The sequence below is a fragment of the Flavobacterium celericrescens genome, assembly GCF_011392075.1.
GTDB lineage: Bacteria > Bacteroidota > Bacteroidia > Flavobacteriales > Flavobacteriaceae > Flavobacterium > Flavobacterium celericrescens.
Genome location: NZ_JAAJBV010000003.1, coordinates 57,672 through 115,342 on the forward strand (window position 1 = coordinate 57,672; position 57,671 = coordinate 115,342).

Consider the following 57,671-nt stretch of genomic DNA (forward strand, 5'->3'; position numbering starts at 1 on the left):
ACCTTTGCTAACATTGAACTTCCACTTAAAAATATCAAAGGGGCAATTAGCATTCCTTCAGAAGCTGTAGTTCCTGTACAAGACGGTAAAGTAGTATATATTGCGAATAACGGCAAAGCCAAAGAAATTAAGATTGAAACCATCGCTAGAACGGATAAAGATGTAATCGTTACACAAGGCATCAAATCAGGTGACACTTTATTGACTTCTGGAGTGATGTCGCTAAAAGACGAAGCTGATATCAAAGTAAAAGTAAAATAAGCTATTCTAAATTCTAATTTCAAACTTCTAAATTTAAAATGAGTTTATCCACTTTAAGCATAAAAAGACCCGTATTTACTATAGTAATCAACTTATTGATTATTCTCTTTGGTATTTTAGGCTACAGTTATTTGGGCGTTCGTGAATTTCCTTCAATCGATCCTGCTCAAATTAATGTAAGAACCAACTACACGGGTGCCAATGCTGAAATTATCGAATCACAAATCACTGAACCGCTTGAAAAAGCAATTAACTCTATCGATGGAATTCGAAATATTACTTCCTCTAGCAACCAAGGTTCGAGCAACATTACCATCGAATTTAAACTTGAAAAAAACTTAGAAGAAGCCGCTAATGATGTACGCGACAAAGTATCGCAAGCAGTAAGAAGTTTACCACAAGATATTGATGCGCCACCCGTAGTAGCCAAAGCCGATGCAGATTCAGATGCTATCATTTCGATGACTGTGCAAAGTAATTCTAAAAATGCACTAGAGCTAAGTGATTATGCTGAAAATGTTATTTCAGAAAGAATACAAACCATTCCTGGAGTTAGTAGTGTTCAAATATGGGGGCAAAAACGATATGCCATGCGTATTTGGATGGACCCTATCAAATTAAATGCCTACGGAATCACTGTGGCCGATGTTCGAAAAGCTTTAGACCAACAAAATGTTGAATTACCTTCTGGAAAACTAACCGGTTCAAATACCGAATTAATGGTGAAAACCTTAGGGAATTTGTCTACTGAAAAAGAATTCAACGACATCATCATTGTTGCTAATGCAGAAAAAACGGTACGATTGAGCGATATCGGTTATGCTGTATTGGCTGCAGAAAACTTAGAAACCAAATTCACTGAATCTGGAAATCCTATGGTTGCTGTAGCAGTAATACCACAACCAGGAACCAACTATTTAGAAATTGCCGACCAGTTTTATAAAGAAATTGATAAACTTAAAAAAGATTTGCCAAGCGACATCAAACTAGATATTGCTTTAGACAACACATTGTTCATCAAAAAATCAGTGGTTGAGGTAGCCGAAACATTAGTTATTTCCATAATTTTAGTAATACTCATTATTTTTTTATTTTTTAGAGATTGGTCTATTGCATTCCGACCTTTAATTGACATACCTGTTTCTTTGATTGCTACCTTTTTCATCATGTATTTATGTGGCTTTTCAATTAATGTGCTAACACTTTTGGCTATCGTTTTAGCTACTGGATTAGTAGTAGATGACGGAATTGTAGTCACCGAAAACATCTTCAAAAAAGTAGAAGAAGGCATGTCGCCAATTGAAGCAGCTATCAAAGGTTCAAATGAAATTTTCTTTGCCGTAATTTCGATATCTATTACACTGGCCGCAGTGTTCTTACCTATTATATTCTTGGAAGGGTTTGTAGGAAGGCTATTCCGAGAATTTGGAGTGGTGATAGGTGCAGCCGTTCTAATATCAGCTTTTGTGTCGTTAACCTTAACCCCTATGCTGAATGCTTACTTGATGAAAGGTGGCGAACAAAAGAAAACTAAATTCTATACGTTTACCGAACCTTTCTTTGTCAATTTAAATAAAGGTTATGCTAATGCATTGACCAGCTTTTTACAAAAAAAATGGTTGAGTTTTCCAATTATCGCCGTATGTATTGGATTGATTGTATTGTTCTTTGCTATTTTACCCAAAGAAACGGCTCCTTATGACGACCGTAGTTTAGGTATTGTTAGCGTTACTACTCCCGAAGGTGCTACTTATGAATATACCGACAAGTTCATGGATGATTTATCCAAACTCATCAACGATTCTATTCCAGAGAAAAAAGTAGCCTTAGTAATTACCTCGCCAGGGTTTTTATCTTCTTCAGTAAACTCAGGAAGGGTTCGTTTGGCTTTAGTTGACCCAAGTGAAAGAGAAAGATCGCAAAAAGAAATTGTAGACGACTTAACCAAATGGACGAAGAAATACCCACAAGCAAAAGTTAATGTCTCAGAACAACCTACTATTTCTGTAAACAGACGCGGTGGATTACCAATTCAGTACATCATTCAAGCACCCAACTTTGAAAAACTTAGAGAAAAGATTCCGCAATTCATGGAAGAAGCAAGCAAAAACGAAACCTTCTCAAATGTGGATGTGAATTTAAAATTCAACAAGCCTGAAATTAACGTAACCATTAATCGTGAAAAAGCTGAAAGTATCGGTGTTTCTGTCTTAGATGTGGCACAAACATTACAATTATCGTTAAGTGGACAACGCTTTGGCTATTTCATGCAAAACGGAAAGCAATACCAAGTCATAGGTCAGTTTGACGAAAAAGACCGTGATGCTCCTTTGGATTTAACGTCTATGTTTGTAAAAAACAAAGCAGGCGAACTCATTCAATTAGACAATGTCGTCGAAGTCGAAGAACAAAGCAACCCGCCGCAGTTATTCCACAACAATAGATATATGTCGGCAACCGTTTCTGCAGGTTTAGCACCCGGAAAAAGTATGATTGATGGTATCAATGCTATGGACGAAATCAAAGAAAAAGTATTAGACGATAGCTTTACAACCGATTTAGGTGGCGAATCTAGAGACTTTATGGAAAGTAGTTCCAATACTTCTTTCGCTTTCGGATTGGCATTATTGTTAATTTATTTGATTCTAGCGGCACAATTTGAAAGTTTCATCGACCCGTTCATCATCATCTTAACTGTGCCTATGGCAGTAGCTGGAGCTTTATTCTCTTTGTGGTTATTTGGGCAAACATGGAATATCTTTAGTCAGATTGGAACTGTGATGCTGATTGGATTGGTAACCAAAAATGGTATTCTTATTGTGGAATTTGCCAATCAACTCCGTGAACAAGGAAAATCAAAATACGATGCTATATTGGAAGCTTCAGAAGCACGTTTGCGTCCTATATTAATGACCAGTTTAGCCATAGCGTTAGGTGCTTTACCAATTGCATTATCCCTTGGAGCAGCATCTGCTAGTAGAATGGGAATGGGAGTTGTAATTGTGGGAGGAACGATGTTTTCCTTAATTTTAACTTTATTTGTCATCCCAGCCTTTTATTTGATGTGGTCAAAAGCTAAAAAACATAGACCAGAGTTTGATAATTTAGACGCTTTAGAGAAATAATATTATGCAACATTTATATAAAATAGTATTCCTTTTCATCATCGGATTTTCATCGCAAGCACAGGATTTGCTTACCCTTGAAAATGCTGTAAAAATAGCTTTAGAAAACAACTATGACATCAAAATTGCACAAAACAATGCTAAGATAGATGCCACAAACAATAGCCTTGCCAATGCGGGTATGTTGCCTATTTTAACTGCTAATTTAACCAACAATAACAGCCAATTAAACACCAAACAAACCCAAGGTGATGGCACAGTAAGAGAATTAGACGGTGCTAAAAATATGAGTTTAACATATGGCGTAGGATTAGACTGGACTATCTTTGATGGGATGCGCATGTTTGCCAAAAAAGAACAACTAGACCTATTAGAACAACAAGGGAAAGCCGAACTACAAGCCGCTATGCTGACCAAAATCAGCGATGTGTACCTAACGTATTTTGACCTAGTACAACAACAGCAAGTTATTGCTTCAATTGATACCGCTATCGTAATTTCTAACCAACGCTTAACTACGGCACAAAATCGTTTTACAATTGGTAAAGCATCCAAATTAGAAGTATTAAATGCACAAGTTGACTTGAATAGTGATAAAAGTTTGTTGTTAAAACAAAAAGAACTATTTCGTACTACAAAAATCAAATTAAATGCATTACTCATTCGTGATGTGTTGACTGATTTTAAGGTAGCCAAAGAAATTACTTTAGAACAAAATATAGTGTTTGAAGATATAAAAGCAACAGCCCAAAAGCAAAACCCACAATTACAAGCACAAATACTTTCCAAAAAAGTAGCTGATTTAAACCTCAAGCAAGTCAAAGGCAACCGCTACCCAACAGTGCGTTTAACCTCTGGCTATAATTTCACCCGTTCGGAAGCTTCTTTAGGTTTTATAACCCAATCGTCAGGGCAAGGTTTTGTATATGGTATTACCGCTTCTGTGCCCATTTTTAATGGCTTTTTACAACACAAAAACGAAAAAGCAGCCCAATACCAAGTGGAAAACGCTGGTTTCCTTTTAGAACAACAAAAACTCGATTTAGAAACCCAATTGGCCACACTATACGCCAGTTATCAAACCAATTTAGCGCTTGTACAAGTAGAAGAAAAAAACCTAGAAATTGCCAAGCAAAACCTAGACATTACCCTTGCTAAATTCAAAATTGGCACCATAACCACCATTGAATTCAGAACCGCACAACAAAATTTTGTAGAAGCCTCCGTGCGCTATTCCAATGCACAATATGTAACCAAACTATCCGAAATCAACCTAAAAGAATTAGCAGGCACTTTAAAATTAAATTAATATAATTAGCTTTGGTAAAATGTTTAGTTGTTGAATTGTAAAATTGAATAAACAAAATCAACAATTCAACAACTAAACAATTCAACAACTAAACAATTCAACATTTAAACAATTAACAATAAATGGTACAATACAACCCAAAAGACTGGATTACATTTATCTTTCGTTTTCACGAATCAGACACCTTTCGTCAGTTGATTCCGATGATGATTTTTATTGGTTTATATGCATTAGGCATTGCTTATTTGGAATTAGAATATTGGAACCTTTCCGAAAAAAGCCATGTAAAAAACCTACCCATGATGCACACCACTGTAGGGTTTGTGCTTTCGTTGTTATTGGCATACCGCACCAATACTGCCTATGACCGTTGGTGGGAAGGTAGAAAACAATGGGGTGCCTTAGTGAATAACAGCCGTAACTTAGCCATTAAATTAGCCGCTTATTTAAAAGACGAACACGACAGAACCTACTTTCGAAAAGTGATTCCTGCTTATGCTTCAGTACTTTCCAAACATTTATTAAACGAAGAAGTAAGCAAAATGCTATTTGAGGGACTTGATTTAGAAATCGATCAGCACAAACACCGCCCTAATCAAGTGGCTAAAATGCTTTTTCACAAAGCTAATGACTTGTACCAATCTGAAAAAATAACGGGTGAGCAATTCTACATCATCAATGCCGAATTGCAATCGTTTACCGATATTTGTGGTGCTTGCGAACGTATTAAAAACACGCCTATTCCCTACTCTTACAGTTCATTTATCAAGAAGTTCATCTTCTTTTTTGTCATGACACTTCCTTTCGGATTTGTATTCAATTTAGGCTATTATGTTATTCCTGTAGTTGTCTTTATTTTCTATGTCCTTGCCAGTTTAGAACTCATCGCAGAAGAAATCGAAGACCCATTCGGAAACGACGCCAACGACTTACCCATGACAAAAATTGCTACCAATATTAAAAAACACGTGGAGGAGATTTTGTAAGAAGTATTTAATCAGTTAGTGTTAACTCAACAGCTAAAATGCCATAATTATTTAAGTAAGGTACTGGAGTATTTCCGCCGAAGATTTTTTCTTTTTGCCATACTCCATTTTTATAAGTCCAACTATTCATATTATTTTTAGCCGGTAGAAGACCTACTTTAGGCTCGTATAAACTCATTTCTTTTCTTTCCGTTGAATTGGGTATTGGAAAAGAAATTTTGTATTCATTTTCATCAATAATCAACCATTCAAAGCTCACAAAAAGTCCCTCTTCAGGGAAAATTATATTTAAATTAGACAAATCTATTTCAATGTTATTCTCTCCTTTTTTTGCAATACCAATTATATTTTGTTCATTTAAATTATGACTGGGTTTACCTGCGGCATCAATCGAATATAAACGGATATTAAATTTTGCTTTTTTTATTTCGCTATAGATTCGTAATTTAATTTTATCTAAAAAAGGCGTTTTTAAAGCTAAAGAATCAAAAGGAAAAAATCGAGCTTTAATTTCAGGATTATTATTAGCTGCATAATAAAAACCTATTTCAGAATCCTTAAATTTTCCAATTGTATTTTTAGTTTTCCCTTTTTTTGAAGCAATAATTACTTCTTTAAGTTCAACGACTTCTGGAATTAGTTCAATTATTGTTTGAATATCAGACATCTGTATTTTTTTACTTTCATAACCAACCGAAGATATTATAATTGTTTGTCCAATTGAATTGTCTATTATAAACTCCCCATTTTCATTAGCAGTAGTTCCAGTTTGGGTGTTCTCTACCCATATATTTGCAAAAGGTATTCCGAGCATTGTATTTGAATCAACAACTTTTAATTTTATTTGTCCTAAACCAATACTCGCTTTCAGAAGTAGTATATAAAGTAGTAATTTTTTCATCATATCATGTACAAAGTTATGTCGTCTTTTTTAGCATAAAACCATTAAAAGAATGGGAAAGCATTGTGAATAGTGGTCAGAATGGTCTCAATTTTGTTGTTTTGCCCATTCTATAATCTGAGGATATAGTTCTGCTACAGTTCTTTCAGGGTTATCTTTTTTAAGTTTAATCATTTCATCATTGAATTCTTTAAATTTGATGAATCCTCTTTTTTCTACATTCATTTTTACTCTTTCTTTAATGACATATTCAGCTGTCTCCCTATCGTAATTTTCTATGATCCAAATGCAAAAAACGGAATGCGTCATATATTCATTAAAAATGGATTGTGGATTATTATAAAAGCCATTTTTTTCATCAGACCAAATATTTGATTTGAAAACATTAGCAATATCTTTTTTATATTTATCACTAATTGGATTAACATAATTATGATCTATTTCAGTAAATACAATTCCTGAATATAATCCTTCTTTTTGTGTTTCGGTTAGATTTTTATTTGAATCATAACGATTTGCATCACAAACAAACATTACACTCTCACTATACCATGAATTATTGTTATTATCTCTACCAAAATATTTTTGTGTACTATGTGAACCACCAATTAATGGTGAAAAAATAACTTTGTAGGCATTATGTTTAATTGGAAATTCCTTCTCAAGCCAATGCTGCATATTTTTTAAAGGCAATAATTCGGATACTCTTTTTAAATCATCTGCATAGTATTTTTTATGTTTTTTATAAAATGTTCTGAAATTAGATTTATCTGAAAAATCTTGAACTAAAGGCAATAATTCGGTAAATAGATTTGAAAACCCTTGCCAATCAGCTCCAAAAACATAATTATAATTTTCTCCTTTTACGATAGTATCACCACTAAATTCATACATAAAACTATTTTCTCTAAATTCAAAATACTTTTGGGTATAATCATTTTCAGATTCAAAAATTAGTTTTTTAAAAATAGGATGGTTTAAATAAGGCTCAAAAAAACGTTGAACTTCTTTGTAATATTTTGTGTCTTTTTGAAGATTAGTAGCATTTTTTCCACTTGGAGATAATACCCAAATTATATTAGCAAGTTCATAGACTTCTGGTAAATCAAAGAAAATCTTCCCATGGTTCTCATCTATATATTCTTGTGAAAAATTTGATGAAGAAGCATTAAACCTAAAAGCAACAACGGCTGTTCCGTCTGGGGTTTTAACTGTTACATAACTTTTTCGCGCAAAAGGATAATTATCTCCTTTTATTGAAAGAGTATCTTTTCCTATAAAGGCAGTCATTATAATTCCTTTAGAAGTATTAGTCCCTGGACTTATTGTGTCATTTTTACTTAAATGAAGTTCAAATAGGTCTGGATAATTGGAGTATTGGTATTTTATTGTTTCAGAATCGGAATAGTAAACTTTAGAAATATTTTCTTTAACGTACTGTCCCGAAGCAAAATTTACAGATATAAGTACTATTATTAACTTTATTATTTTCATTTCATTAGTTTATTCTTAAATTCTTCTTGCTTCTCTACTATACACAACTAGTATTTATACTGCTATTTTTATTACAAAACGTTTAGCTTATAGATTTATTGCTACTTACTCTCAATATGAATTGCACGGCAGTAGGCATTAAACAAAACTAAAACTATCATCTGAAATGGTCACATCCCCTAATTCCAAGTTACTGGATATTCCATGTAATCCAAGAAACCATTGGTTTCATAGAGTATCGAATAGCCTTGCTTGGTCAAAATATAATGGCACACTTTTATTTCATTATTTCTTTTGGGAAATGTTAATAGCGCTGGGCATAACTTTGCTTTAGGTACTTTTTGTACTACCAATTCATAGTCTTTATCAATTTTCTTTTTTGTAAAAAGACCTAGAGAAGCGTCATTCACAAATCGAGCAATTTTTATATCCTGTAAGGCATACGTATCTATTTTATAGGGAATACCCTCATACTCCGCACAATTTGCATTCATTGTCGTACTAATCGAAATACTATCGGTTGTAATGTTCTTAATTACACCACTGCGGTACCGTTTACCATTGGCAAACTCCAAATCATAAATAGCTTCCATACGAATCACAAAACCAGCGTTACCTACACCCCAACTTGTAGCATAGTCCAACGTTTTACCTTTCTTTTGCACTACCAAAATATTGCCCTCTTCATAACGGCAATCATAATGTTTTCGATATTCCGCTTCTCCTGGAATGGTATCATTTTGTGCATACATACCACAACTCCATAGTAACACAAAAATTAAAACTATTTTTTTCATAAATAATAAATTAAAATTATATTGATTTTGTCATTCCGCCGAATAGGAATCTCCTACAAGTAGGCATCCGCTTAACGCAGTAAAGCCATCCCCCTTATCCCTATTCCCTTATCCCTATTCCCTTTTCACTTTTCACTTCTCACTTCTCACTCTTCACTTTTTACTTGGCTCTTTTTACTTGGCTCTTTTTACTTAGCTCTTTTTACTTAGCTCTTTTTACTTAGCTCTTTTTACTTAGCTCTTTTTACTTAGCTCTTTTTACTTGGCTCTTTTTACTTGACTCTTTTTACTTGGCTCTCTTTACTTGGCTCTTCTCACTTCTCCCCCCTCACTTCTCCAAATAATACCAAGGAATCCCCAACAATCCCTCTTTATAATCCACAACAACCTGATCATGAATGTGATACAAGTCATACTCAGAAGAAGAAACACGAATATTCTCCGCATCATAATGATGTCCCCAAGGCTTTACTTTTACATAATAAGAGCGACCTCCTTTTCTACTTCTACTGATATGCTTGTCAATTACTTCCGTTTCATACACTTTAGGCTCCGAATTGTCAAAAGTGCAATTCACTGCAACCACTGCACTGTAACTGTACACAAAAAAACTAAAAACAATCGAACCATAAATCCAACTCTTATCTTTATTGGAATCAGAAATTTGCTGATGTGTCACTAACAAAAACAAACAAATGCCTACCAAAGCAACTGTGCCCGCTGTAAGAATAGCTATAAAAGAATCGGTTTCATAATCCATTAATACCCGCAATACAATAGCCCAAGCTGGAACATCTATAAAATCCGCCACATCATATTTCTCTTTTGCCGAATAATCTACTTCTACTAACGACGCTATACTAGGCTTGTGCAACCCATTTAAAAACATCCCCACAAAAGGAAGCAACAACAAGGCTACCAACAAAATTTCATAAGGCTTCGGATAAAACACAAACCACAAACTCAAGCCCAGTGCCACATACTCCAACCAATCGAGTTGATGGAGGGTGTAGACTTTTGAAGTGGTATTTTTTAGGGTTTTGTTGGTTTTGATGGTTCTCATTTTTTATTTTTTTTCATACTAAACTCATTTCAGCATCATTAAGCAAAATAATTGTTAGCGATAGTTTTTAATTAATTCACCATATTTTTCTATGTAAGTTCTAAACATTTCTGCCCTTGTTGACAGATGAAAAATTTCATTACCATTTTGAACTAACTTTTCAGGTGCTTTTCCATTACAAAAGTGACCAGCCGAGAATAATGCATTATAAATTATTTCAAAATTCTTATTAGCTATATTTTCATTTTCAAATTCGTAAACTGTAATCATAAAATCAGGATATACATTTTTCATGGGACTATTCTTTTCTGGAACTAAACTCTTAGCAAAATAGTTTCTAATTCCATCCCCTTTAACTAAGATTATTGTATTCTCTTCACAGTTATTATAACTATTCTGCTTTATACTTTCATTTTTTTCAAACCTAAATTTTGATTTTAAAAGTTTATTCTCAATTTCACTAATTAATTTTTGGTTATCATTACTATTTTTTGTGAATATTGTGTCATATTCTGTTTCATTATTGGGCATGTTTTCTATACCAAAGTCGTTCTTTTTGATAGATTCATTTTCTGATTTCTTGTCGATATTTTCACAAGAGAAAAAGGAAAAAATTAAAAGTGAAATTATATAAAATTTATTCATTTCAAGTACTGTTTTTGGGTGGTAATAAAAGATACTAATACCATTTTAGCTAAAGTTGTTTCACAATATCAATTAGCCAACTACAAAAACAATCTTCACAATAGTCACTCATTTGGCATTTGATATATAAAATTGGAAACAAAAATAGCAGCAAAAAAGGGATGTTTGTTGCAGCTACTTTATATTGTTTTCTTTTAATTCTAACTACTAAATCTATAAGTAGGCCAACCGTCATTAAAAAAAGGATTATAAATAATAATATGGCTATTCCTAATCCAGCATCTGTAGGATGTTCCCTCCTACTATTAGATTCAAATGAAATTTGTGCAAAAAAATACAATCCCAAAAGAGGCAATCCAGTAATTAATAATCTTTTTAAAAAGCTTTTAAAAATTTCCATTCACTTCTATATTTATGAATAAACTAATTCATTTAATTTTTAAATAGCACTCCATTTTCGCCAATATAATAATAGTGATTAGTAGTAGTATTTTGAACCAATACAATTACAAAATCATTATCTAATTCAATAGCTGTTTTTATTTTATTAAAATCAGAAAAAACTACTTTATTGGTTGATAAAAAGAACACACCAGTTTCAGAATTACGAATGACTTCTAAATAATGATACTCTTTTTTAATAGTTTCATAATTAGCCTCAAGTAACACATTTCCATAACCATCAATTAATCCTTTTTTATCATTATCTTCTATTAGTAAATAATGTGTTTTTCCTCTTTTAAAATCGTATGCATTGAAAAAATAATCTAATTTTTTGAATTTAGGCATAAATCCGATTTTTTCCTTAAAATCCCAAAAGCCATAAATATTTTTTTTTCTCAAAAGAAATAAATTACTTTCATATCGAATAGGAATCTTCTCTTCAAAATCTTTTGAATTATCATCTAATACATAACTAGGTAAATTACTTTTTGCTGTTTCTATACTACCCACTGTCTGAAAAACTTCACTATTCGGATTTTCATATGAAACTGTAAAAAGATATTCCGTAACCTTTTCATTACTCACACGCCAACGGCATTTTTTGGTACTTTCATCTTCATCAACAAAAACAATTTGGTCATAAACCACCGGAATAACTATTTTACCATTTACATCAGCCAAACCTATCTTTTTATTTTTTTTTAGAATAAAGGAAAAATTAACCACTTCATCTAACCAATCATATTCAAAAGGGATTATCACTCGATTATCATTCGATACCAAACCTGATTTCCCAGCCTCATTGATGGCAATAAAGTGAAAGGTTTCATCTACATTCTTTACATATTGATACGTTGGAGGCAATAATTGTTTGTTCTGTGCATCAATTACCCCAATTTTTTTATTTTGATATACGTAAGCAAATGTTAAATCCTTTAATCCAATAGAAGTTCGTTTAAAAAAACCAACACTATCATAAACAGGTTGAATCATCAATTTCCCATCTCTATTGCTATAACCCCATTTAGAATTTGAAACAAAGGGAATTAATTCACTATTTTGAGAGTAAGTATAAGCCGTTGATAATAAAAGAACAAGAAGAATTATCTTTTTCATTATTTTTCAAGTTTAAATTTATATGTTCCTAATTCAATTTCGCTTGTATACTCTTGCATTTCAAGATCTTTAGTCAAAGTAATTCGTTTTGAAACAAACCCGTTTGAAATTATTTGATTTGTAAAATCGGGAAAATCTACATCATTTTTTTCTATTAAATGCAATTTAAATTCATACTCATCCCCAGCAATTAATTGAGTAATATTTGATTTCTTAGCATTTATCTTTTCTTTTAAAATATAGCAATCTTGAAAATCAATTAGCTTTCCATTCTCCATAAATAATTTGTCGTTATTATGAGTTCCTTCTATTATTTGACCCAAATTTTTATTACTGTAAATAAAAGATATTCCCTCAGAATTAGGCTCGTCAAAAATTTGTAAGGAAACAGAATTGTCTTTATTAGAGTAAACCAGAGTATTGGTTTCAAAAACCATTTTACCTTTACTGTCTTTAAGTGAAATCTTTGACGAAATTTTATAATTAAATAACAAATCAATTTTTTCACCATTTGCAACAAACGGTTTTTCTCTTTGTTTCTTTTCGTCTACACAAGATAGTAATGAATCTTTCGGTTCTTTAAAACCAACTAAAACATCACTTAAATTGCTTTTAACATTACTGTAAGTATCCTCTTTAAAATTAGACATATCCAATTCGATACCCAATATTGAAACCGCTATAATGGTATTGCCCTTTGGTAAATTTTGAAGCAATCCCATAGCATTCAAATAGCCTTCAAAACCTGTTCCTGTTCTAGCTCCAGGTGCCACCCATAGTTTAATATCTAAAACATCATTATCAAAAGCATATAAAGTAGCTTGTTGACCAAATAGTGATTTTGATGTAGTGGTTTTGTAAAATCCGCCTTTGGGAAACGCTTCTTTAAAGGTTAAATAGGATAATTTGTGTTGCGAACGAATAACAACAGTATTAAAAGCTTTAAAGTAAGCTAATACTTTACCTGTTTTATTTCCATATAGTAAACGATTAAAAACAAAATAATTACCATTATCTAAGCTAGAAAACTTTATTTTTATTTTACTATCGTCACTATTATTTGATTTACTTTCATCAGCTAAATAAAGACGATCAATATTTATACTATACCCTTTATTTTGAGCGTAAAATAAACTAACACAGAAAAACAATAAGCAAGAGAGAATTTTTTTAATTTGTTTCATTTTTTGTGTTAAAAATTATTTATAAATACGAATAGGTTCATTTTTTATTTCTTGTCATACTGTACTTGTTTATGCACCTCTTAATCACCTAATTATTAGATAAACAAACGCAAAAAGATTCGCTCACCATTGGAAGATAACGGATACAAGAAAAGAAATACAATGCTTTTTTACATAATTAGAAAGTGTAAGAAAAGTTCCTCGAATATAATAAAAATTATAAAACTCAAAACTTAAAACCAATCTTATAATCAATATTCTTTTGATTAATGTCAAGCTGCTATTCTGATAAAGTAAAAACTTAGGTGCTGCGAAACTAGATTTCCTAACCTTAGACAACCGCTTTACGTAGTTAAAGCCTGTCATTCCGAGATTAAGAGGAATCTCCTAACCTTAGGCCAACGCTTTACGAAGTAAAGCCAACAACCTATAACAAAAAAGAGGCCTAGGCCTCTTTCCTCATTTCACAATCGCTTGCAAATAAAAATTTATCATTGCTCCCACCTCCTCTATTGTGTCTAAGACTAACACCTCCTTGCACCTGCCAATTCTTTTTCAAATACTCGTTTATTTGCTGCTCTAAATCTTAAATAGAAATTCCTTCGATTACTTTATATTCTTTCAAAATTAATTTATTGGTTTTAAATTTTTTAAATACTCATAAAATTCCATAGACCAAACTATTTTATACTCGTAAGCTATGGGATTAAAAACTTTGTAAGCGATTAAGTGACTTTTCTTAAAATACAAATTCTCTAGTAATAGCACTTTTTCCTTAACATTTTTAAATTCTGGATGTTGGTAAGGAAAAGTTAACCCCACATCTTCTGGGCGAATAAAGAAATTGGAATTTCTAAAACCCAACACATTTTTAAAAAAAGGATGCGCAAATTTCTCATGTAATCGAATCGTATTTTTCCAATGAAAGGGCAAAGGCTCTTTATTAATGATTTTCTTCATAAAAGGAATAGTTTTATGACTTTCTAAAAGAGGAAACTCATACACGTCAACCAACTGTAACTCTCTTTCAATATAATGCAATTGCAATTCATTATCGTAATTTTGATTAAAATTGAAACCTAATATCATATCTTCATTGATATAGAGTTTAGACAAAACTTCGCCCGATAAATTTTCCGGATTCACAACCCAACGCTTTCTCTTTTTACTATTTGCTTCTTTGTCAGATTCATAAAATGGAAATTGAGAAACAAGGTTAACAATTTCTTCATTGGTTTTGCCTTCAATATCAAAAGCTTTTATATTTAGTTTGTTCATAATTTCTCTTTATTCTTAAACTGATTTGGATTTAGTTGTGTACCACGATTACCTTGATTTTGGTCGTATTGCTTGTTAGTTCCTTTTGAACCTTTGTTTGCATTTTGCATGTTAGCTTGATTTTGCTGTTGTGTGATTTTCTTTGCCATAATAAATTATTTTTTAGATTTTGAAACATTCCCTCTACCCTTGCCAGAAGGATTACCTGTTGTGCTAGGATAAAGTGGATTTTTTGTTACACTTGGTTTTGTTGCACTGCTTGATTTTGAACCTGATTTTGAATTACTCATAATAACGATTATTAAAAAAATACCTACTCTATCCGCTTTTCGGTTTCCGCGTTTTCTGTTATGCTACCTCTTGTTTATTTTTCCAATCATAGAGACCACCACGTTCTTCGAATTTTAATACATCATAATTCATCTGTTGCAAAGCATTTTCACATCCCACTTCAAGAATAGGATTGCTGTAGTAGTGTTTGCCGGTTGCATTATTAAAAAAGCGTCCTGCTGGATCTACCATAACATAACTTCCTTTCATTTGGGTATTGGTTTCAGGAACCGATACAATTTTATTATTTGCCTTTGTTCTATTATTCTCTAGAAATTGATTGAAATCATTCTCAGAAATTAAAAATCCGTTGACTTTCAAATCATTTTGACCAGTTATAGGTAAAACCTGAAAGATTTTCCAACGACTTGGCTGTGCATATTCGATAAAGTCAATTAGTTTTTCATTATAATTTTCTGCACTTACCACCGTATTGATTTTCAGTTTATAGCCATACGATTTTATTTTATCTACAATCCTGTAATATTCCGTTTCTGTAATGTTTTTTTTTCCTGATACAGCTCTTCCCGTTTTCAAATTGGTAGTAGTAACTAAACTATCAACACTCAATGTTATCCAATCTAAATGCAGCTTATTATTTTCGAGAAAGGCATCTGTTAGATTCGTACCATTAGTTACAATCATAGTAGTCATTCCCGCTTTTTTTGCGGTTGCAATTAAATCGGAAAGCCATGGACAAAGTGTGGGTTCACCACCTGCGAAAGTTATCTTTTGAAAGCCTGATTGTGCTAAAGCAACAACCACTTCAATAGCTTGTTCTTTAGGTAAATGCCCTTTCGGCAAAACAGTTTTTTTAACGTCTTGAAAAGTGGCGAAACAAAAGTGGCAACGCATGTTACATGGTTCCCATAAATGAAAATTTACTGCTGGTATCATTTGGTTTTATAATTTTATACACCAAATTTGCCAAGAAAAAAAAAGCTGATATAATGTAGAATCATATCAGCTTATGGTAAAGAATAAAAGCGGTATTTTGAGCAATGAAAGCGGTTATTTTTTCAACGATTTTAAAATCGATTGGTAATTTTCCGAAACAGGCAATTTTTTAGTTTCTAATTTTCCCGAAACAGAGAAAACTTCAACCTCAACATATTCCTCTTTTTTATTGTAGTGTTTAATATGATTCACATTCACACGAAACGATTTATGAATAGTAACAAAATGCGATTTCAACAAACCTTTTTCTTCCATCTTAGAAAATGAAAAATCAATCAAACTTTCTGATTTTCTATTGGAAAAATAAATTTGCTTATTATTTGATTCAGAGCCACTGGCTTTGTCAGCTGCTAAGTACACAATAGAATCAACTGCTAGTTTGATACGTTTCTGCTTACCTAAATCAAGCGTTACATGATTTTGATTACTAAAAAACGTAACCTCTTGTAAAAATCGAGATAATGTCTTTTGAAACTCTTGCTCTGTAAAGGGTTTCGTAATATGATCTACGCACAACGATTCCTCACGCTTTAAACGTTCCATTTCCTTAACATATTCAGGCGTATTGCTACTGGCAAACAATACGGGCAATTTCAATTCATGAGCCACTTCCATTCCTGTCATATAGGAATCGCCTAAATTCAAATCTAAAATCAAAATATCAGGCTTAGACAACTTAACCTCCTGTAAAAAAGTCTTTGCCGCTAAAGAAGCGGTAACCACTTCCACAGGTAAAGCATTTAAAAATCTTTGATTTCTTTCCAATTGTTCCGGATTGTCGTCTAAAAGAGCTATTTTCATTTTATATTCTATATTATTTTATAAACATTCAATATTAAATTCATTTTCCCAGTCAATCCCTATTTTGTTAGGCAGAACCTGACGAAGTGTCCTACACTGTAAGCTTTTGCTTCACGCAGTCAAAGCTGTCATTCTGAACTCGTTTCAGAATCTCCTACAAAGTAGGCATCACTTCACGCAGCACAAGCCTGTCATTCCGCCGAATAGGAATCTCCTACACAGTAGGCATCGCTTCACGCAGCACAAGCCTGTCATTCCGCAGATTAGGAATCTCCTACAAGTAGGCATCCGCTTTACGCAGTAAAGCCATCCCCTTATCCCTATTCCCTTTTCACTTCTCACTCCCCACTTTTTACTTGGCTCTTTTTACTTTTTACTTGGCTCTTTTTACTTGGCTCTTTTTACTTGGCTCTTCTCACTATTCACCTACCATAAAACACCCCAAAATTTTGAACCGTTTCATACCAACTATCCGACTCTTCAATATACATCGATTCCAGTGGCAAATCTAAAGTAAACCCTTTCATACCATCGTTAACACAATCCATTACCGCCAATCGGGCATTTTCAGAATAATTTTCCAATACAAAGGCTAATATATAAATCGATTCCTGATTACGAAGCATCACAAAATGATACACCTCTTTAATATTGCTATTCTTACTAAAAGCGGCCAGCAATTGACTCTTATTAGCACCATCAATAGGATGTTGCGGAAACCCAACTTGCACTTGTGTTTCTTCCTGTACCGTAGTAGTAGCAATATTTTCTCTGTTGCGTTCCAACACAAACATAGTCTCTTGATCACTGTCGATAACGATACGACCAAAATTATATTGTTGAGCCATTTCCATCACTGCGTGAGCTGGAATAGCCATATATGCGGTTTCTTGATTAATCCATTTGCTCAAGGCCGTTTCCGAGGTAAACACCCCAAAAACCAGTAACCCATCCACATCAAAAACTGAAGTAAATCCTACTGTCGCTCCTTTTTTAAGCGTATGCCATGCATCCGATGTTGATTGTTTACCATCAGAAGGCACTACTAAAAATGCACGCGGACCATACAACTCGTCCATCACTTTTTTATAGTTTTCGGGTGTTTCATTTTGATGATACGTCTGTATCAATTGCAATAAAACCGAATTATCAGGTGTAAACTCGGATTCTTTTTTTTTGAATAGTTTGTTGAAGATATTCATTCTATTTTTTACCTATTAATGGTTTTAACTGTTTAGATAATTCAATTTCTAAAATAGAAACAAAATCATCCATATCATTATCAAATACAAAATAGTTTAAAACTAAAGGAGGAAATTTTTCAAAATCATACCAGAATTTCAATTGTAAACCAGCTGTTTTAGGACTTGGAGCCCAACCGCAATGGGTAATTATTCTAAACCAAAAGTCTTTCTTTACTTTGCCCACATATAATGTTTCAGTTGACTTATTTTCAAATTTATTTTTTATAGCAGAAACAGCTCTTTTATATTCTAATGGATTCTTTCGATAATTATCGTAATCCGAATTATATTCTTTTGACTTTATGATATTTGTATAATCTAAAAAGTCATTTCGTAACTCTTCTTGTCTGTTAAAATTTTCCTCAAATGAAAACCAATATAAAACTGGATTGCTTTTTATAGCTTTAATTTTAGCTTTTTCGATTTCAGATTGTTTCTCTTCCATACCTTCTTTTGGAATACTTGAAAAAAAATCTTTATCAATCTTGATAGTTTCAACTTTAAATTCTTTTGATAATTGTTTTTTGAGTAACTTTTTATATTTACCCAAACCTTTTGATATAAATTCTTTATTCATTTCTAAGCCCTCCACTCTTTAAACTGTCCTTCCGCCTGTTCCATGATTTCTTGAAGAATAGCATTTAATTCTAAAATACTTACTTTACCTCGCAACTCTTTTTTGACTGCTAAACGAATAGCAGCTTTCGCATCTTCTTTATTTGTCCAGTCGATTTGTAGGTTACTTTTTACGGCTTTTACTACGTTGTGAACCACGTCTTGAATTGGACCCGCTTCGTTGATGATGTCTTTTTTAGCGGCTAGAATATCATAGAACGCTAACTCTTCATCCGACAAACCTAATTCCGATTTACGCTTGTCTTCGTCTTGCATTTCTTTAGCACGTTCTACTAATTCTGCTATTGTAGTATAAGAATCAATAGCATTGGCGTGGTAACGGTCAATTACTTTTTCTAATTCTTCTTTAAGTGAAGTGTATTTCTTAATATTCTGAGGCAAACGCATTCTGATTTCATCTTTCAAAATATTCTTTAAAAGTTCAATCTTAATCGCAATACTGTCTTTATCTTTTTTAACGCCTAATAAGAATTGTTCATCTAAAATAGAAATATCGGCTTTCTCAATACCTGCCATCGCAAATACATCAATAATATCATCCGATTCGATACTTCTACTGATGAGTTCTTTGATTTCGTTTTGAGTGGCTCTACCATTTCCTTTTACGGTTTTAGCATTTCGTATGGCTTTGGATACGTGTTGCGAAAACAAAATATCAATGGCAAATTCCTGAATTTCAGGTTGCGATTTTACAATGGATAACAAACCTGTCAGTTTTTTTTCTTCCATCATAAATTGGTCGGCAACTTCATCATATTTCAATAAAGCGTTTAAAGCTTGTTTTACCAACAACATTTTATCACTTTCACGTAAAGCTTTCCACTGACTGTAATCAATAGTCTCGGGTAGCATATTTTTACAAGCTTCCACTTGATTGAAGAACATATTCAAAGCCTGTTCCATATCAATGGTAGGTTCTCCTTTTCCACCGCCACCTGTATATTTATCGGTTGCTTTTCTTAGTTGGTCGCCAATACCGATGTAGTCTACAATAACTCCCGAAGGTTTATCTTTAAATACACGGTTGGTTCTGGTAATGGCTTGCATTAAATTATGTCCTTTCATAATCTTATCTACATACATCGTATGCACACAAGGCGCATCAAATCCTGTTAACCACATATCACGAACAATAACAATTTGCAACGGGTCTTTCGGATTTCTAAAGCGTTTCTTTAACGCTTCGGTAGCTTCTTGTGTTCTAATATGCGGATTCCATGCTACTGGATCTTTAGAAATATTTCCTGTCATTACCACCGCAATTTCAGGACAGCCTTCTAATTGCGATAAAGCCTCATACATTTTCACGCTATTTCTTCGGCTCATACACACAATCATAGCTTTTCCTGGCAACGTATCGGTACGCTTAGTAAAATGACTCAATATATCTTTAGCAATCTTTTCTACACGTTCCTGTGAACCTGCGGCATCTTCTAAAGCTGCCCATTTTAAGTTGCCACTATCTTCTTGTTCCCAAGTTAGTAAATCTACATCCGAATCTAAATTTTCATTGGCTAAATGCAACTTGGCTAAACGGGGTTCGTAATAAATAGGAACTGTTGCTTTATCATCTACGGCTTGTTTGATGTCGTACACGTGAATAGTTTCACCAAACACTTCTTGTGTATCGGCATCTTTGCTATCTACTGGCGTTCCTGTGAATCCTATAAACGAAGCATTAGGCAAGGCTTTACGCAAATTAGAAGCAAAACCATCTAACAAACCATATTGCGTTCGGTGGGCTTCATCAGCCATCACAATGATGTTTTCACGTTCCGATAAAATAGGATGTTCTAATTCTCCTAAGGTTTCATCATTTCCTGATTTCAAACGGAATTTTTCAATCGTGGTAAAAACCACACCGCCACTTCCTGTGGATAATAATCGTCTTAAATCATCGGTTGAATCGGCATGTTGTACATCGCCTACTAAGTCTTTGGCTAACACAAAGTTTTCATACAATTGAAAATCCAAATCACTTCTATCTACTTGTACAACGATGGTTGGATTTTTCAATTCGGGTAAGCTACGTAAGATACCAGCATAAATAGCCATAGAGATACTTTTTCCGCTTCCTTGTGTGTGCCAAATGACCCCAATACGTCCATCACCATAAGGACGAATGGCTTTTTTAGCGGCTTCAACTGCAAAGTTTACCCCAAAGAATTGGTGGTATTTTGCGCCTTTTTTAATCAGTGTCCCATTGTGGTCTTCAAAAAAGACAAAGTTTTTAATATAATTCAGTAAACGTTCTTTTGGAAACAAACCGAATAACAAGGTATGCATCTGAAAATCGTCTTCTACTATGGTAGTGCCGTTTATACTTTTCCAAGCCGCATACCATTCGTTGGAAGCGTTGAACATACCGTGTTGGGCTTCGTTACCGTCGCTTACTATGGTGGCTACGTTGTATTCAAACAAAAGTGGAATATCTTTGGTGTAGTGCTGAATTTGATTGAATGCTTCTTGTAAATTGGTATTTTCATCAAACCAGTTTTTCAATTCAAAAACGATTAAAGGCAAACCATTTACATACACAATCACATCGGGACGGCGTTTGTTTTTGCCTTTAATACTCAATTGATTCACTACCCAAAACGTATTATTTTCAGGATTTTGAAAATCTATAGGATATACGTGAACGGCTTTTTCATTACCGTTAGCGTCTTGGTATTCGTAATCTAACCCTTTGGTGAGTTTTAAATGAAAATCTCGGTTGCGGTACAACAAATCAGCGCCTTTATTGTTTACAAACTCCGCCACAATTAACGGATACAACTCCGCAGGCAAATGCGGATGCTGTTGTTGTATAAACGCTAACAACGTAGCTTTATCCACCACTTCGTTTTCTGGAAACGTAAACGTAGTGCCGTGTATGTGGCTATACCCTAAATCGGTTAACCAATCGATGGTAGCTTGTTCTATTTTGGCTTCTGTTGTCATAATATAATTTACTTTATGTCTTACAACTAAAAGATTTGCTGCTCGTTGTACTTAAAATTTAATAATACTGCCTCTAATTCCTTATTTTCACAAAATTCTTTTACTAAATGCCAAGTTAGAAAATGCATACTATTAAGAATAGTAACCGTATCAGAGTTAGCATTGCTTTTTACAAAATTATTTATTTCATTTTGTGTGGAAGGGATTAGCCCTATATAATAAGCATCACAGTTTTTTACTTTATTAAAGGCATTTTTAACAATATCGTTTTTGCCTATACTTCTTTGGGTCTCATACCACGGTTCCTCTACTACCTCATTATTACTAATTTTTTCAGCATTATCGATTAGTAGTTTTTTCAGGTGTAATTGAAAAAATAAATTGGATGTATTCTTTTTGAATTTGCCTTCTTTATTAAATTCTTCATATTGTTTTTGAATACTCCAATGCTTTTTTTGATAGGTTTTGACTTTTCCTTCTATGAATAATACTTTACTTTTTTGATTGTTCTCATAATGCATGATAATGACTAAATCAGCATCACCAAACTGTGAAAAAGATTGTTCTAACAAAATATCATAGCTTTTTGGTTTACCCTGTTCAAAAAGCGTGGGTATATTGATAAGACTGATAAACTCATTCATAAGCGATACATCATTACCTATTGTAAATAGTAATGAATTTATAATACCTCGCTCTGAATAACCATACATAGCCATATTCTATTTTTTAATTCCTAAACTCCTTCAACCTTACCTCACCACTAATTAACTTAGGCAATAAAGTATCCCGCAATTGGGTTAAGGTTTGGTATTCTCTGTAATTATTCAAATATTTAGAATCGATATCTTTTACTAAATCATTAAAATTATCAAGTACTTCTTTACATGGAACTATAAACTTTAAGTTTTCTAATTCTGTTTTATTTACTGAACCATAAACAGTTCCATCACCAATTTTATCATCTTCTGTAAAAAAGTTTTTTAATGAATAAAACAAAAATCCATTATTATCGTGATTTTTTAAAGTCATAGAAGACAAACCACGACCTAAAATAATCTTATTTTTTGCAATATTTAATCTTCCGACAGGAGCTCTAACACTAAACAATATATCGCCTTCCTCTGCAAAACGATTACCTTCAGTTGAATACGTTTTATCTTCTGGAAATCTTTCACCATAATTTGTTACTCCTTGATGAAAAGGTAATCCTTCATTGTTTAAATTGTAAAATTCAGACTTTGGAGATTGTCCCATTGTCAAATTAACAAATTCAACCAATCTCTTCACCTCCCAACCCTCAGGTATCCTTCCCAACTCGCTTTCTACAAATTCCCCATCTTGAAACGGACCAAAATCTACAAACCAGTGTTTGTATAGTGCCATTGCCATTTCTTCAAGGGTTTTGTTGATGGCAAGGTTATTTTCGATTTTGTCGTCGATGGCGGAAAGGATTGAGGCGATGGATTTTTGTTCTTGGAGTGGTGGAATCAAGAAATTTAATCTTTCAAAAGTTCCTAAATTTATATTGTCTTGAACTGAACCAATTGAATGTGACTGTACTTCTTTTTTAAAATGTTGCATTAAATATTCAACAAAATCAATATCACATTTTTCTTTGTCAGCAATAAAACCTATTATGCTATCTGGAAAACAAGCAGGATAATTTAATATTGCAGTTTCAGCAATATTTGCAGCAATAGTTATACACATTGTGTCTTTAGGCCACAGTTTACTTTGTGCTAAACCTGCATCACTATAAGTTTGCGAATGACAATTTAATCTATGATTTGCAACTTTAACATCTCCTGTTTGAATAAATGGAAATTCACCACCATATAAATGAGATGCATCTCTAGGTCGATGTTTAGATTTACCTCTTGCTATTGTTCCAATATCAGAAAGTTTATATGTTTTCCAGTTGTTTGGCATTTAATTATTTTAATTTTGAAACAATAGATTTAATACTATTTAAAATTTCTTTTAAATTTTGATATTTATCTTGATTAGATTCATAAGGATATAATTTAGTTAATTCTCTTAGAATAGCAATTTTATTTATTCCTCCATCAGCATAATTTTTAAAATGATCATTTATTGTATCTAAAATCGGAATCTTGTATTTTTTTATATCAATAGGTTCAAATTCTTTTTTCCATTCAACCGTATCAGCTACAAAAGCATAATAGCTATTATAAGCATCCAAATAAGATTGTTGGTCAATCATATCTTCAATTGTCCTTTTATTTTTATCATTTATTTTTTCATTCAAAGTAAGATAATCCCAATTCTTATTATCTATAACGTAAGTTTTAAATTTAGGTTTGTTAATTTCATTTAAACCTGCATCATCAGAGTCTAATAAAACTACTCCCTTTAACCCAAGGCTATTTAGATATCTAACAGATGGGACAACTTCTGTAGCTGTATCTGCACTAAATATATGAATCCATGATAATTCTTCTAACTCAATATCTTCATGAATTAAAAAGTGTAGTATAAATTTATCTGCATTTCCCTCAACCACTAAATTAATATCATTAACCAAAAATGAATCGTTTAATAATAGTCCTAATTCTTTTCTTAATATTTGATATTTATTTGTATATACTTTTGTGATTAATTCAGTACCATCATTTCCTTTTTTAACTAAAATTAAATTATCAGGTTTGTTTCTATAAACTAAAAAAGGATTATGAGTTGTGTAAACAATTTGATCTTTTTTTACTATTTCTTCAAATATTTTTACCAAATCCCTTGCTCCTTCAGGATGTAAAGAAACCCCAGGTTCATCTAATAAAAATAAGTTTTGTTTATTTTCAAAATTGTTTAAGAAAGTTTTATTTATTAGAAATGCAAAAAAATATTGAAAGCCAACACTCCTATCACTCAAATTATAAGATCGTTTTGAATCATCCTTAAATTTTAAGATAAATTTATCACCAACATAGGTGATTTCAACTCTTAATGATTTATCTTGTTTATAATTCTTTTGCAAAAGTTCAGTTAGTTGTTCATTAACAGAGGTTAATCTATCATATAATTTTTCAACGTTTACAACTTTTAAAAGATTGATGTCATTAATACCTCCAATATGAAATAACCTTCTAAAAGATAAAGTTTCTGATGAAGTTTGAATTAATTCCTCAAATGTTAATGGTTTAATTATTAATGAATCATTAGTAAATAATTCAATATTTGGTATTAATTCTTCAAAAATTACTTCTTTTACTTCTTCATATAATTCACTTTCAACTTTATCTCTTAATTTAACAGATTTATTATTTCCATAAATAAACTCTATTTCTATATTATCAGTATCTTCATCTTCAACTTTCAATCTCAACCATTTATATGAAAATTTATTTTCAATAGATTTTCCATTCTCATCAAATTTAAAAGGAATTGTTTTTTCAAGATATTCTAAATCATATTCATCCAATAAAAAATAACCAGTAATTGTTGGAAGTTTATCTAAATCATAGCGTTTTGAATTTTTATTTATTTTATCAGCACTAAGTATATAGTTATAATAATTTAAATGGCTTATCGCATCTAAAATAGAAGATTTGCCAGACTCGTTTTTACCAACTAAACATGTTATGTCATGTAGAGTTAAATTTATTTTCTTAATCGATTTAAAATCTTCAATTACTACTCTTTCTAAAAACATATTTATAGTTTATTAAAATTCTCCAAAATCTTTTGCTGTAACTCATTTCCTTTAGCAAACTGCTCTTGTAAAGTAGCTTGTAAACTCGCCATTTTATCTTCAAACAAAATACCATCATCTGCTACTTCTTCGGTGCCTACATAAATACCAGGAGTTAGTTTGTAGTCTTGTTTTTGTACTTCTTCTAAAGTGGCAGCGTAGCAGTAGCCGTCTATGTTTTCGTATTTGGCGGCTGAGGCTCTCGAAGTCCGCCAAGCGTGGTAGGTTTGGGCTACTTTATCTATATCGGCATCGGTAAACACACGTAGTTTACGGCTTTCCATAGTACCCATTTTGCTGGTGTCTATGAATAAGATTTCGTTGGTACGTTCACGGTGTTGGCCGTCTTTGCCGTCTCGGTTTTTACTTAATATAAATATACAAGCAGGTATGCCTGTAGTTAAAAACAATTTATCAGGTAAACGTACAATACAATCAATCATACTGTTGTTTACCATAAACTCACGTACGTTTTTCTCCCCTTTGTTGTTGGAAGTCATGGCGCCATTTGCCATAACCACACTCGCTGTTCCTTTGTTGCTCAAATGGCTCCAAAAGGTTTGCATCCACATAAAATTGGCATTACCATCGGTTGTAAATTCTTCTTTGGGTCCAAACAAGCGTGGGTCGTTTTCAGGTAAGTCTTCTGGGTGCCATTGGCTCACGTTAAAAGGCGGGTTTACTATAATGTAATCAGCTTTTAAATCAGGAAACTGGTCGTTCAATAAAGAGTCGCCCAAGCGTACATCAAAAGATAAATCACGCAACGCCAAGTTCATTTTACACAAACGCAGCGTTCCATCGTAACGTTCTTGTCCGTAAATAGCAATGTTCCGTTTGTCGCCTCCGTGGCTTTCTAAAAACTTCAAGGATTGCACAAACATTCCACCACTACCACAAGCGGCATCAAAGATTTTACCTTCATACGGTTCAATCATTTCTACCATCAAACGCACGATACTGCCTGGCGTAAAAAACTGCCCTGCACCAGAACCTTCTGCCAAAGCAAACTTGCCAATATAGTATTCATACACACGCCCTAACACATCACTTTCAGGGTTTTCCTTTTGCGATAACTTAGGATTAGAAAGTAAATTAATCAGTCCACCCACTTGGCGTGCCGTCAATTGGCTTTTCACAAAAATACGTGGTAAAATCCCTTTTAAATCGGGTCTAAACTTCGCCAAAGTAGCATCCAAAACATCAAAAGCATCATCTACAATGACTTTGATATTGTCTTGTTCGGCATTCGCTTTTAAGTATTCCCAAGTAGCTTCTTTGGGAATGATATAGACATTTTTAGATAAATATTCATCCGCATCTTCCAACACATAGTTAATTTCTGCTTCGTCTGTCGTAAAATAATTAGAATTTTTGTCGTGTACTAAAGCCGTCAATTCTTCTCTACGCATCTCATATCGCTCGGACATGTGCTTTAAGAAAATCATCGGCAACACATAGTCTTTGTATTGATTCTCAGCTACTGCGCCACGCAATTCGTTAGCGGCTTTCCAAAGTTCTTGTTCAAAATTAATATCGGCTTTTACGGTAGTTTTACTCATAGTGGTTTTAAAAATCTTATAGTCCCAAACATAACGAAAAAAAAGCATCCATACAACCCGTAAAAATACCTGTTTTTCAAACCAGGTAAAAATACGGGGATACCCTCGCGAACAAAGGTAAATAAAGGGCTCGTGCAAATTTTACGGGAATCCGTAACGGGAAGTACAAAAAATAAAAACGCGAGCAAGACCCAAAAGTCAGAAAAATCTGTTCCTTTTGGAGTCTTGCTGGCGTTTCATAAAAAGGCTGCTTTTTTAACCCTCTATAGCAACCCTTAAAAATACGGTTTTATGGGTACTCAACTTACAAATTCGGTAAAAATTGAAGCCCAAAACCAATTTTAGTACTTCGAACCGAGGCTTCACTTCCAAAAGTAGCCACATTAGCGGAAAATCGAAATTGATTCAATAGCGTCACCCCTATAGTAATCTTACCCGATAAGAAACCATCTGTGTGGTCTATCTGCAAGGCTTCATAAAACGCTTTGGTCGCCAAACAGTAATAACTCGCATTAGCTACCATGAAAAAATTAAACTTCTTGTTCTCAGAGCTGATGTCGCTGTAAAGATTCAACCCCAAAGAAGTATTGTAAGTAGAAGCCGTCAAATCGTTACCATACCCTTTAATATCTGAAGCTGCCTTAATATTGGCATAAGCATAAAAGTTAACCAAATCATCACTGCTGTTCCCTCTAATCGTAGTAAGTAAAGGCGCTGTCAAATCAAAATAAAAGTTTCCCCCACCATTGATCAAACGCTGCAAAGCTTCTACACGCGTATTTTCACTAGACAACGAATCATTGGAAGCCGTAATCACCGTACCAAAAGTAATGCGCAACATCCCCATATTGTCCGCCACAAGTTCAGATTGCCCCGTTACCCCATTCGGACTCCCCACTACAGCAAACGCATTCAAATAGTTGGTTTTGTTGGTCGAATTATTGTAAGTATCCTCAAAAAAAGCATCACGGTATTTTTTATCCTTAGACGGCAACCACCACGAATAATTATGCGTTGCGGGATTCAATTTGCGGTCCCTTTCAATTTCCAATCGTCCTTTATCCCGCTCCAGTGCTTGAATCTCACCTTCATATTGATCCATTCTACTACGGTTATCATCCGCTTCAGCCAGCTTCATGTCCGCCTTCAACTTTGTTATTTTCCCCTCAATCTTAGCCAATTGATTGGTATAATAGGCCAAATTGGATTGGTAAAAATAATTGCCTTCAATGGTCTTTTTAATTTCTGCTTCCACCCCCTTAATTTGGCTTTCCTTCGCAGCAATCACAGATTGTTCATTGCCTTTTTGCCCCTTCAATGTTGACAATTCATCTTTTAAAAGAGAACATTTCGAGTTCAAAGAGTCTAATTTTTTTAGTTCACTACTACTCACCTTTTCGTTAGAAAAAGTAGCCGTCACATTAATAGAGGGCACCTGTGCCACCACCGACACCACACCAAAAACACAAAACAGTAAAAAATAGTTTTTTTTCATCATCTGTAAGGATTTAATTGATTAATAATAAGAACGTTAGTATTCAATCCTTTCAAAATTAGACTATTATTTCCACAATTCATACCCGTAAAAATACCTGTTTTTCAAAACAGGTATTTTTACGGGGGTACCCTCGCGAGCGACCGAAAACAAAGGTTTTTTGTAATTTAAAAAAACGACAAGAAAAAAGATAGTGGCTTCGAGAGCCTCAGCCACCATCTTTCACCACTCACTTCTCACTTCTCCCTCTTCACTTTTTACTTGACTCTTTTTACTTGACTCTTTTTACTTGACTCTTTTTACTTGGCTCTTTTTACTTGACTCTTTTTACTTGGCTCTTTTTACTTGACTCTTTTTACTTGACTCTTTTTACTTGACTCTTTTTACTTAACTCTTTTTACTTGGCTCTTTTTACTTGGCTCTTTTTACTTGGCTCTTTCTACTTGACTCTTTTTACTTGACTCTCTTTACTTGGCTCTTTTTACTTGACTCTTTCTACTTGACTCTTTTTACTTGACTCTTTTTACTTGGCTCTTTTTACTTGGCTCTTTTTACTTGGCTCTTTTACTTCTCACTTCTCACTTTTTTTCGGGTTATTAACAATTAACGCTCCTTTTGAGCAAAAAAAGCGTCTTTTTCGATTGAGATATTAACCAATAACTAACAACTTATCAATAATATAACCGATGATAATCAATAACTTATAAATTTTATAAATTAATTTCAACTGTTTTCTGTTGAAAATTTACTTAGCAAACCTCTAAGATATTTCCGATATTTGTAATCAGAAAAATAATAATCGCCATGAAGCAAGAAAACAACGAAGTAACCCTACTACAATCGAAAGTAGCCGAGATGGAACAAACCATCAATTTATTACAACACCAAGTAACACATCAGGAAGTATGGTTAGATGGGTCAGAAATAAAAATAAAATTTAAAATTAGTGATAGTACGCTATACCGCTACCGCAAAAACCACATCATTCCTTACACCAAGTTAGGAGGACGCTACCTCTATCCAAAAAGTTTCTTTACAAAATCACTATTCAAAAAAATCCACAACAGCGATTTAATGTAGACTTTTTTGCCGGCTCAGGCGCATTAGTTAACCTACTAATTCTTTTCAATAGCACAGTTGCAGCACCCCCTTGTCAAAGCAACACCACCAATAAGTAGCACCCCTTCCCACACTACACCCTTATCACTATTCACTTCTCACTTCTCACTATTCACTTTTCACTATTCACATCTCACTTCTCACATCTCACCTCTCACTATTCACATCTCACTATTCACTTTTCACTATTCACTTTTCACTATTCACTTCTAACTTCTAACTTCTAACTTCCTTCTTCCACATTCCTCCCACCTTTCTTCGCAAAAAACCTTCTTTTTAGCCAGCTCATCCGAACAAGACCCGAACGAAACCCGAACAAAACCCCTATAAAAACTAGTCAAACTAGTTAAAAATAGTCAAGACCGGTCAAAACCAGTCAAAACCTATCTACTTTAGGCACAAGCAATCAGCTCATGTCAATCCTAATCAATCGCCTTTAAAACATGTAATTTATAGTTGAAATAAACCAAATTAAGTTGTTATAATTCAGCCACTTGTACAAAACAAAAACACGCTTTAGCTTTGCTCTGTTCTTTGAATGCGCGCTTCAAAAACAAAGGTTATTTATTAATTCAAAATTTTTTATTTACAAAATGGGAACTTATAACAAAGGAATCCTAGGAGCATTTTCAGGGAAAGTGGGTCCAGTAGTAGGCGCCACATGGCGAGGAAAAGAGGTAATGCGCAGTTTACCTAAAAAAAGTAATCGTGTAGCTACCGCAACACAAGAATTACAACGCTTGAAATTTACAAAGGTTACGGAATTTTTACGTCCGTTAAGTCCCGTGTTAAAGCGGTATTATGGAAATGACACCGGAACCAAAACCCGTAGAAATCAAGCCATGTCGTATCACATGAAAAACGCGCTTAATTATATGGATCCTGATTTTATATGGGATTATCAAAAAGTACAAATAAGCCGTGGCGATTTAACAGGGTTTGACGATGTAGCTGCAACCCCTGGAACAGGGCAAAGCATCGATATCAACTGGACCAACAACAGTGGACAAGGAGAAGCTTTGGCAACAGACAAATTGGTCTTAGTTATCTACGAAGAAACCACAAACACTAGTTTGTACAGCCTAAACTCAGGTGAACGTGGTGATGAAACGGCAAATTTTAGTGTACCTGCTTTTTTGAGTGGATTGCCTGTTCAAGTGTGGGCTACCTTTGTAACAGCTGATGACAAAAGCTTTGCTACAAGTCTTTACTTAGGAGAAGTTACGATTGCCTAAACACCTCTTCTTAGTTCAGTGTTCAAGCCACTAAGAAACAAAACTCTTTACCGATTGGTAAGGAGTTTTTGTTTATAAGTAACATTTTTTATAAATTATTCTGCGTTTTTAATTGTTGAGTTTTTTTTACAAAGTTTATTAAATCATTTAATAAATTACTTTCCGTTTCATTTAAACTTTTTTCCGTTTCTTGAATTTCAAATTCTCTTTTGGGTAGTAAGAAATCACCATTGTTTAGTCCTATTAAAGAAATGAACAAATAGTTTATGGAAAATATTTTTAAAATTATGATTAGTTTAGAAATGAAAGTGACGTTTTTTATGTATCTTTTTTCGTGAATACATTTTCGTGATACATAAATCAAAAGAAGTAAGTTAAAGAAAATTAAAACATATAGGTTATCACGGCTTTGATTTAGAATAAATAGTTGAAATAACGAAAATGCTAATGATAGGATGATAGAATATAAAAAATAATAACTACCCCATTTTAATTCTGCTTCAAATTTTTCTTTTATTTCTTCTGTTTCCATCTTTTTAATTTTCCTCTTTTTACAATTTTTATTTAGGAGCTATTTTTGTTGTAGGCTTGTTACTAACACGTACTACTGATAAAGATTCGCTATTGAAATACCTAATATTGAGGCACTCGAAACCACCGAAACCATTACCTTCGAGTGCCTCAGGCAACGGTTACAGTAATTCTGATGAAAATTGATTATTGTGAATATCTAGATGGTGGCTGAGGCACTCGAAGCCACCATTCAAAAATTATTGAACGCGAGTAAAAACAATTGTTTCTTCTTTTTTAAATGTTTTTGGTCTAACATTCTCATAGCCTAAACACAATTTAAACGAATCATCATCTATTTTTTGAGCAATACCTAGTAAAGAATTACTATGTTTTTCTCCTACAATTTTAACAATAATATCTATTTTCATTAACGCCTCAGAGTCATCAAACTTGTAGGTCATATTAGCTTTTTTACCATTCTCAACAAAATCTTTCCCTCCCATTTTATTCCCTTTGCTATCTTCAAAATAGGCATACCCATCAGCCTGAAAAACAATATAACCAATTTCTTTTTTATCATCACCTCTCCATTTACCCACAATATTAAATGTAGGCTTTTCAAGAGACGTAAATGAATTTAAACTCAACGTAACTACTAATAAAAAAATAATCTTCTTCATACTAAAAGGAATTAAATATAATAACAACCAAATATAAAGAAAAAAGCAATAAGCAAACTAAAGAAAACGAAACCCACTCCCAACTAAAAATTATATCACTAAAATAATAGCCGCCCAAAATAAAAACTCATATTACCACTTCTCCCTTCTCACTTCTCCCTTCTCACTTCTACCTTTTCCCTCTTCACTTTTTACTTGGCTCTTTTTACTTGGCTCTTTTTACTTGGCTCTTTTTACTTGGCTCTTTTTACTTGGCTCTTTTTACTTGGCTCTTTTTACTTGGCTCTTTTTACTTGGCTCTTCTCACTTCTCACCTCTCACTCCACCATCTGCATGCCGACAAAGACAATACCTTATCAAAATTTTAAATATATTTGTAAAGTATAGCATGTTATAAAACAGCACCAACCCATGATGAAATTTTTTATTGCACTAATAGTCCTTAGCAGCTACAACAGCTTCAGTCAAGAAAAAGGACACCTCACCTACAAAGAAGTCTTTCAAGACACCACACGAATCATCCTTACAGAGGAAAACAATACCTACCAACCCGATTATGTAGTTACAATCAAACACGACAGGAATTTTAATGAGGCACTAAACACCATTAAAAATGAACCAAAAAAATTCCTAATTGTAGTGTATGATGCACCAAATATAGAAACATATAACAACTACCTACATTATGTAGGCAACTATGTGCTTGATACACAGCGTCACATGTATTATGGCTATGAAAAAGAGTTTGATCGATTTGAATTCTGCTTTATCAAAAATACAGACAAAGCATACACCAATACTTTTAAAAAGCAAATGAATGCTAGTATTGCCTATTACAATGCCTCTGGAGATTGTTTATATTATTTAGAAAGACCCGTAGCCGCTGAAATGGAATTCTACGAATGGGACACCTTATACAAGGATTTGATTAACGCTAATAAATTAGTGACTTGCGACAAATTATTTACTGCTGAAAACACAAGTATTAAAGACATGAAAAATGCTTTTCTCATAGCCTCCGACATCAACCATTGGGAAACAGGTGATTTCATTATGGCAGACGAAGAAACTGAAGAAACATTGAATTATTATAATTATTTAGACGAAGCCGAGCAAGGATATCAACTAAAAGCCAGTAAAGAACTGGTTATACAACGATGGAAAAATACAATTGAAATTCTTGCCAAAGAAAGCACCCTTGACAATCGAATCATTAGTGCTATTATTAACGAACTTTCCAGACAAGGCTTTAGCAAAGCACTTTTTAACGAATCGAATAAATTATTACGGGAGGATGACTTTGTAGCACTAGCCTACCTATTCAATAACTATGACGAAATTGTAACTAAAACAAGAGCGGATTATGACTATTTGTATATGAATGAACACAGTCTGATTTACAGCATCATGATACCTCTAAGAGAAACTATGGACAAAGACAATCAACCAAGTAATGAATCAGTCCAAAAAGCCATAAACTATTTCCATAAATTAATGGCTAACTATGAAGAGAATACGATAATTGAAAGTTACTTTATTTATTCTTTGAGTTTTACCGATGAAATAACAGAATTCCTAAAAAATTATGACCATTATTTTGCCAAATACGCAAATGGTTCCACCAATTTAATCACAAACTTAGACAAATATTACAATCTAGAAAAAGAGAGTAATGACGCATTACAATGGGAAAATTATAAAAGTGAATTTGTTGCTTTAGCTAATATCTCTGCAACCTTTATATTAAACCATTCCAAAGAGAAAGATAAAATTCAAAAAGCCATTTATTGGCTAGAAACATGCTTACCGATTGATGAGAAAAAATATGAAAGCTTTGCTACTTTATCCAAACTATATTATTTTTTTGGCGAAAAAGAGAAAGCATTAGCAATGGCAGTTAACGCAATAGATTATGCAAAAAAAGAAGCTGTCGATGAAGAATTGCTTTCCGAATTGGTAAAGAACAAGAAAAAAATAAAAGAAAACACCTATTAATTAAATGCAACATATGAAACCTTTCAAAATACTCCTTCTTTTTTTATTAGTGATTACTTCCCTAAACACCTTTTCACAAACGCATGAAAAAACAAATTGTACAGTACTCAAAGATTGCAAATTGCAATACTTTGAAATAGATAACACCACAACGTATATCATCATCAAAGGTCCTAAATTTGTTGAATACATAGATGGCGGTAAAAATTACATCAAATCCGATCTAGAATGGATTAACGAGTGTGAATACAAAGCAACAATAACTGAAATTACTGTTCCAAACACCCCTTATAAAATTGGAGATTACATGACCGTAAAAATAGATCGTATCAGTAACAAAATTGTGTATTACACTGCCACATTCCAAGGTTTTTCCTTCACTGGAAAATTTAAAATTATAACGTAGCTTTTATCTGCAACATTCCAACAAAATCATTATGACAAACGAGGTAATACATTTTCAAAGTTTCCTCACCTCATAGCTTTTAAAAATTTCTAAAATTCCTTCAATCTGTGTTCCAAAAACCTGAAGCTAAATACAATATTTAAATTCCTTTTCATTAGCCTTCGACAAGCTCAGGATGACAATCATGTCAATATATTTCTCTAAGATTTCCCCTATAGCTTTTAAAAATTACTTCAATTCCTCAAATCTGTGTTCCAAACCTAAAACCTAAAACCTGAAACTTGAAACTTGAAACCTGAAAAATTCATTTCCATTAGCCTTCGACAAGCTCAGGATGACAATCATGTCAATATATTTCTTTTAGATTTTCCATATAGATTTTAGAAATTTCTAAAATTCCTTCAATCTGTGTTCCAAAAACCTGAAACCTGAAAAATCCCTTTCCATTAGCCTTCGACAAGCTCAGGGTGACAATCGTGTCAATATATTTCTTTTAGATTTTCCATATAGATTTTAGAAATTTCTAAAATTCCTTCAATCTGTGTTCCTAAAAATGAAAATCCGCCACCATCCAAGTGCAACGCCCTCAACACCATCCACATCAAAAATCCGTCACCACCAGCGCTTTGCAAAGCAAACCCGTTTCATCCGCGTGCTAAATTATTTAAACATATAAGTCATATAAGTGAAAGTAAAATAAGTGCAACGCTAAGCTAATTTAAGTCCATTTAAGATTTTAAAGATTTCTAAAATTCCTTCAATCTATGTTCCAAAAAAATAAAAATCCGCCACCACCAAGTGCAACGCCCTCAACACCATCCCCATTAAAAATCCGCCACCACCAGCGCTTTGCGCAGCAAACCCGTTTCATCCGCGTGCTAAATCATTTAAACATATAAGTCATATAAGTGATGGTGAAATAAGTGCAACGCTACGTTGATTTAAGTCCATTTAAGATTTTAAAGATTTCTCACATTTCCCAAATCCGTGTTCCCAAAAATAAAAATCCGTCACCATCCAAGTGCAACGCCCCACTATACACTATTCAACCCAATACTAAAAGTACTCCCTAATCCCAATTCACTTGTAACAGCAATCGTACCATTCTGAGCTTCAATAAACTCCTTACTAATTGCCAAGCCCAAACCTGTACCCGATTTGTTACTACCTGGAATTTGGAAATACTTATCAAAAACTTTTGATTGATAACGCTTATCGATGCCTTTGCCATAATCCTGAACCTGAAAAATCACTTGCTCATTATCGGCCTTTAACTTGACGATTATTTTACTTTGAATAGGTGAATAGGTAATTGCATTGGTTAAAAAATTTATCAAAACCCAACCCGTTTTTTCAGCATCCGCTTTCACCATTGGAAGATTTGCTTCGGCATCAATGTGTATGGATATCAGTTTCTGTTCTGTTTGAACTTTTACGGCATCAACGGCATATTCAACTATTTGATACGGATTGCTTTTCTCAATACTCAAATGAATATTGCCCGTTTCTAATTGCGAAATATCCAATAATTCCCCCGTAATTTTTAATAAACGTTGGCTATCTTCTTTTATGCTTTCAATCAACTGCTTTTGTTCCTCATTAATCGTACCCGTTTCTTTGTTCTCTAATAGTTGCAAACTCAATTTAATAGCAGAAATAGGGGTTTTTAATTCATGCGAAACAGTAGCAATGAAATTTGTTTTTGCAAAATCCAATTCTTTAAAAATAGTGATGTTGCGCAAGATAATCACATGACCAATAGTGATGGTTTTATCTTCACCTGTTGGTGTTATGGTAATGTTGACCCTTTCTTTTTCAAAATAACTCTCTCTCCCATCGGCAAAAATTTTGATGGGTAATGCCTTTTGAAAACTAGTTGTATTGACTAACAAAGTACGTATTAAATCGTTTTCCAAAGCCAAATGCACAGCCGATTTACCAATTACCTCCTCCTGTTTTAATCCAATAATTTTTAAGGCCTCATCATTTACAAACAAAATCATATCTTGATTATCCAAACCAATAATCGGATCATGCATGTTGTTGATTAAGGTTTCTAATCGCTTTTTCTCAAACGAAAGTTTGTACAAATTACTACTGTGGTATTCTTCTAATTTTTGTGCCATGGTATTGAACGAACGAGCCAAATCGCCAAACTCATTATGGTCTAAAAAGTGTACCCGTTCAGAATAATTTTTATTGGCAATTTCTTGAATACTAGACGTGAGTTCTTTTATAGGATTTGCGATGTTGTTAGGCAAACTCACCAATAAATTAAACGCAATAAGAAAACAAAATACCCCAATAAGAATGACCCAAAAGTTAGCAGTTTCAGCTGTTTTTTTGGCCACATCACTTTTCTGTTTGATGGCATCCATATTGAGCTTCATAATCTCAAAAATGTTTTGGTGCATTTGAGACACAATACTATCCGACAGCGAATTGGCTTTCAGGAACCGAAAGTTATCGCGCAATTCATACGTGGCATTGTCTTCGCCAAATTCAGTAATATTTCGCAACTGCTTGTTTAAATTAACCTCAAACATAGCAACCGCTTGGGGTTTGTCTTTATTGATTGCATCCAACGCCAAAAGCATGTTTCGAGAATATTCCAGCGTTTCATAATTGGCCTTAAGTATATTCTGCGTATCTTTTTTAATTGAGTGAATATAAAAAGCACTCAATAGCGAAAGGATTATTATTAGTAAAAATAATAATCCTACGCCTAGATTTAATTTGGTTTTTATTCGCATTTTTTCTGAATTATTTAGCCGTGAAACGCAAAAGGAAACTTTAATCTCCCCATTACCTATCACATCTCACTTCTCACATCCCACTTCTCACTTCTCACATCTCACTTCTCACATCTCACTTCTCACATCTCACTTCTCACATCTCACACCTAAGATAAAATCACAAGATCAATATTAGAAGAAGAAAGGTTATTCAATAATTTATTAAACACATTAGAAGACAAAATTACTTTAAATAAATTTAAGTGCGGTTTCCCGATACACACTGTGGTGATATCTTTTTGAGCGACAACATCTAGAATGGCATCTGTTATTTTTGGGCTTTGCACTTTGATGATTTCTGCACCTAATTCGGTAGCCATTTTAAAATTATTGATTAAGTGGCGTTGTTTGTCCAATGCAATCTTATCGCTACTTTCTTTAGGTGTTTCCACATACAACACATACCAAATGCTGTTGTAATAACTAGCCAATCGTGCCGCTTTTCGAATTACTTTTTTAGCCGTTTTGTCGTTGCTACTGATACATGCTAGTAGTTTTTCATGACGTAAAGCTGTGTTTTTAGGGACTTCATTTTCTACCTTTCGAACCACTTGGCTTGCTACTTCTTTTAAAGCCAATTCGCGCAATTGAAGAATTTGATCGGATTTAAAAAAATTGTTTAATGCCGTTTCAATTTTATCTGGTGTATAAATTTTACCTTCTTTTAGTCGAGTAATCAATTCATCTGAAGTCAAATCAATATTCACCACCTCATCCGCCAATCGCAACACATTATCAGGTACACGCTCTTGCACATCCACATTGGTAATTTGCTTCACATTTTGATTTAAACTCTCAATATGCTGGATATTTACCGCCGAAATTACATTAATACCCGCTTCTAAGATTTCCAAAACATCTTGCCAACGCTTTTCGTTTTTACTACCTTCAATGTTCGTATGGGCTAATTCGTCAACAATTACAATTTCGGGGCGTAAATTGATAATGGCTTGCACATCCATTTCCTCCAGTTCTTTTCCTTTATAAAAAAGCGTCCTACGTGGAATCACAGGAAGTCCTGCCAACAAGTCATGGGTTTCTTTGCGGTTGTGGGTTTCAATATAGCCTATTTTAACATCAATCCCCTTTTTTAAAAGTGTATGTGCTTCTTGCAACATGCGATAGGTTTTCCCTACACCAGCACTCATGCCAATATACACCTTGAATTTCCCTTTTCTTGATTTTTGAATTAGGTCTAAGAAATGTTTTACGTTTTTTTCTTTTTCAGCATCCATAATGTGAAATGTAAAATGTGAGGTGTGAAATGTGAAATGTGAGAAGTGAGATGTGAAATGTGAGATTTCGTCTTACAACTCACATTTCACATCTTACAATTTTAGAAAGAAATAGCCATCGCTGTTGTAATAAAGAAATTACCAGTAGTAGGCGTATTATCTTTTAAGAAAATTTCATCTTTACTATTCAATGAGCGTGCTTCTATTCTAAATAACACATTATCTGCAACGAAGTAATCAAAGTTTGCCGAATACCCAAAAGTTTTGAAGCCATTAGGTGTTCCTGTTGCAATAATTACCCCGCTTTTATCTTGATAATATTCGCCTCTCGCTGCCAATTGTATTTTAGCAGTAGGTTTGTATTGCGCAATAAGCACAGGTGAATACCAAGTATCATAATCGCTACTTCCGTTAGCTGTTTGTTGTACACCTATGTCAAAACCAGCTACTAAATTGGTTTTTTCAGAAACTTTAAATTGGCCATAGAAGTTATTGAAATAACGCCATTTTCTATCCGTATCGGGTTGTTCATTCCCTACAAAAGTGCTCCAATTCAATGTTGCTTTTCCAGATGGTTTATAAGTAACTTGTGTACCAAAAGCAGGTGTTTGATTGCCATCAACCCTCTGAATACGTTGCCAACCGTTTAAGTACATAGCCGCCAAGTACCATTTTTCAGATTTAGAAGTATACCCTAATTTTACACCTGCTTCGTAATAAGGTGAGTTTTCGGCCAAAATACTTCGGGTTAAGTTCATGCAATCTTTTCCAACTGCACTTTCAAAACCGATATGTGAAGGCATAATTCCAGCGTCAACCCATAGATTCGCTGTTTTTGAAACTTTAACTCCAATGTTTGCCTCAAAAATATTTTTCATCAAATCTTGTTCGGCTGCTAAATTATATTGTGCATAAGTTCCTGCCATAAGAGCAAAATTACCTCTAACAATTCCTTTGGCATAATTAGCTTTTACATAGCCAAGATTTAAAGTTGCTTCATTGTGTTTGTTGTAGCTATACATAAAGCCAGGTCGGGTATGATTTTCTGGATTCCCAAAATCATAACTATAATACGTGTCAATATACCCTGAAAATGTAAATGGGTTGGTTTCTTGTGCTACTTCTTGTGCGTTTGCAATTGTGCCTGCAAAAGCTATTAAAGCGGTATATACTATTTTTTTCATTATTACTCTTATTTCAATTGATCTAAAGCAATGTTCAGTTCTAAAACATTTACGGTTGCTGTTCCCATCACTGTTGGTTTGTTACTCATTTTTTCTACTAATTGTTTTACTTTTTCTTCCGATAATTTTCTAGCATCAGCTACTCTTTTTACCTGAATTAAAGCCCCTTGTGGTGAAATATTAGGGTCTAATCCACTACCCGATGCTGTTACCATATCAGAAGGAATGTCTGCTTTTTTCAAGTACGGATGTACTAGTAAAAAAGTGTCTATTCTTTTTTGAACTTGTGCCAAATAATCAGCATTACTTGGTCCTTTGTTACTTCCCGCACTACCCGCTGCATTATAATCAGCTGCTGAAGGACGACCCCAAAAATAGTTGGCTTTATCAAATTTTTGACCTATTTTTTGATAACCAACTACTTTACCATTTACCGAAATGGTTTCGCCTTTACCTTGGTTGGGAGCCAATTGTGCTATACCTAACATAGCTAAAGGGTAAACTACTGCAAACAAAATTACTATTAAAACAGTAAACTTTATTATTGATATTATATTTTTCATTTTTTTATATTTTTAATGTGAAATGTGAGTTGTGAGTTGTGAGTTGTGAGATGTGAGATGTGAGATGTGAGTTGTGAGTTGTAAGTTGTGAGATGTGAGATGTGAGTTGTGAGTTGTGAGATGTAAAACATTGAACAACTTAATACTTTTCACTTCTCACTTTTCACTTTTCACTTCTCACTTTTCACTTCTCACTTTTCACTTTTCACTTTTCACTTCTCACTTTTCACTTCTCACTTTTCACTTCTCACTTTTCACTTCTCACTTCTCACTTCTCACTCTTTACTTTTTACTTCTCACTTCTCACTTCTCACATAATTAAAAGAACATTGCTACTACTAAATCAATCATTTTAATCCCAATAAACGGTATAATAATCCCTCCTAAACCATAGATTAAAAGGTTTCTTTTTAGAATAGCACTTGCTCCAATAGGTTTGTAATCTACACCACGTAATGCCAACGGAATTAGTATTGGAATAATAATAGCATTGAAAATAACCGCTGATAAAATGGCACTTTCAGGACTATGTAAGTGCATAATATTCAAACCTTGTAACGCTGGAATAGATGCAATAAAAAGAGCCGGAACAATAGCAAAATATTTAGCTACATCATTTGCAATTGAGAAAGTGGTAAGCGTTCCTCTCGTCATCAACAATTGTTTTCCAATTTCTACAATTTCAATTAACTTAGTTGGGTCATTATCTAAATCGACCATATTTCCTGCTTCTTTAGCCGCTTGTGTGCCACTGTTCATTGCTACACCAACATCGGCTTGCGCTAATGCCGGAGCATCATTAGTACCATCACCCATCATCGCTACCAATTTCCCGTTTTGCTGTTCGTTTTTGATGTAGTTCATTTTATCTTCAGGTTTCGCTTCTGCAATAAAATCATCTACACCTGCTTTTTCGGCAATGAATTTGGCTGTTAAAGGATTATCACCTGTAACCATAACGGTTTTAACGCCCATTTTACGCAAACGATCAAAACGTTCTTTCATTCCGGTTTTGATGATGTCTTGCAATTCGATAACTCCTTGCACTTGGCTATTTTTGATTACTACTAAAGGAGTTCCTCCATTTGAAGAAATTTCAATGACTTGTTTAGCCGTATCTTCTGGGAATTTGTATCCTGCTTGTTCCGAAATATTTTTAGCAGCATCTTGAGCCCCTTTTCTAATGTTAGTGCCATCTTTTAAAACTACACCTGAAGTTCTGGTTTCGGCTGTAAATTTTATTGTTTGTAAGATGTGAGATGTGAGATGTGAAATGTTTGCTTTCATTTCCCCTTTTACATCTAACATTTCACTTAGCTCAAGAATACTTTTTCCTTCTGGAGTATCATCTGCCAAAGAACTTAAAACCGCTGACTGAATAAACTCTTCTTTTGAAACACCATTGGTTGGATAAAAATTAGTCGCTTTTCTGTTTCCAATAGTGATGGTTCCTGTTTTATCTAAAAGTAAAACATCAATATCGCCTGCTGTTTCAACCGCTTTACCTGATTTGGTAATTACGTTAGCTCTCAATGCTCTGTCCATTCCTGCAATACCAATAGCTGATAATAAACCACCAATAGTAGTTGGGATTAAACATACAAAAAGAGAAATAAAGGCCGCAATAGTGATTGGTGCATTTGCATAATCTGCAAAAGGTTTTAGTGTTACACAAACGATTACGAAGATTAAGGTAAAAGCAGCTAATAAAATAGTTAAGGCAATCTCATTAGGTGTTTTTTGACGGCTTGCACCTTCTACTAAAGCAATCATTTTATCAAGGAAACTTTCGCCAGGTTCGGTAGTTACTTTTACCGTGATTCTGTCGCTTAATACTTTGGTTCCGCCTGTAACAGAGCTTTTATCACCACCAGCTTCACGAATAACTGGTGCACTTTCTCCAGTAATCGCACTTTCATCAATAGTTGCTAAACCTTCAATGATTTCACCATCGGTTGGAATCACATCACCTGCCTCACAAAAGAACATATCTCCTTTTTTAAGTTGAGAAGAAGAAATCATTTCGATTTCAGAAGGGCTAATTTTTCCAACAGCACTGATTTTTTTAGCTGGTGTTTCTTCTCTTGTTTTTCTTAAGCTATCGGCTTGTGCTTTTCCTCTTGCTTCTGCGATTGCTTCTGCAAAATTGGCAAACAAAAGGGTTAAGAATAGTATGATGAATACAATGAAATTATAAGTAAAACTACCTTGATTTTGTGCTCCCATTAAAATGGCAATACACACAATGAACATAATGGCAGTTCCAATTTCTACAGTAAACATTACTGGATTTTTGAACATTACTTTTGGGTTAAGCTTTACAAAAGATTGCACTAAAGCTTCTTTTACTTGCTTACTTTCAAATAATGAATTGGATTTATTTTTAGTCATTTTTTTTAGTAAATAAAATGTTATTTGTAAAATGTGAAATGTCTTGCTTTTGAATATATTTGATATTTTAATTTATTCAAAATATGAAACCTCATAAAAAATTAAATTCTTGGATTAAAAGTTTTGAATTTGTTAAAGAAATATATTTAATTACAAATCGATTTCCATCTGATGAAAAATTTGGATTAACCTCACAAATAAGAAGAGCTTCTATTTCTGTTCCCGCAAACATTGCCGAAGGAGCTGCTAGAAAAGGCACAAAAGAATTTATCCATTTTTTACATATTTCATTAGGCTCATTATCTGAACTTGATACATTAATCTTATTAAGTAAAGAATTAGATTTTATCAACGAAAAAGAATGTGAACAATTAATTGAAAAATTAGACATCATTAGGAAAACTTATATATGGATTAATTAAAAATCTTGAACGTAAGTTGTGAAATGTGAGATATGAATTGTAAGTTATAAATAGCCTTGAACTTTTTACTTTTTACTTTTTACTTTTTACATCTCACATTTAACATCTCACCTCAAAGAGAAATATTCTGCTAATGGACCTAAAGCTAATGCTGGGAAGAAAGATAAAGCTGCTATAATTGCAATTACTGCAAAAACCATAACACCAAAAATAGTTGTATCCGTTTTTAAAGTTCCAGCACTTTCTGGAATGTATTTTTTATTAGCTAATAATCCTGCAATGGCAAGCGGTCCAATTATTGGTAGAAATCTTCCCAAAAGCAATACAATACCTGTTGTTATATTCCAAAATGGATTATTATCCCCTAAGCCTTCAAAACCTGAACCGTTGTTGGCAGCACTTGAGGTAAACTCATAAAGCATTTCAGAAAATCCGTGATTACCTGGATTGTTTAGCCAACCTGTAGCATTGCCACTGAACCAATATCCCATTGCGGTATCATTCGCCGCAAAATAAGAAGCTAACGCAGTTCCAGATAAAATTAATAAAGGATGAAGAATGGCAATAAAAGCGGCAATTTTTACTTCTCGTGCTTCAATTTTCTTACCTAAAAATTCAGGCGTTCTACCGACCATTAAACCGGAAATGAAAACAGCTAGAATAATGAAAACATAAAAGTTCAACCATCCCACACCACAACCACCATAAAAGGCATTGACCATCATGGATAATAACTGCATTGCGCCAGACATTGCCATAGAACTGTCGTGCATACTATTGACAGAACCTGTAGAAATTACTGTTGTTGCAATGCTCCAAAAACCTGAAATAGCGGGTCCGAAGCGTACTTCCTTCCCTTCCATTGATCCTGTTGCTTGAGTAATTCCCATCTTAGCAATGGCCGGATTTCCGCTTAATTCAGAGCTAATTGTTGGAATGACCAAGAGTAAAAATCCAATAGTCATTACACCAAAAACTACATAGGAAAGCTTACGTTTTTTAAGGTAAAAACCTAATGCAAATATCATTGCCAATGGAATAATCAATTGGGCCCAAAGTTCGACAGCATTAGTAAAATAAGTTGGATTTTCAAATGGATGTGCTGAATTCACTCCAAAGAAACCTCCTCCATTAGTACCAATATGTTTGATTCCAATAAATGCTGCAGCAGGTCCGCGAGAAACTTCAACCGTGTCGCCTTGTAAGGTTGTAATGGAATCTTTTCCTTCAAATGTCATTGGTGTTCCGCTGAAAATTAATATTACAGCAACAATTGCAGACAATGGTAATAAAATACGCGTACAACTTTTGATGAAATAATTGTAGAAATTACCCAAATGCTCGGTGGTTCTTTCTTTCATCGCATTGAAAACCATAGCAGCAGCTGCCATTCCAACACCAGCTGATACAAATTGCAAGAACATTAACATTAATTGTCCCAAATACGATAAACCTGTTTCCCCTGAGTAATGTTGTAAATTGCAATTGACCACAAATGAAATAGCAGTATTAAAGGCTAAATCGGGGCTCATTGAAGGGTTTCCATCAGGGTTTAATGGTAAATTTCCTTGAAAAAGTAGGACAAAAAAGCAAAGTATAAACCATCCTAAATTAACACTCAAAAGTGCTTTTAGGTGTTGTTTCCAATTCATTTCTTCTTTGTCATTGATACCACTTATTTTGAAAATAAAGCGTTCAATGGGATTAAATATTGGGTCTAAAAATGTTTTATCACCTAAATATACTTTTGCAATGTATTTTCCAACAGGGATTGCCAAAACTATGGTTAGAAGAAAAACCGCTACAACACCAAAAATTTCTGTGTTCATAATAAAGATTTGTTATTTAATAAATATTTTAATTTTATAATAAACGAGATAAGTCATGGCTATAACAAACAACCAAACGAATATCAAGAGGATCATTTGTTTCAATTTAGACTTGTTCATTTTTAAAATTTTTCAGGTTTAATTAAGACATAAACCAAGTAGCCAAATACAGCTAACGCGACAATAAATAGTGCTATCATAATTTATACTTTTTCAAAAAATTCGACGGATTTAAAACAGATTGCAAAGAGTAAAACACCCAATGCAAGTAAAAGAATAGTGCTTAACATATATTTAATTTTAGGGTTATTATTATACTGAACTAGCATTAATTTGCTTAATATATTCTGCCATTAAACCTTTTGGGAATAAATTTGATATACTACAATGTTGTATTTCCATAAAGGTTGAAACCGTATAAACATAAACTGTTGCAATTACTTCTTTAGTTTCATGGCTGCCGGTTTCTAAAAGGGATTCTGCTTTATTCAAGAGTTTTTTGGCTCTTACAATGTTTCCGGAAATAATAGCTTTGTTTGTGATTGCGGCAAAGCGTTCGGCCTGTTTGTAAATGGTATTCATTTTATTTCTCATACTGATGAAATTATTAGTTCTTCATCGCTTATGCCAAAAGGTGTTCCACAAACAAAAACAAACACCTAACACCTTATAAAACAACTAAATAAATATTATTTTAAGAAATGAAGCCAATAAAAAAGCCTATCAAAATGATAGGCTTTTATCAAAATAAGTAGTTTTTATTTCAATTGCTGTAGCTCTTTCTTGAGCGCATTTAGCTGCAATTGCAACGCTTCAATCTCAGAACGGTTATTGATTGCTTTTAAACTTTGGAATACTTCAATTTTAGTACCTTCCAAGCCATATTTTTTAAGTTGTAATATTATTTTTTTAGATAGATTGTCTTCATATTCATCAACCACTACATCAACAATTATCTTTTTTGCCTCGGCATCTATTGACGTGTGGATAACGTGGTGCGATTTTTCAATTTCATGCGCAATAAAATAGTTAACCCTATCGGTATAAACATTAACAGTCCATAGGTTATATGCTAAATAAAGCGCCGGTATAATTGCAATAAAAGCAAGTACGCCAAAATAGCTATTAATATGTTTGATTTTATTTTCTGAAAATGTAGAAAACTTCAAATAGCGAGTAATCAAATAACAACCCAAACAAATAAAAAGAGCATTGATAAAATATGTGTACAAGCCTCCTAAAATATATTCCCATTGCAATGTAGCTATACCATAACCAGCAGTACATAATGGCGGAATACAAGCAGTTGCAACTGCGATTCCAACTAAAACTCTATTGCCATCATGGCGAGAAATGGCTATCATTCCTGCCATTCCACCGATGAAAGCTAAAAAGATATCAAAAATTGTTGGCTTGGAAAAAGACAACAATTCAGCTGTTGCAATATGATAAGGAGAAAGCACATAATATAATGTAGCACATAAAATTGAAATGATTACTATTCGAAAAACATTTCTTAAACTCAATTGTAATAAATAGCTATCTAATGTTCCTAATGAAAATCCAATGCCAAAAATTGGTCCCATTAGAGGCGAAATTATCATTGCTCCAATAACTGCGGCTTTGGAATTGATATTTAAACCAATACATGAAATAAAAATAGCAAATGCCATAATCCACAGGTTAGTACCTTTAAAAAGGGCTCCTGTTTTTATTTCATCATACGTGATTTGTTCCGCTTCTTGATCAGTTTTTAAGTTTACAATGGTTCGGATATATCTTTTTACTACAGCTAACTTACTTGTCATATTATTTTAGATAACTTATAAATTATATTCTTCAATTTTTCGATACAAAGTAGCAATACCAATTTCAAGTAACCGAGCGGTTTCGGCTTTATTCCCTTTTGTATAATTTAAAACTTTTTGAATGTGCAATTTTTCTACACTACTCATAGAAAATGCCGACATTGATTTGACCGTATGATCTGATTGTTGTTGGATTTCATAAGGCAAAACATCAACCGTTAAAACATCTTCATTGGCTAAAATAACAGCTCTTTCAATTACATTTTTGAGTTCGCGTACATTACCTGGCCAATGATAAGCTTCTAACTTATGTCTAAAATTATCATCCACTCGCATTGCTTTTTTATTAATGGCGGAAGAAAATTTATCTACAAAAAAATGCACCAAAGGCGCCACATCTTTAACCCGTTCTCTCAATGGAGGAATATTGATTTCAAAAATATTTAGTCTAAAATACAAATCAGAACGAAAACGATGCGCCTCACTTTCTTGCTTCAAATCTCTGTTAGTAGCCGCAATTAAACGGAAATTGGATTTTTTGGGTGTTGTATCTCCAATTGGAATAAACTCATTGGTTTCTAAAACACGAAGTAATTTTGCTTGCAATTCTAGAGGCATTTCTCCTATTTCATCTAAAAACAACGTACCTCCATTCGCTTCTTCAATAAACCCTTTTTTATCCTTGATAGCCCCTGTAAACGCTCCTTGCTTGTGCCCGAATAATTCACTCTCCAAAATTTCCTTACTGAATGTACTACAATTTAACGCTACAAATGACTTATTGGCGTGTGTACTATTTTCGTGGATAGCTTGTGCAAAAACTTCTTTTCCAGTACCAGTTTCTCCAGTTAACAATACTGTTGAATTGGTTTTAGCCACTTTTTTAGCCAAATCAATAACTTGTTCTATTGCTTTAGATTTTCCAATGATGGTTTCAAAAGAGTACTTGTCAGCAATTCGCTTTTCGAGTTGTTTTACTTTCTTTTGTAGTTGCACTTTTTCAAATGCTTTATACAGTAACGGAATAATTTTATCGTTGTCATCCCCTTTTACAATATAATCAAAAGCACCATTTTTCATAGCTTGAACACCATCTGCAATATTGCCATAGGCAGTTAACAATATTACTTCAGTAAGTGGAAAACTAGCCTTAATTTTTTGAAGAAAATCAACACCATTACCATCAGGCAGCTTAACATCACAAAGTACCACATCTACATCGTTGTGTTCTAACTTCTTGAAACCCGATTTTAAATCAGCTGCTTCTAACACTTCAAAACCTTCAGCTTTTACAATTCTAGAAAGCAAACCTCGAAGTTTATCTTCATCGTCAATGATTACTATATTTTTCAAAAGGTTCTTAAATTTATTTATGCAAAATTAGCTATATTTTTTAATCTATTTACAAAGTTAGTCAATTACCAAACCTTTTGCCTTTAAGCAACAAAAAACATTGCATTCGATATTTAACAAGTCCAAAATAACAATCAGGCTAATATATTTCTTTGAGATTTTCCCACATAGATTGTAAAGATTTCTCACATTTCCAAAATCCGTGTTCCAAAAAATGAAAATCCGCAACCACCAGCGCTTTGCGCAGCAAATCCGTTTCATCCGCGTGCTAATTTATTGAAACATATAAGTCATATAAGTGAAAGTAAAATAAGTGCAACGCTAAGCTAATTTAAGTCTATTTAAGATTTTAAAGATTTCTCACATTTCCCAAATCCGTGTTCCCAAAATAAAAATCCGCTACCACCAGCGCTTTGCACAGCAAACCCGTATCATCCGCATGCAAAAAAAATGTCCATCATACATCCATATTACTTTTTTTTAATACTTTAGTAAAATCTTACACAAGAGCAATGTCGATTAAAACCTTATTACACAAGCCTGCCCTTACCCATGAAAAGTCATTAAAAACTTTGGTGGAAAACCGCACCATATTCTCGTTAGACCACTGCGAATTAAACATTTTTGAGACCTATCAAAAATCAGATTTAGTTCCTTTAAAGTTTAATGATTTGGTTGTAACCAGCATGTTACGAGGAAAAAAAGTCATGCATTTGTTTGAAGACCCAAGTTTTGAATACCTTCCGGGCGAAACCGTAATTGTGCCGTCGAATGCCGAAATGAAAATTGATTTTCCTGAAGCTTCAAAAGACAATCCTACACAGTGTATTGCTTTGGCAATTGACAATAATATCATTACCAATACATTGGATTTTCTTAATGAAAAATACCCAAAAGAAGGCAAAAGTAACTTGTGGAAATTGGATCACGAAAACTATTTCTTTTACAACAACGTTGAATTGGCAGGCACCATAAACAAGCTGATTAAAGAATGTATGGGAAATTCCATTACCAAAGACGCTATTGCGGATTTAACCCTACAAGAGTTAATCATTAGAATCATTCAAACGCAGACCACCAAGCGTTTTGAGAGCGATAAATACATTGACAGCAACAGTCCGATTACACCTGCTATTGCATTTATCAAAAGTAACATTAGAGAAAACATCAATCTCAAAGAATTGAGCGACAAAGCTTGTATGAGTACGACTTCTTTTTACCGCTATTTCAAACGAGAATTAGGCATGAGCCCTATAGAGTTTATCTTGAATGAAAAAATAAAATACGCCAAAAAACTACTAAGCAATCCCAACATCAACGTGTCCGAAGTATCCTATGCCACTGGCTTTGAAGATTGCAATTACTTCATCCGATTGTTCAAAAAATACGAAGGTGTTACACCAAAGCAGTATCAGTTGATGAATTATAATGGGTAAAAGAGTGATTAGTAAAGAGTGATTAGTAAAGAGTGATTAGTAAAGAGTATTACTCATTCAACTTAATTTCTTCTAGGTTTTGAGCTTCTTCTTCGGTAAATAATCTGTAATTTACTTTGAATGTTTTTCCGTAAGGGGTTTCTAATGAAAAACCGCCTGCTCCTATGCCATCGGTTACATCTAACGTAAAATGGGCATGTTTCCAATATTCAAATAGATCTTTGTCTACCCAAAACTCAAATCCTTTTATCGCTCCGATACATACATCGCCGTAGCGTAAATAAAACCCACCTTTTTCAAAACATTGGGGTTGGGTTCCCTCACAACACCCACCCGCTTGATACAACATCAAATCGCCAAACTTTTCGGCTAGCATGTCCAATAAATCCAATGCCTGCTGTGTGGCATCTAATCGTTTTACTTTTTCCATATTTTAAATTTAAACAATAAACACAACAACACATTCATTAAAGATTATAAAAATTCCTAAAATTTCTCAAATCCGTGTTCCTAAAAATAAAAATCCGTCACCACCACCGCTTTGCGTAAACAAACCCGTATCATCCGCGTGCTAAGTAAACGTGTTCCAAAAAATGAAAATCCGCTACCACCAGCGCTTTGCACAGCAAACCCGTTTCATCCGCGTGCTAAAAAAACAAACCCAGCATTACACTGGGTTCATCAATCATCTACTAAAAGAAACCTAATTTGTTTTTGTTGTAAGAAATCAACATGTTTTTGGTTTGACGGTAATGGTCTAACATCATTTTATGGTTTTCTCTACCTATACCCGATTGTTTGTATCCTCCAAATGGCGCACCCGCTGGATAGGCATGGTATTGATTTACCCAAACACGACCTGCTTGAATTGCTCTAGGTACTTGGTATAATTCGTGAGCGTCACGTGTCCACACACCTGCTCCTAACCCATACATCGTATCGTTTGCGATTTCGATAGCTTCTTCAGTGGTTTTGAAAGTCGTTACAGCCAATACCGGTCCAAAGATTTCTTCTTGGAAAATACGCATTTTATTATGTCCTTTAAACAATGTTGGTTGGATATAATAACCACCCTCTAAGTCACCACCTAAATGATTTACATCACCACCACATAATAATTCAGCTCCTTCTTCTTTTCCTAATTTGATGTACGAAAGAATTTTGTCTTTTTGAATTTGAGAAGCTTGAGCTCCCATCATTACGGTTGGGTCTAATGGGTTCCCCATTTTAATAGCATTAACACGAGCCAATACTTTTTCTATAAAACGATCGTAAATAGATTCGTGGATTAACAATCTAGACGGACACGTACAAACTTCTCCTTGATTTAGGGCAAAAAGAGCGACACCTTCCAATGCTTTGTCTAAGAATTCATCATCAGCATCCATTACAGATGGAAAGAAAATATTTGGTGATTTACCTCCTAATTCTAACGTTACTGGGATAATATTTTCGGTTGCATATTGCATTACCATTCTACCTGTAGCTGTTGAACCTGTAAACGCTGCTTTAGCTACTTTAGGATTCGTTACTAAAGTTCTTCCTAATTCTGCACCAAATCCGTTTACAACATTCACTACCCCTGCTGGAATTAAATCCCCAATGATTTCCATTAAAACCATAATTGAAATTGGAGTACTCTCTGCTGGTTTTAATACCACACAGTTTCCTGCTGCAAGCGCTGGAGCTAATTTCCATACCGCCATTAAGATTGGGAAGTTCCAAGGAATAATTTGTGCAATCACTCCAATTGGTTCGTGCATGATGATAGAAACTGTATCTTTATCTAATTCAGTAATCGAACCTTCTTCAGCACGAATTACACTTGCAAAATATCTAAAATGGTCAATAGCCAATGGAATATCTGCAGCCATCGTTTCACGAATTGCCTTTCCATTATCCATTGTTTCAACTGCCGCAATGTGAGCTAAGTTTGCCTCTATACGATCTGCAATTTTATTCAACATAATACTACGTTCAGTAGCCGATGTTTGACTAAAGCTTTTGAACGCTTCATCTGCTGCATTTACAGCCATTTCAATATCCATTTTAGCAGAATGTGCTGCCTTAGCCATTAATTTACCATCTACAGGAGAAAGCACTTCAAAATATTGCCCCGTTGAAGGCGCAGTCCACTTTCCGTTGATGTAATTATCATACTTCTCTTTTAATTGAGGTCTTTGAACTAAATTACTCATAATTTTAAATGTTTAGGTTTGTTATTCAAAAGTAGCTTCAATATCAATCTTAAAATAGCACTTTTTTTGCATTTAATAGCACAAAATTGATAGTACCAAAATTTTATAAGCAAAAAATTATATAAATAATAATTTAATGCTTAATTATTTGTTGGATTGGTAAAGAAGAGAAAAGAGAAAAGAAAAAAGAGAAAAGAACACTGATTACTGAACACTGAACACTGATTACTGATTACTGAACACCGAACACTGATTACTGAACACTGATTACTGAACACTGAACACTAATACTAACAACTTGTTCAAAAATTCTAAATTCTAATTTCTAAATTCTAATTTTATGAAGTATCTTTGCTTTTTTTAAAATTCGATACAAAAATGCGTATATCTTACAATTGGTTAAAACAATTTATAAAAACGGAATTAAAATCTGAAGAAATTGCTGATATTCTAACCGACTTAGGTTTAGAAGTTGAGGGTGTTGATGCCTTTGAAAGTTTAAAAGGAGGATTACAAGGTGTGGTGGTTGGACAAGTTCTAAGTTGTGAAAAACATCCAGATGCCGATAAATTAAAAATAACTACTGTTGATTTAGGCGATGGTAATGCGCCTGTTCAAATTGTTTGTGGCGCTCCAAATGTGGCTGCTGGTCAAAAAGTACCTGTGGCTACTATTGGCACAAAATTATATGATAAAGAAGGTAACGCATTCGAAATTAAAAAAGGAAAAATTCGCGGTCAAGAAAGCCACGGAATGATATGTGCAGAAGACGAATTAGGCTTAGGCGAAAGTCATGACGGGATTATGATATTAGCAGAAGATTTAAAAGTAGGTACACCTGCTTCAAAAGTATTCAATATTGAATGTGATGAAGTATTTGAAATTGGTTTAACGCCTAACCGCGCCGACGCTATGTCACACATGGGAGTAGCGCGCGACTTACGTGCAGGTTTATCACAAAAAGGAACAATTTCTGAATTAATAACCCCATCGGTAAGTAAATTCAAAGTAGAAAAGCGCATTTTAAAAATCGATGTTAAGGTTGAAAATGAAAAACTAGCTCCTAGATATTGTGGGGTAACTATTTCTGGTATTACTGTAAAACCTTCACCAAGCTGGTTACAAAACCGATTAAAAGCCATTGGATTAACGCCAAAAAACAATGTGGTGGATGTTACTAATTATGTATTGCATGAATTAGGTCAACCCTTACACGCTTTTGATGCAGCACAAATAAAAGGGAATAAAGTAATTGTAAAAACTGTTGCCGCTGGCACAAAATTCACTACCCTAGACGATGTTGAACGCACACTACACGAAGAAGATTTGATGATTTGTGATGAAAGCGGTCCGATGTGTATTGCAGGTGTTTTTGGTGGAAAAACTTCAGGTGTTTCAGAAAGCACACAAGCTATCTTTTTAGAAAGTGCTTACTTTAATCCCGTGTCAGTTAGAAAAACAGCGAAAAGACATACCTTGAGTACTGATGCATCATTCCGTTTTGAAAGAGGAATTGACCCAACCATTACAGAATATGCTTTAAAACGTGCAGCAGTACTTATACAAGAAGTTGCTGGCGGTGAAATCACTTCAGATATAATAGATATTTATCCTAAAAAGATTGAAGATTTTAGCGTTTTCATCCATTTCAATAAAGTAAATAGAATTATTGGTGAAGAAATCAAACCAGAAACTATTAAAAAAATATTGGCTTCGTTAGATATTAAGGTAATCTCTATTTCTGATGCTGGTTTAGGATTAATCATTCCGTCGTATCGTGTGGATGTTACAAGAGAAATTGATGTTATTGAAGAAATACTACGCGTGTATGGATACAACAATGTGAAAATTCCAGCAAAATTAAATGCTACGATTTCAAACGCATTACGCACAGAAGAATTCAATGTACAAAATATTATTGCAGATCAGTTGTGCTCATTAGGCTTTAATGAAATGATGGCCAATTCATTAACAACACCAGATTACGTTAAATTATCCGAAAAATTAAAAGCGGAGTTTAATGTTTTAATGTTGAATCCGTTGAGCAATGATTTATCAGCCATGCGCCAGTCGTTATTGTTTTCGGCATTAGAAGCCGTTTCTTTCAACATCAACAGAAAAAGAAGTGATTTGAAATTCTTTGAATTTGGGAAAACTTACCACAAATTACCAGCTTCTTATGATGAAGAAAAACATTTGACTTTGACTGCAACAGGAAATAGATACACTGAAACATGGACTAAACCACAAGAGAAATCTGATTTCTTCTGGTTTAAAGGGTATGTTATGAGTGTTTTAACCCGTTTAGGATTAGACAAAAAGATAACTGCATTGCCTTTTGAAAATGATGTTTTTGCAGAAGGATTGGCATTAGCCGTTGGTAAAGAAATCATTGTGGAATTTGGTACCGTAAAGAAATCTATTTTAAAACACTTTGACATCAAACAAGAAGTATTGTATGCTGATTTTAACTGGGGGAAAATTCAAAAATATGTATCCAACAAAATCAAGTTTACCGATATTCCAAAATACCCAGAAGTAAGACGTGATTTTGCATTGTTAGTTGATGAAAATATACAATTTGAACAAATCTTCAACATCGCAAAACAAACTGAAAAAGGCTTACTAAAAGACGTGAATTTATTCGACGTATACCAAGGGAATAACTTGCCAGAAGGTAAGAAATCATACGCCGTAAGTTTCATCTTACAAGACGATTCCAAAACACTAACCGACACTCAGATTGATAAAATCATGAGCAAGTTGCAAAGTAATTTTGAAAGTCAATTAGGCGCGAGCTTGAGATAGTGGTCAGTGAAGAGTGATTAGGCTGAATTAGTTGCTACATCAAAATAAAAAAACTCCCGACTCATTTGATTCGGGAGTTTTTTTATTACAAAATTTCCTCAAAATTCACTATTTTTACGCCATGATAAAAGTCGTTTTAATTGGTTCTGGAAATGTGGCACAGCACTTAATTCAGGTGTTGTTACAGGCTAAAGATGTGGATTTGGTGCAAGCGTTTGCGCGTACACCAAATCATTTGTCGCATTTGCTTCCAGAAACTAAAATTACCGCTGATTATCAAAAAATTACGGAAGCTGATTTGTATATCATTTCGGTTTCGGATAATGCTATTGCGGAAGTTTCTTCGCAATTGCCTTTTGAAAATCGTTTGGTAGTACATACTTCGGGTTCGTCTGCCCTATCCGTTTTGAATGATAAAAACAGAAAAGGTGTTTTTTATCCGTTGCAAACATTTTCCAAAGGCAAAGAAATCGACTTCGCTCCTATTCCTATTTGTTTGGAAGCAGAAAATGAAACCGATTACCTACTTTTAGAAAAATTAGGGAATTGTATTAGTCAAAAAGTTGTGCGCATCAACTCAGAACAGCGTAAAAGCTTGCACGTAGCTGCGGTTTTTGTTTGTAATTTTGTGAATCATTTGTACCAAATTGGGAATGAAATTTGCGAAGAAAATAATGTTCCGTTTGAAGTATTGCATCCTTTAATTCAGGAAACAGCACACAAAATAATGGAACTTTCGCCCAAAGAAGCGCAAACAGGTCCTGCCTTACGAAACGATACCAAAACCATTGTAAAACATTTAGATTTCTTAGAAAATCCAAAATATAAAGAACTATATCAATTACTTACACAATCCATACAAAATGTCAAAAAGTTATAAAGAGCTCATGAACCAAATCACCACTTTCGTCTTTGATGTAGATGGAGTGTTAACAGACGGAACCATTCACGTAACCCCAACTGGCGAAATGCTTCGCAATATGAATATCCGAGATGGTTATGCGATGAAAGCCGCTGTAGAAAATGGATACACCGTATGTATTATTTCTGGCGGAAGTAACGAAGGTGTGTTTTTGCGTTTACGAAATTTAGGCATTACCGATATTCATTTAGGTGTTTCAGACAAAGTTGAAACCTTTAAAGAATTCACCGATATTTACAATATTAAACCCGAAAACGTGTTATATATGGGAGATGATATTCCTGATTATCACGTAATGAAATTGGTAGGGTTACCTACATGTCCACAAAACGCTGTGCCTGAAATCAAAGGACTTTCCAAATACATTTCGCACATAGAAGGCGGAAAAGGTGCCGTTAGAGATGTAATTGAACAAGTAATGAAAGTACAAGGCAAATGGATGGAACATTTTGATGCGAAATTTGATTAAAAGTTGATTTTAACGCAATGAACACAAAGACTTTTCGTAAAGGACGCAAAAAAATTGTGATTGACATTGTGTGACTTTGAGCTAAATAATGAACCATATAAGTCATATGAGTAAAATTTAAGTTATGTTTTACTTCAATTAAAGTTCATAAAAGATTATAAAAAATTTATTCAATCAGCGTTCCAAAAAACCCGAAACCTGAAACCTGAAACCTGAAACAAAGAAAACAAAAATGAAATACCTAAAACTAATTCGATTCCAAAACCTACTGATGCTTGCTTTCATGCAATTGGTTTTCCGTTATTTATTCTTAGCAAATTCTTATGTAGACATGGCGCTAACCGATTTAAATTATATTTTATTGGTGCTCTCAACTGTTTGTATTGCGGCTGGTGGTTATGTCATCAACAACATTATGGACCAAGACACTGATGAAATTGCGAAACCTCAAAATCGTGTAGTAGGCGTTTCTATTTCGGAAACCGTGGCTTATAATTGGTACATTGGCTTAACCATTGTTGGTGTTGGAATTGGGTTTTATTTATCCAATGTGATTTATAAACCAACCTTTGCTTCTATGTTTATTTTAGTCGCTACCCTATTATATGTATATGCTACTAATTTGAAACAAATTCCGCTTTTAGGAAATGTAATCGTAGCATTTTTACTATCGGTAAGCATCTTAATTATTGCGCTATTTGATATATTCCCAGCTACTGATATGGACAACAAAATCAGAATGGGTGAAGCATTTAATATTTTGGTTGATTATGCTATTTTTGCTTTTATCATCAACTTGATTAGAGAATTGGTTAAAGATTTAGAAGATATGGATGGAGATAGTGCAACAGGTATCAATACCCTACCCATTGCAATAGGAATCAACAAAACCAAAATTCTTGTAGGCATTTTAACAGTAACCGCTATTGCTCTTTTGGTATACTACATTAAAGTACACCTTTTTGATTTAAATTATGTATTGTATTATGGTTTGGTTTTCATTGTAGGACCACTTATTTTTCTTGGCGTTAAACTAATTCAAGCCCAGGATAAAAAAGAATACCACTTTTTAAGTACGCTATTAAAAATTGTGCTATTCTTTGGCATACTATCTGTTGCTGTAATTGTATTAAATTTAAAATATGCTTAATACCATATTACAACATAAAAACATTATCCTAGCTTCAGGTTCACCGAGAAGGCAACAGTTTTTTAAAGAAATGGATTTGGCTTTTTCTATTCAGTTAAAAGAAGTGGAAGAAATTTATCCCAATCATTTAAAAGCAGCAGAAATCACTAATTTTTTAGCTGAGTTAAAAGCCAATGCGTTTGAAAATGAATTAAAGGAAAACGATATCCTAATTACCAGCGACACTATCGTTTGGTTGGATGGAAAAGCTTTGGGTAAGCCTAAAGATTATGATGATGCTTTCAAAATGTTGCAAGAGCTAGGCGGTCAAACCCATGAAGTTATTACTTCGGTTTGTATAAAAACATCAACCAAAACCGAAACATTTCATTGTGTGACAAAAGTAACCTTTGCTACCCTAGCAGAGGAGCATATTCGTTATTATCTAGACCAATACAAACCATTTGATAAAGCAGGTAGTTATGGTATTCAAGATTGGATTGGTTTAATTGGAATTGAAAAAATAGAAGGTTCCTATACCAATGTTGTTGGTTTGCCCACAGAAATGTTATTTCAAAAATTAATGCATTATGTTTAAACTAATCGAAAATCCCTATTTACATGAAGAGATTGCCACATTGTTGGTCGTTTTTTTATACATTATTTTTAGAGTAGTAAGCAGTAAGATTGTTCGTAAATATGCCAATTTGAATGAAATATTAGAGCACCGTACCAATCTGGTTATCAAATACATCAACTTACTATTAGGGATTTTAGCACTTATATCCATTGTCATCATTTGGGGAGTAAAGAAAGATCAAATTTTACTGTTTATTTCATCTGTATTTGCCGTTGTTGGTGTGGCATCGTTTGCCCAATGGTCTATTTTGAGTAACAT

52 protein-coding genes (2 of these 52 cut by a window edge) are annotated in these 57,671 nt (G+C 33.7%); 16 read left to right on the forward strand and 36 right to left on the reverse strand.

The genetic code is table 11. The features are described 5' to 3' along the window. The 4 genes from G4L40_RS05070 to G4L40_RS05085 all read left to right on the forward strand — a co-directional run. Positions 1-261, forward strand: the end of a protein-coding gene (locus tag G4L40_RS05070) for an efflux RND transporter periplasmic adaptor subunit (RefSeq protein WP_166236071.1). 798 nt of this gene lie to the left of the window's left edge; the window shows 261 of its 1,059 coding nt (coding positions 799-1,059); its start codon lies off the left edge, out of view; the stop codon is at positions 259-261. Between the two features lie 38 nt (positions 262-299). Further along, positions 300-3,386 carry an efflux RND transporter permease subunit gene (locus tag G4L40_RS05075; protein ID WP_166236072.1) on the forward strand — a complete coding sequence of 1,029 codons (3,087 nt, stop codon included), beginning with the start codon at positions 300-302 and terminating at the stop codon, positions 3,384-3,386. 4 nt (positions 3,387-3,390) lie between these two features. Further along, a complete protein-coding gene (locus G4L40_RS05080; RefSeq protein WP_166236073.1) occupies positions 3,391-4,695 on the forward strand; it encodes a TolC family protein in 1,305 nt (434 codons plus the stop codon). A 122-nt stretch (positions 4,696-4,817) separates the two neighbouring features. Next, entirely contained in the window at positions 4,818-5,681 is an 864-nt protein-coding gene (locus G4L40_RS05085; protein ID WP_166236074.1) for a bestrophin family protein, read from the forward strand. 7 nt (positions 5,682-5,688) lie between these two features. Here the strand turns inward: G4L40_RS05085 and G4L40_RS05090 are convergent, their stop codons facing one another. From G4L40_RS05090 to G4L40_RS05185, 21 genes are all read right to left on the reverse strand, one after another. Beyond that, positions 5,689-6,585, reverse strand: a complete 897-nt coding sequence (locus tag G4L40_RS05090) for a carboxypeptidase-like regulatory domain-containing protein (protein WP_166236075.1) — start codon at positions 6,583-6,585, stop codon at positions 5,689-5,691. Positions 6,586-6,669: 84 nt separating this feature from the next. Beyond that, positions 6,670-8,076, reverse strand: a complete 1,407-nt coding sequence (locus G4L40_RS05095; RefSeq protein ID WP_166236076.1) for a DUF4932 domain-containing protein — start codon at positions 8,074-8,076, stop codon at positions 6,670-6,672. A 179-nt stretch (positions 8,077-8,255) separates the two neighbouring features. After that, positions 8,256-8,873 (reverse strand): hypothetical protein, encoded by a 618-nt coding sequence (locus G4L40_RS05100; RefSeq protein WP_235922597.1) that lies wholly within the window; start codon positions 8,871-8,873, stop codon positions 8,256-8,258. A 328-nt stretch (positions 8,874-9,201) separates the two neighbouring features. Then, entirely contained in the window at positions 9,202-9,936 is a 735-nt protein-coding gene (locus G4L40_RS05105) for a hypothetical protein (protein ID WP_166236077.1), read from the reverse strand. Positions 9,937-9,990: 54 nt separating this feature from the next. After that, positions 9,991-10,581: a hypothetical protein gene (locus G4L40_RS05110; RefSeq protein ID WP_166236078.1), complete on the reverse strand. Its 591-nt coding sequence runs from the start codon at positions 10,579-10,581 to the stop codon at positions 9,991-9,993. 49 nt (positions 10,582-10,630) lie between these two features. After that, positions 10,631-10,981, reverse strand: a complete 351-nt coding sequence (locus G4L40_RS05115) for a hypothetical protein (protein WP_166236079.1) — start codon at positions 10,979-10,981, stop codon at positions 10,631-10,633. A gap of 32 nt (positions 10,982-11,013) precedes the next feature. After that, entirely contained in the window at positions 11,014-12,141 is a 1,128-nt protein-coding gene (locus G4L40_RS05120; RefSeq protein WP_166236080.1) for a WG repeat-containing protein, read from the reverse strand. After that, positions 12,141-13,325, reverse strand: coding sequence for a hypothetical protein (locus G4L40_RS05125; RefSeq protein WP_166236081.1), 1,185 nt, complete (start codon positions 13,323-13,325; stop codon positions 12,141-12,143). The genes G4L40_RS05120 and G4L40_RS05125 overlap by 1 nt, the downstream gene beginning before the upstream one ends. 627 nt (positions 13,326-13,952) lie before the next feature. Further along, the gene (locus tag G4L40_RS05130) at positions 13,953-14,603 is read right to left on the reverse strand and encodes a hypothetical protein (RefSeq protein WP_166236082.1); all 651 of its coding nucleotides are present in this window, start codon (positions 14,601-14,603) and stop codon (positions 13,953-13,955) included. Further along, a complete protein-coding gene (locus tag G4L40_RS05135; RefSeq protein WP_166236083.1) occupies positions 14,600-14,752 on the reverse strand; it encodes a hypothetical protein in 153 nt (50 codons plus the stop codon). Before G4L40_RS05135 ends, G4L40_RS05130 begins: the two co-directional genes overlap by 4 nt. A gap of 6 nt (positions 14,753-14,758) precedes the next feature. Further along, positions 14,759-14,893 carry a hypothetical protein gene (locus G4L40_RS13080; protein ID WP_262886057.1) on the reverse strand — a complete coding sequence of 45 codons (135 nt, stop codon included), beginning with the start codon at positions 14,891-14,893 and terminating at the stop codon, positions 14,759-14,761. Positions 14,894-14,951: 58 nt separating this feature from the next. Continuing rightward, complete coding sequence (locus G4L40_RS05140) at positions 14,952-15,830, reverse strand: viperin family antiviral radical SAM protein (RefSeq protein ID WP_166236084.1); 879 nt, start codon at positions 15,828-15,830, stop codon at positions 14,952-14,954. A gap of 114 nt (positions 15,831-15,944) precedes the next feature. Further along, the gene (locus tag G4L40_RS05145; RefSeq protein WP_166236085.1) at positions 15,945-16,691 is read right to left on the reverse strand and encodes a LytR/AlgR family response regulator transcription factor; all 747 of its coding nucleotides are present in this window, start codon (positions 16,689-16,691) and stop codon (positions 15,945-15,947) included. A 422-nt stretch (positions 16,692-17,113) separates the two neighbouring features. Next, on the reverse strand, positions 17,114-17,893 hold the full coding sequence (locus G4L40_RS05150; RefSeq protein WP_166236086.1) for an SseB family protein: 780 nt from the start codon (positions 17,891-17,893) through the stop codon (positions 17,114-17,116). Between the two features lies 1 nt (position 17,894). Beyond that, on the reverse strand, positions 17,895-18,512 hold the full coding sequence (locus tag G4L40_RS05155; RefSeq protein WP_166236087.1) for a hypothetical protein: 618 nt from the start codon (positions 18,510-18,512) through the stop codon (positions 17,895-17,897). A gap of 2 nt (positions 18,513-18,514) precedes the next feature. Then, complete coding sequence (locus tag G4L40_RS05160; protein ID WP_166236088.1) at positions 18,515-21,514, reverse strand: type I restriction endonuclease subunit R; 3,000 nt, start codon at positions 21,512-21,514, stop codon at positions 18,515-18,517. Between the two features lie 26 nt (positions 21,515-21,540). Beyond that, entirely contained in the window at positions 21,541-22,233 is a 693-nt protein-coding gene (locus tag G4L40_RS05165) for a hypothetical protein (protein WP_166236089.1), read from the reverse strand. A gap of 10 nt (positions 22,234-22,243) precedes the next feature. Continuing rightward, positions 22,244-23,446: a restriction endonuclease subunit S gene (locus G4L40_RS05170; protein ID WP_166236090.1), complete on the reverse strand. Its 1,203-nt coding sequence runs from the start codon at positions 23,444-23,446 to the stop codon at positions 22,244-22,246. A gap of 4 nt (positions 23,447-23,450) precedes the next feature. Next, positions 23,451-25,187: an ATP-dependent nuclease gene (locus G4L40_RS05175; RefSeq protein WP_166236091.1), complete on the reverse strand. Its 1,737-nt coding sequence runs from the start codon at positions 25,185-25,187 to the stop codon at positions 23,451-23,453. Positions 25,188-25,189: 2 nt separating this feature from the next. Further along, positions 25,190-26,788 (reverse strand): type I restriction-modification system subunit M, encoded by a 1,599-nt coding sequence (locus G4L40_RS05180; RefSeq protein WP_166236092.1) that lies wholly within the window; start codon positions 26,786-26,788, stop codon positions 25,190-25,192. Between the two features lie 304 nt (positions 26,789-27,092). Continuing rightward, complete coding sequence (locus G4L40_RS05185) at positions 27,093-28,286, reverse strand: hypothetical protein (RefSeq protein WP_166236093.1); 1,194 nt, start codon at positions 28,284-28,286, stop codon at positions 27,093-27,095. Positions 28,287-29,087: 801 nt separating this feature from the next. On the opposite strand from G4L40_RS05185, the gene G4L40_RS05190 reads away from it, so the two are divergent. Both G4L40_RS05190 and G4L40_RS05195 read left to right on the forward strand, forming a co-directional pair. After that, positions 29,088-29,363 (forward strand): helix-turn-helix domain-containing protein, encoded by a 276-nt coding sequence (locus G4L40_RS05190; RefSeq protein ID WP_166236094.1) that lies wholly within the window; start codon positions 29,088-29,090, stop codon positions 29,361-29,363. A 632-nt stretch (positions 29,364-29,995) separates the two neighbouring features. Further along, positions 29,996-30,637: a DUF6266 family protein gene (locus G4L40_RS05195; protein WP_166236095.1), complete on the forward strand. Its 642-nt coding sequence runs from the start codon at positions 29,996-29,998 to the stop codon at positions 30,635-30,637. Between the two features lie 88 nt (positions 30,638-30,725). Here the strand turns inward: G4L40_RS05195 and G4L40_RS05200 are convergent, their stop codons facing one another. Together G4L40_RS05200 and G4L40_RS05205 are read right to left on the reverse strand one after the other, a co-directional pair. Then, positions 30,726-31,169 (reverse strand): hypothetical protein, encoded by a 444-nt coding sequence (locus tag G4L40_RS05200; protein ID WP_166236096.1) that lies wholly within the window; start codon positions 31,167-31,169, stop codon positions 30,726-30,728. A 238-nt stretch (positions 31,170-31,407) separates the two neighbouring features. Continuing rightward, entirely contained in the window at positions 31,408-31,830 is a 423-nt protein-coding gene (locus G4L40_RS05205) for a hypothetical protein (protein WP_166236097.1), read from the reverse strand. Positions 31,831-32,241: 411 nt separating this feature from the next. Between G4L40_RS05205 and G4L40_RS05210 the strand changes: the two genes are divergently transcribed. Continuing rightward, positions 32,242-33,825, forward strand: coding sequence for a hypothetical protein (locus G4L40_RS05210; RefSeq protein WP_166236098.1), 1,584 nt, complete (start codon positions 32,242-32,244; stop codon positions 33,823-33,825). A gap of 121 nt (positions 33,826-33,946) precedes the next feature. After that, positions 33,947-34,231: a hypothetical protein gene (locus tag G4L40_RS05215; protein WP_166236099.1), complete on the forward strand. Its 285-nt coding sequence runs from the start codon at positions 33,947-33,949 to the stop codon at positions 34,229-34,231. A gap of 479 nt (positions 34,232-34,710) precedes the next feature. On the opposite strand, the gene G4L40_RS05220 is transcribed toward G4L40_RS05215, so the two are convergent. The 6 genes from G4L40_RS05220 to kdpB form a co-directional block, all read right to left on the reverse strand. Further along, the gene (locus tag G4L40_RS05220; protein WP_166236100.1) at positions 34,711-34,863 is read right to left on the reverse strand and encodes a hypothetical protein; all 153 of its coding nucleotides are present in this window, start codon (positions 34,861-34,863) and stop codon (positions 34,711-34,713) included. A 402-nt stretch (positions 34,864-35,265) separates the two neighbouring features. After that, positions 35,266-36,984 carry a sensor histidine kinase gene (locus tag G4L40_RS05225; protein WP_166236101.1) on the reverse strand — a complete coding sequence of 573 codons (1,719 nt, stop codon included), beginning with the start codon at positions 36,982-36,984 and terminating at the stop codon, positions 35,266-35,268. Positions 36,985-37,133: 149 nt separating this feature from the next. Then, the gene (locus G4L40_RS05230; RefSeq protein WP_166236102.1) at positions 37,134-38,261 is read right to left on the reverse strand and encodes a sensor protein KdpD; all 1,128 of its coding nucleotides are present in this window, start codon (positions 38,259-38,261) and stop codon (positions 37,134-37,136) included. 101 nt (positions 38,262-38,362) lie between these two features. After that, positions 38,363-39,445 carry a porin gene (locus G4L40_RS05235; protein WP_166236103.1) on the reverse strand — a complete coding sequence of 361 codons (1,083 nt, stop codon included), beginning with the start codon at positions 39,443-39,445 and terminating at the stop codon, positions 38,363-38,365. Between the two features lie 8 nt (positions 39,446-39,453). Beyond that, positions 39,454-40,008: a K(+)-transporting ATPase subunit C gene (locus G4L40_RS05240; RefSeq protein WP_166236104.1), complete on the reverse strand. Its 555-nt coding sequence runs from the start codon at positions 40,006-40,008 to the stop codon at positions 39,454-39,456. Positions 40,009-40,326: 318 nt separating this feature from the next. Then, positions 40,327-42,399: a potassium-transporting ATPase subunit KdpB gene (gene kdpB / locus G4L40_RS05245; RefSeq protein ID WP_166236105.1), complete on the reverse strand. Its 2,073-nt coding sequence runs from the start codon at positions 42,397-42,399 to the stop codon at positions 40,327-40,329. A gap of 83 nt (positions 42,400-42,482) precedes the next feature. Between kdpB and G4L40_RS05250 the strand changes: the two genes are divergently transcribed. Further along, on the forward strand, positions 42,483-42,821 hold the full coding sequence (locus tag G4L40_RS05250; protein WP_166236106.1) for a four helix bundle protein: 339 nt from the start codon (positions 42,483-42,485) through the stop codon (positions 42,819-42,821). Positions 42,822-42,928: 107 nt separating this feature from the next. Here the strand turns inward: G4L40_RS05250 and kdpA are convergent, their stop codons facing one another. The 5 genes from kdpA to G4L40_RS05275 form a co-directional block, all read right to left on the reverse strand. Next, complete coding sequence (gene kdpA / locus G4L40_RS05255; protein ID WP_166236107.1) at positions 42,929-44,650, reverse strand: potassium-transporting ATPase subunit KdpA; 1,722 nt, start codon at positions 44,648-44,650, stop codon at positions 42,929-42,931. Positions 44,651-44,772: 122 nt separating this feature from the next. Continuing rightward, entirely contained in the window at positions 44,773-44,850 is a 78-nt protein-coding gene (gene kdpF / locus G4L40_RS05260) for a K(+)-transporting ATPase subunit F (RefSeq protein WP_091314114.1), read from the reverse strand. Between the two features lie 112 nt (positions 44,851-44,962). Further along, the gene (locus G4L40_RS05265) at positions 44,963-45,244 is read right to left on the reverse strand and encodes a DUF7674 family protein (protein ID WP_166236108.1); all 282 of its coding nucleotides are present in this window, start codon (positions 45,242-45,244) and stop codon (positions 44,963-44,965) included. A 164-nt stretch (positions 45,245-45,408) separates the two neighbouring features. Beyond that, positions 45,409-46,458 (reverse strand): DUF389 domain-containing protein, encoded by a 1,050-nt coding sequence (locus G4L40_RS05270; RefSeq protein WP_166236109.1) that lies wholly within the window; start codon positions 46,456-46,458, stop codon positions 45,409-45,411. Between the two features lie 15 nt (positions 46,459-46,473). After that, positions 46,474-47,811: a sigma-54-dependent transcriptional regulator gene (locus G4L40_RS05275; RefSeq protein ID WP_166236110.1), complete on the reverse strand. Its 1,338-nt coding sequence runs from the start codon at positions 47,809-47,811 to the stop codon at positions 46,474-46,476. A gap of 512 nt (positions 47,812-48,323) precedes the next feature. On the opposite strand from G4L40_RS05275, the gene G4L40_RS05280 reads away from it, so the two are divergent. Further along, a complete protein-coding gene (locus G4L40_RS05280; RefSeq protein ID WP_207785331.1) occupies positions 48,324-49,247 on the forward strand; it encodes an AraC family transcriptional regulator in 924 nt (307 codons plus the stop codon). Between the two features lie 49 nt (positions 49,248-49,296). Here G4L40_RS05280 and G4L40_RS05285 read toward each other — a convergent pair whose 3' ends face one another. Together G4L40_RS05285 and G4L40_RS05290 are read right to left on the reverse strand one after the other, a co-directional pair. Next, a complete protein-coding gene (locus G4L40_RS05285; protein ID WP_166236111.1) occupies positions 49,297-49,677 on the reverse strand; it encodes a DUF779 domain-containing protein in 381 nt (126 codons plus the stop codon). Positions 49,678-49,939: 262 nt separating this feature from the next. Further along, entirely contained in the window at positions 49,940-51,445 is a 1,506-nt protein-coding gene (locus G4L40_RS05290) for an aldehyde dehydrogenase family protein (RefSeq protein ID WP_166236112.1), read from the reverse strand. Positions 51,446-51,823: 378 nt separating this feature from the next. Here G4L40_RS05290 and pheT point away from each other — a divergent pair, with 378 nt between their 5' ends. The 6 genes from pheT to G4L40_RS05320 all read left to right on the forward strand — a co-directional run. Further along, the gene (gene pheT / locus G4L40_RS05295) at positions 51,824-54,253 is read left to right on the forward strand and encodes a phenylalanine--tRNA ligase subunit beta (protein ID WP_166236113.1); all 2,430 of its coding nucleotides are present in this window, start codon (positions 51,824-51,826) and stop codon (positions 54,251-54,253) included. Between the two features lie 121 nt (positions 54,254-54,374). After that, complete coding sequence (locus G4L40_RS05300; protein WP_166236114.1) at positions 54,375-55,133, forward strand: Rossmann-like and DUF2520 domain-containing protein; 759 nt, start codon at positions 54,375-54,377, stop codon at positions 55,131-55,133. After that, positions 55,117-55,644 carry a KdsC family phosphatase gene (locus G4L40_RS05305; protein WP_166236115.1) on the forward strand — a complete coding sequence of 176 codons (528 nt, stop codon included), beginning with the start codon at positions 55,117-55,119 and terminating at the stop codon, positions 55,642-55,644. The genes G4L40_RS05300 and G4L40_RS05305 overlap by 17 nt, the downstream gene beginning before the upstream one ends. Positions 55,645-55,876: 232 nt before the next feature. Further along, positions 55,877-56,794 (forward strand): geranylgeranylglycerol-phosphate geranylgeranyltransferase, encoded by a 918-nt coding sequence (locus G4L40_RS05310; RefSeq protein ID WP_166236116.1) that lies wholly within the window; start codon positions 55,877-55,879, stop codon positions 56,792-56,794. Next, positions 56,787-57,371 carry a Maf-like protein gene (locus G4L40_RS05315; protein ID WP_166236117.1) on the forward strand — a complete coding sequence of 195 codons (585 nt, stop codon included), beginning with the start codon at positions 56,787-56,789 and terminating at the stop codon, positions 57,369-57,371. The genes G4L40_RS05310 and G4L40_RS05315 overlap by 8 nt, the downstream gene beginning before the upstream one ends. Beyond that, positions 57,364-57,671, forward strand: partial view of a mechanosensitive ion channel domain-containing protein gene (locus tag G4L40_RS05320; protein ID WP_166236118.1) — the 5' portion only. Its footprint extends 229 nt past the window's final position; 308 of the gene's 537 nt are visible here — the first part of the coding sequence; it begins with the start codon at positions 57,364-57,366; the stop codon falls past the right edge of the window. The genes G4L40_RS05315 and G4L40_RS05320 overlap by 8 nt, the downstream gene beginning before the upstream one ends.

Coding starts and splice junctions, on each gene's coding strand:
- G4L40_RS05075 (WP_166236072.1), top strand. CDS start 300: ATGAGTTTATCCACTTTAAGCATAAAAAGACCCGTATTTACTATAGTA.
- G4L40_RS05080 (WP_166236073.1), top strand. CDS start 3,391: ATGCAACATTTATATAAAATAGTATTCCTTTTCATCATCGGATTTTCA.
- G4L40_RS05085 (WP_166236074.1), top strand. CDS start 4,818: ATGGTACAATACAACCCAAAAGACTGGATTACATTTATCTTTCGTTTT.
- G4L40_RS05090 (WP_166236075.1), bottom strand. CDS start 6,585: ATGATGAAAAAATTACTACTTTATATACTACTTCTGAAAGCGAGTATT.
- G4L40_RS05095 (WP_166236076.1), bottom strand. CDS start 8,076: ATGAAAATAATAAAGTTAATAATAGTACTTATATCTGTAAATTTTGCT.
- G4L40_RS05100 (WP_235922597.1), bottom strand. CDS start 8,873: ATGAAAAAAATAGTTTTAATTTTTGTGTTACTATGGAGTTGTGGTATG.
- G4L40_RS05105 (WP_166236077.1), bottom strand. CDS start 9,936: ATGAGAACCATCAAAACCAACAAAACCCTAAAAAATACCACTTCAAAA.
- G4L40_RS05110 (WP_166236078.1), bottom strand. CDS start 10,581: ATGAATAAATTTTATATAATTTCACTTTTAATTTTTTCCTTTTTCTCT.
- G4L40_RS05115 (WP_166236079.1), bottom strand. CDS start 10,981: ATGGAAATTTTTAAAAGCTTTTTAAAAAGATTATTAATTACTGGATTG.
- G4L40_RS05120 (WP_166236080.1), bottom strand. CDS start 12,141: ATGAAAAAGATAATTCTTCTTGTTCTTTTATTATCAACGGCTTATACT.
- G4L40_RS05125 (WP_166236081.1), bottom strand. CDS start 13,325: ATGAAACAAATTAAAAAAATTCTCTCTTGCTTATTGTTTTTCTGTGTT.
- G4L40_RS05130 (WP_166236082.1), bottom strand. CDS start 14,603: ATGAACAAACTAAATATAAAAGCTTTTGATATTGAAGGCAAAACCAAT.
- G4L40_RS05135 (WP_166236083.1), bottom strand. CDS start 14,752: ATGGCAAAGAAAATCACACAACAGCAAAATCAAGCTAACATGCAAAAT.
- G4L40_RS13080 (WP_262886057.1), bottom strand. CDS start 14,893: ATGAGTAATTCAAAATCAGGTTCAAAATCAAGCAGTGCAACAAAACCA.
- G4L40_RS05140 (WP_166236084.1), bottom strand. CDS start 15,830: ATGATACCAGCAGTAAATTTTCATTTATGGGAACCATGTAACATGCGT.
- G4L40_RS05145 (WP_166236085.1), bottom strand. CDS start 16,691: ATGAAAATAGCTCTTTTAGACGACAATCCGGAACAATTGGAAAGAAAT.
- G4L40_RS05150 (WP_166236086.1), bottom strand. CDS start 17,893: ATGAATATCTTCAACAAACTATTCAAAAAAAAAGAATCCGAGTTTACA.
- G4L40_RS05155 (WP_166236087.1), bottom strand. CDS start 18,512: ATGAATAAAGAATTTATATCAAAAGGTTTGGGTAAATATAAAAAGTTA.
- G4L40_RS05160 (WP_166236088.1), bottom strand. CDS start 21,514: ATGACAACAGAAGCCAAAATAGAACAAGCTACCATCGATTGGTTAACC.
- G4L40_RS05165 (WP_166236089.1), bottom strand. CDS start 22,233: ATGGCTATGTATGGTTATTCAGAGCGAGGTATTATAAATTCATTACTA.
- G4L40_RS05170 (WP_166236090.1), bottom strand. CDS start 23,446: ATGCCAAACAACTGGAAAACATATAAACTTTCTGATATTGGAACAATA.
- G4L40_RS05175 (WP_166236091.1), bottom strand. CDS start 25,187: ATGTTTTTAGAAAGAGTAGTAATTGAAGATTTTAAATCGATTAAGAAA.
- G4L40_RS05180 (WP_166236092.1), bottom strand. CDS start 26,788: ATGAGTAAAACTACCGTAAAAGCCGATATTAATTTTGAACAAGAACTT.
- G4L40_RS05185 (WP_166236093.1), bottom strand. CDS start 28,286: ATGATGAAAAAAAACTATTTTTTACTGTTTTGTGTTTTTGGTGTGGTG.
- G4L40_RS05190 (WP_166236094.1), top strand. CDS start 29,088: ATGAAGCAAGAAAACAACGAAGTAACCCTACTACAATCGAAAGTAGCC.
- G4L40_RS05195 (WP_166236095.1), top strand. CDS start 29,996: ATGGGAACTTATAACAAAGGAATCCTAGGAGCATTTTCAGGGAAAGTG.
- G4L40_RS05200 (WP_166236096.1), bottom strand. CDS start 31,169: ATGGAAACAGAAGAAATAAAAGAAAAATTTGAAGCAGAATTAAAATGG.
- G4L40_RS05205 (WP_166236097.1), bottom strand. CDS start 31,830: ATGAAGAAGATTATTTTTTTATTAGTAGTTACGTTGAGTTTAAATTCA.
- G4L40_RS05210 (WP_166236098.1), top strand. CDS start 32,242: ATGATGAAATTTTTTATTGCACTAATAGTCCTTAGCAGCTACAACAGC.
- G4L40_RS05225 (WP_166236101.1), bottom strand. CDS start 36,984: ATGCGAATAAAAACCAAATTAAATCTAGGCGTAGGATTATTATTTTTA.
- G4L40_RS05230 (WP_166236102.1), bottom strand. CDS start 38,261: ATGGATGCTGAAAAAGAAAAAAACGTAAAACATTTCTTAGACCTAATT.
- G4L40_RS05235 (WP_166236103.1), bottom strand. CDS start 39,445: ATGAAAAAAATAGTATATACCGCTTTAATAGCTTTTGCAGGCACAATT.
- G4L40_RS05240 (WP_166236104.1), bottom strand. CDS start 40,008: ATGAAAAATATAATATCAATAATAAAGTTTACTGTTTTAATAGTAATT.
- kdpB (WP_166236105.1), bottom strand. CDS start 42,399: ATGACTAAAAATAAATCCAATTCATTATTTGAAAGTAAGCAAGTAAAA.
- G4L40_RS05250 (WP_166236106.1), top strand. CDS start 42,483: ATGAAACCTCATAAAAAATTAAATTCTTGGATTAAAAGTTTTGAATTT.
- kdpA (WP_166236107.1), bottom strand. CDS start 44,650: ATGAACACAGAAATTTTTGGTGTTGTAGCGGTTTTTCTTCTAACCATA.
- kdpF (WP_091314114.1), bottom strand. CDS start 44,850: ATGATAGCACTATTTATTGTCGCGTTAGCTGTATTTGGCTACTTGGTT.
- G4L40_RS05265 (WP_166236108.1), bottom strand. CDS start 45,244: ATGAGAAATAAAATGAATACCATTTACAAACAGGCCGAACGCTTTGCC.
- G4L40_RS05270 (WP_166236109.1), bottom strand. CDS start 46,458: ATGACAAGTAAGTTAGCTGTAGTAAAAAGATATATCCGAACCATTGTA.
- G4L40_RS05280 (WP_207785331.1), top strand. CDS start 48,324: ATGTCGATTAAAACCTTATTACACAAGCCTGCCCTTACCCATGAAAAG.
- G4L40_RS05285 (WP_166236111.1), bottom strand. CDS start 49,677: ATGGAAAAAGTAAAACGATTAGATGCCACACAGCAGGCATTGGATTTA.
- G4L40_RS05290 (WP_166236112.1), bottom strand. CDS start 51,445: ATGAGTAATTTAGTTCAAAGACCTCAATTAAAAGAGAAGTATGATAAT.
- pheT (WP_166236113.1), top strand. CDS start 51,824: ATGCGTATATCTTACAATTGGTTAAAACAATTTATAAAAACGGAATTA.
- G4L40_RS05300 (WP_166236114.1), top strand. CDS start 54,375: ATGATAAAAGTCGTTTTAATTGGTTCTGGAAATGTGGCACAGCACTTA.
- G4L40_RS05305 (WP_166236115.1), top strand. CDS start 55,117: ATGTCAAAAAGTTATAAAGAGCTCATGAACCAAATCACCACTTTCGTC.
- G4L40_RS05310 (WP_166236116.1), top strand. CDS start 55,877: ATGAAATACCTAAAACTAATTCGATTCCAAAACCTACTGATGCTTGCT.
- G4L40_RS05315 (WP_166236117.1), top strand. CDS start 56,787: ATGCTTAATACCATATTACAACATAAAAACATTATCCTAGCTTCAGGT.